The organism is Pseudomonas paracarnis (assembly GCF_904063055.1).
Classification (GTDB): domain Bacteria; phylum Pseudomonadota; class Gammaproteobacteria; order Pseudomonadales; family Pseudomonadaceae; genus Aquipseudomonas; species Aquipseudomonas paracarnis.
The window spans coordinates 1-57,671 of record NZ_CAJFCN010000016.1 but is presented as its reverse complement, the minus strand read 5'-3'; the positions used below and the strand labels follow the sequence as shown (position 1 = coordinate 57,671).

50 protein-coding genes and 2 pseudogenes (1 of these 52 running past the window's edge) are annotated in these 57,671 nt (G+C 60.5%); 34 read left to right on the top strand and 18 right to left on the bottom strand.

The window, feature by feature from the left end:
• Positions 1–115, bottom strand: the beginning of a protein-coding gene (locus tag JMV15_RS24765) for a sugar ABC transporter ATP-binding protein (RefSeq protein WP_014718194.1). It extends 1,373 nt beyond the left edge of the window; 115 of the gene's 1,488 nt are visible here — the first part of the coding sequence; its start codon is at positions 113–115; its stop codon lies off the left edge, out of view.
• 262 nt (positions 116–377) lie between these two features.
• Between JMV15_RS24765 and rpiB the strand changes: the two genes are divergently transcribed.
• From rpiB to JMV15_RS24750, 3 genes are all read left to right on the top strand, one after another.
• Complete coding sequence (gene rpiB, locus JMV15_RS24760; protein ID WP_019817614.1) at positions 378–839, top strand: ribose 5-phosphate isomerase B; 462 nt, start codon at positions 378–380, stop codon at positions 837–839.
• A 63-nt stretch (positions 840–902) separates the two neighbouring features.
• Positions 903–1,883 carry a sugar-binding transcriptional regulator gene (locus tag JMV15_RS24755; protein WP_003191835.1) on the top strand — a complete coding sequence of 327 codons (981 nt, stop codon included), beginning with the start codon at positions 903–905 and terminating at the stop codon, positions 1,881–1,883.
• Between the two features lie 434 nt (positions 1,884–2,317).
• On the top strand, positions 2,318–3,886 hold the full coding sequence (locus JMV15_RS24750; protein WP_032903872.1) for a TerC family protein: 1,569 nt from the start codon (positions 2,318–2,320) through the stop codon (positions 3,884–3,886).
• A 37-nt stretch (positions 3,887–3,923) separates the two neighbouring features.
• On the opposite strand, the pseudogene JMV15_RS24745 reads toward JMV15_RS24750, so the two are convergent.
• Positions 3,924–4,196, bottom strand: a pseudogene (locus JMV15_RS24745) (thioredoxin family protein); the annotation flags it as partial.
• A 326-nt stretch (positions 4,197–4,522) separates the two neighbouring features.
• Here JMV15_RS24745 and JMV15_RS24740 point away from each other — a divergent pair.
• The 8 genes from JMV15_RS24740 to JMV15_RS24705 all read left to right on the top strand — a co-directional run bounded on the left by JMV15_RS24740 (position 4,523) and on the right by JMV15_RS24705 (position 11,094).
• A complete protein-coding gene (locus tag JMV15_RS24740; protein WP_019817613.1) occupies positions 4,523–5,371 on the top strand; it encodes a transporter substrate-binding domain-containing protein in 849 nt (282 codons plus the stop codon).
• 52 nt (positions 5,372–5,423) lie between these two features.
• On the top strand, positions 5,424–6,086 hold the full coding sequence (locus JMV15_RS24735) for an amino acid ABC transporter permease (RefSeq protein WP_019817612.1): 663 nt from the start codon (positions 5,424–5,426) through the stop codon (positions 6,084–6,086).
• 11 nt (positions 6,087–6,097) lie between these two features.
• Complete coding sequence (locus tag JMV15_RS24730) at positions 6,098–6,760, top strand: amino acid ABC transporter permease (protein WP_014718199.1); 663 nt, start codon at positions 6,098–6,100, stop codon at positions 6,758–6,760.
• Positions 6,757–7,539 carry an amino acid ABC transporter ATP-binding protein gene (locus tag JMV15_RS24725; RefSeq protein ID WP_102666898.1) on the top strand — a complete coding sequence of 261 codons (783 nt, stop codon included), beginning with the start codon at positions 6,757–6,759 and terminating at the stop codon, positions 7,537–7,539. The genes JMV15_RS24730 and JMV15_RS24725 overlap by 4 nt, the downstream gene beginning before the upstream one ends.
• Before the next feature lie 14 nt (positions 7,540–7,553).
• Positions 7,554–7,943, top strand: coding sequence for a RidA family protein (locus JMV15_RS24720; protein ID WP_003191822.1), 390 nt, complete (start codon positions 7,554–7,556; stop codon positions 7,941–7,943).
• A gap of 134 nt (positions 7,944–8,077) precedes the next feature.
• Positions 8,078–8,842 (top strand): IclR family transcriptional regulator, encoded by a 765-nt coding sequence (locus JMV15_RS24715; RefSeq protein ID WP_014718201.1) that lies wholly within the window; start codon positions 8,078–8,080, stop codon positions 8,840–8,842.
• A 9-nt stretch (positions 8,843–8,851) separates the two neighbouring features.
• Positions 8,852–10,060, top strand: coding sequence for an amino acid deaminase (locus JMV15_RS24710; RefSeq protein WP_069868383.1), 1,209 nt, complete (start codon positions 8,852–8,854; stop codon positions 10,058–10,060).
• Positions 10,061–10,188: 128 nt separating this feature from the next.
• Entirely contained in the window at positions 10,189–11,094 is a 906-nt protein-coding gene (locus JMV15_RS24705; RefSeq protein WP_014718203.1) for a sugar kinase, read from the top strand.
• A gap of 159 nt (positions 11,095–11,253) precedes the next feature.
• Here JMV15_RS24705 and JMV15_RS24700 read toward each other — a convergent pair whose 3' ends face one another.
• The 13 genes from JMV15_RS24700 to JMV15_RS24640 all read right to left on the bottom strand — a co-directional run bounded on the left by JMV15_RS24700 (position 11,254) and on the right by JMV15_RS24640 (position 28,089).
• On the bottom strand, positions 11,254–11,529 hold the full coding sequence (locus tag JMV15_RS24700; protein WP_003174397.1) for a peptidylprolyl isomerase: 276 nt from the start codon (positions 11,527–11,529) through the stop codon (positions 11,254–11,256).
• Between the two features lie 43 nt (positions 11,530–11,572).
• On the bottom strand, positions 11,573–14,110 hold the full coding sequence (locus JMV15_RS24695) for a PAS domain-containing hybrid sensor histidine kinase/response regulator (protein ID WP_201491947.1): 2,538 nt from the start codon (positions 14,108–14,110) through the stop codon (positions 11,573–11,575).
• A gap of 138 nt (positions 14,111–14,248) precedes the next feature.
• Entirely contained in the window at positions 14,249–16,204 is a 1,956-nt protein-coding gene (locus JMV15_RS24690; protein ID WP_069868387.1) for an acetoacetate--CoA ligase, read from the bottom strand.
• Between the two features lie 127 nt (positions 16,205–16,331).
• Positions 16,332–17,105, bottom strand: a complete 774-nt coding sequence (locus tag JMV15_RS24685; protein ID WP_032903869.1) for a 3-hydroxybutyrate dehydrogenase — start codon at positions 17,103–17,105, stop codon at positions 16,332–16,334.
• Between the two features lie 7 nt (positions 17,106–17,112).
• Positions 17,113–18,504 carry a GntP family permease gene (locus JMV15_RS24680; protein WP_201491946.1) on the bottom strand — a complete coding sequence of 464 codons (1,392 nt, stop codon included), beginning with the start codon at positions 18,502–18,504 and terminating at the stop codon, positions 17,113–17,115.
• A gap of 293 nt (positions 18,505–18,797) precedes the next feature.
• The gene (locus JMV15_RS24675) at positions 18,798–20,189 is read right to left on the bottom strand and encodes a sigma-54 interaction domain-containing protein (protein WP_069868392.1); all 1,392 of its coding nucleotides are present in this window, start codon (positions 20,187–20,189) and stop codon (positions 18,798–18,800) included.
• 145 nt (positions 20,190–20,334) lie between these two features.
• On the bottom strand, positions 20,335–21,906 hold the full coding sequence (locus tag JMV15_RS24670; protein ID WP_069868394.1) for an ABC transporter ATP-binding protein: 1,572 nt from the start codon (positions 21,904–21,906) through the stop codon (positions 20,335–20,337).
• A 10-nt stretch (positions 21,907–21,916) separates the two neighbouring features.
• Positions 21,917–22,939, bottom strand: coding sequence for an ABC transporter permease (locus JMV15_RS24665; protein WP_014718210.1), 1,023 nt, complete (start codon positions 22,937–22,939; stop codon positions 21,917–21,919).
• Complete coding sequence (locus tag JMV15_RS24660) at positions 22,939–23,997, bottom strand: microcin C ABC transporter permease YejB (RefSeq protein WP_069868396.1); 1,059 nt, start codon at positions 23,995–23,997, stop codon at positions 22,939–22,941. The genes JMV15_RS24665 and JMV15_RS24660 overlap by 1 nt, the downstream gene beginning before the upstream one ends.
• A complete protein-coding gene (locus tag JMV15_RS24655; RefSeq protein ID WP_032872826.1) occupies positions 23,997–25,856 on the bottom strand; it encodes an extracellular solute-binding protein in 1,860 nt (619 codons plus the stop codon). The genes JMV15_RS24660 and JMV15_RS24655 overlap by 1 nt, the downstream gene beginning before the upstream one ends.
• Positions 25,857–25,986: 130 nt before the next feature.
• Positions 25,987–26,268, bottom strand: coding sequence for a peptidylprolyl isomerase (locus JMV15_RS24650; RefSeq protein ID WP_014718212.1), 282 nt, complete (start codon positions 26,266–26,268; stop codon positions 25,987–25,989).
• Between the two features lie 108 nt (positions 26,269–26,376).
• On the bottom strand, positions 26,377–26,871 hold the full coding sequence (locus JMV15_RS24645; protein ID WP_069868398.1) for a DUF1543 domain-containing protein: 495 nt from the start codon (positions 26,869–26,871) through the stop codon (positions 26,377–26,379).
• Between the two features lie 702 nt (positions 26,872–27,573).
• Positions 27,574–28,089: an Hcp family type VI secretion system effector gene (locus JMV15_RS24640; RefSeq protein WP_014718214.1), complete on the bottom strand. Its 516-nt coding sequence runs from the start codon at positions 28,087–28,089 to the stop codon at positions 27,574–27,576.
• A gap of 469 nt (positions 28,090–28,558) precedes the next feature.
• Here JMV15_RS24640 and tssA point away from each other — a divergent pair, with 469 nt between their 5' ends.
• From tssA to JMV15_RS24565, 15 genes are all read left to right on the top strand, one after another.
• Positions 28,559–30,103 carry a type VI secretion system protein TssA gene (gene tssA, locus JMV15_RS24635; RefSeq protein ID WP_196770413.1) on the top strand — a complete coding sequence of 515 codons (1,545 nt, stop codon included), beginning with the start codon at positions 28,559–28,561 and terminating at the stop codon, positions 30,101–30,103.
• A gap of 24 nt (positions 30,104–30,127) precedes the next feature.
• Complete coding sequence (gene tssB / locus JMV15_RS24630) at positions 30,128–30,625, top strand: type VI secretion system contractile sheath small subunit (protein ID WP_014718216.1); 498 nt, start codon at positions 30,128–30,130, stop codon at positions 30,623–30,625.
• A 27-nt stretch (positions 30,626–30,652) separates the two neighbouring features.
• On the top strand, positions 30,653–32,131 hold the full coding sequence (gene tssC / locus JMV15_RS24625; RefSeq protein ID WP_014718217.1) for a type VI secretion system contractile sheath large subunit: 1,479 nt from the start codon (positions 30,653–30,655) through the stop codon (positions 32,129–32,131).
• A 14-nt stretch (positions 32,132–32,145) separates the two neighbouring features.
• Positions 32,146–32,547: a type VI secretion system baseplate subunit TssE gene (tssE, locus tag JMV15_RS24620; protein WP_014718218.1), complete on the top strand. Its 402-nt coding sequence runs from the start codon at positions 32,146–32,148 to the stop codon at positions 32,545–32,547.
• The gene (tssF, locus tag JMV15_RS24615; RefSeq protein WP_069868402.1) at positions 32,537–34,324 is read left to right on the top strand and encodes a type VI secretion system baseplate subunit TssF; all 1,788 of its coding nucleotides are present in this window, start codon (positions 32,537–32,539) and stop codon (positions 34,322–34,324) included. Before tssE ends, tssF begins: the two co-directional genes overlap by 11 nt.
• Positions 34,288–35,295 (top strand): type VI secretion system baseplate subunit TssG, encoded by a 1,008-nt coding sequence (gene tssG / locus JMV15_RS24610; RefSeq protein WP_014718220.1) that lies wholly within the window; start codon positions 34,288–34,290, stop codon positions 35,293–35,295. Before tssF ends, tssG begins: the two co-directional genes overlap by 37 nt.
• Before the next feature lie 104 nt (positions 35,296–35,399).
• A complete protein-coding gene (locus JMV15_RS24605) occupies positions 35,400–36,929 on the top strand; it encodes a sigma-54 interaction domain-containing protein (RefSeq protein ID WP_038449941.1) in 1,530 nt (509 codons plus the stop codon).
• Positions 36,930–36,964: 35 nt separating this feature from the next.
• Entirely contained in the window at positions 36,965–37,096 is a 132-nt protein-coding gene (locus tag JMV15_RS24600) for a hypothetical protein (protein WP_014718222.1), read from the top strand.
• 11 nt (positions 37,097–37,107) lie between these two features.
• On the top strand, positions 37,108–38,304 hold the full coding sequence (gene tagH / locus JMV15_RS24595) for a type VI secretion system-associated FHA domain protein TagH (protein WP_014718223.1): 1,197 nt from the start codon (positions 37,108–37,110) through the stop codon (positions 38,302–38,304).
• A gap of 5 nt (positions 38,305–38,309) precedes the next feature.
• Positions 38,310–38,795 carry a type VI secretion system lipoprotein TssJ gene (gene tssJ / locus JMV15_RS24590; RefSeq protein ID WP_014718224.1) on the top strand — a complete coding sequence of 162 codons (486 nt, stop codon included), beginning with the start codon at positions 38,310–38,312 and terminating at the stop codon, positions 38,793–38,795.
• Position 38,796: 1 nt separating this feature from the next.
• Complete coding sequence (gene tssK / locus JMV15_RS24585; RefSeq protein WP_020301576.1) at positions 38,797–40,125, top strand: type VI secretion system baseplate subunit TssK; 1,329 nt, start codon at positions 38,797–38,799, stop codon at positions 40,123–40,125.
• Positions 40,126–40,130: 5 nt separating this feature from the next.
• The gene (gene icmH, locus JMV15_RS24580; protein ID WP_014718226.1) at positions 40,131–40,991 is read left to right on the top strand and encodes a type IVB secretion system protein IcmH/DotU; all 861 of its coding nucleotides are present in this window, start codon (positions 40,131–40,133) and stop codon (positions 40,989–40,991) included.
• Between the two features lie 16 nt (positions 40,992–41,007).
• A complete protein-coding gene (gene tssM / locus JMV15_RS24575; protein ID WP_069868404.1) occupies positions 41,008–44,373 on the top strand; it encodes a type VI secretion system membrane subunit TssM in 3,366 nt (1,121 codons plus the stop codon).
• Positions 44,374–44,378: 5 nt separating this feature from the next.
• A complete protein-coding gene (locus tag JMV15_RS24570; RefSeq protein WP_069868951.1) occupies positions 44,379–45,101 on the top strand; it encodes a PP2C family protein-serine/threonine phosphatase in 723 nt (240 codons plus the stop codon).
• Entirely contained in the window at positions 45,098–45,940 is an 843-nt protein-coding gene (locus JMV15_RS24565; protein ID WP_081339065.1) for a serine/threonine-protein kinase, read from the top strand. The genes JMV15_RS24570 and JMV15_RS24565 overlap by 4 nt, the downstream gene beginning before the upstream one ends.
• An 8-nt stretch (positions 45,941–45,948) precedes the next feature.
• Here the strand turns inward: JMV15_RS24565 and JMV15_RS24560 are convergent, their stop codons facing one another.
• Together JMV15_RS24560 and JMV15_RS24555 are read right to left on the bottom strand one after the other, a co-directional pair.
• The gene (locus JMV15_RS24560) at positions 45,949–46,278 is read right to left on the bottom strand and encodes a DUF6388 family protein (protein WP_014718230.1); all 330 of its coding nucleotides are present in this window, start codon (positions 46,276–46,278) and stop codon (positions 45,949–45,951) included.
• 11 nt (positions 46,279–46,289) lie between these two features.
• Positions 46,290–46,544, bottom strand: coding sequence for a hypothetical protein (locus JMV15_RS24555; RefSeq protein WP_224797013.1), 255 nt, complete (start codon positions 46,542–46,544; stop codon positions 46,290–46,292).
• Positions 46,545–46,889: 345 nt separating this feature from the next.
• Here JMV15_RS24555 and JMV15_RS24550 point away from each other — a divergent pair, with 345 nt between their 5' ends.
• The 8 genes from JMV15_RS24550 (at position 46,890) to JMV15_RS28805 (ending at position 56,436) form a co-directional block, all read left to right on the top strand.
• Positions 46,890–48,959: an EAL domain-containing protein gene (locus tag JMV15_RS24550; RefSeq protein WP_201491945.1), complete on the top strand. Its 2,070-nt coding sequence runs from the start codon at positions 46,890–46,892 to the stop codon at positions 48,957–48,959.
• Positions 48,960–49,519: 560 nt separating this feature from the next.
• Positions 49,520–50,515, top strand: a complete 996-nt coding sequence (locus JMV15_RS24545; protein ID WP_014718233.1) for an HOASN domain-containing protein — start codon at positions 49,520–49,522, stop codon at positions 50,513–50,515.
• 39 nt (positions 50,516–50,554) lie between these two features.
• Positions 50,555–51,541, top strand: coding sequence for an HOASN domain-containing protein (locus tag JMV15_RS24540; protein ID WP_032903843.1), 987 nt, complete (start codon positions 50,555–50,557; stop codon positions 51,539–51,541).
• A gap of 29 nt (positions 51,542–51,570) precedes the next feature.
• Positions 51,571–53,004, top strand: coding sequence for a class-II fumarase/aspartase family protein (locus tag JMV15_RS24535; protein ID WP_069868408.1), 1,434 nt, complete (start codon positions 51,571–51,573; stop codon positions 53,002–53,004).
• Positions 53,004–54,452, top strand: a complete 1,449-nt coding sequence (locus tag JMV15_RS24530) for a class-II fumarase/aspartase family protein (RefSeq protein ID WP_014718236.1) — start codon at positions 53,004–53,006, stop codon at positions 54,450–54,452. The genes JMV15_RS24535 and JMV15_RS24530 overlap by 1 nt, the downstream gene beginning before the upstream one ends.
• Positions 54,453–54,490: 38 nt before the next feature.
• The gene (locus JMV15_RS24525; protein WP_014718237.1) at positions 54,491–55,564 is read left to right on the top strand and encodes a class I SAM-dependent methyltransferase; all 1,074 of its coding nucleotides are present in this window, start codon (positions 54,491–54,493) and stop codon (positions 55,562–55,564) included.
• A gap of 110 nt (positions 55,565–55,674) precedes the next feature.
• Complete coding sequence (locus tag JMV15_RS24520; RefSeq protein WP_003191756.1) at positions 55,675–56,004, top strand: hypothetical protein; 330 nt, start codon at positions 55,675–55,677, stop codon at positions 56,002–56,004.
• Between the two features lie 84 nt (positions 56,005–56,088).
• Positions 56,089–56,436 carry a chitin binding peritrophin-A domain-containing protein gene (locus JMV15_RS28805; protein WP_353956204.1) on the top strand — a complete coding sequence of 116 codons (348 nt, stop codon included), beginning with the start codon at positions 56,089–56,091 and terminating at the stop codon, positions 56,434–56,436.
• A gap of 171 nt (positions 56,437–56,607) precedes the next feature.
• Here the strand turns inward: JMV15_RS28805 and JMV15_RS24510 are convergent.
• Positions 56,608–57,671 (bottom strand): annotated as a pseudogene (locus JMV15_RS24510) (hypothetical protein); the annotation flags it as partial.

Genomic DNA, 57,671 nt, shown 5'->3' with positions numbered 1-57,671 from the left:
CGCACAGGGCGTGGACGCTGCCGGCGCGCAGAGAAAGGCGCCCGTCGCGCAGGGCTGGCACCCCGGCGTAAGCCTTGGCGACATGTTCAGCCTGGAGCAGTAATGGCGTGGCCATCGGCGTGTCCTCGTGCTGTGAATTCTTATTAGGTCGCACAGTCATGTTTCGCTGTGATCATATGTGTATCAAATGAAATTCTGATCAGTCAATCTCTTTCAATTAAAAGGTGTGATTCTCATCTTTGACGCGGTTATTGCCTTGGTATAGGGCTTTGACTGGCAGGTCAGTTAAATCTCGCTTGACAGTAAGGGGTGAATGCTTGCGAAATGAGTGAGAGATATTTCACTAAGTGATCATTTGATCAGTGGAGTTTGGCGCCATGAACACACCTTTCCCGGTGGCTATCGGATGCGATGAAGCAGGTTTTGAGCTCAAAGAGTTGTTGAAGCGCCATATCGAGGCGTTGGGGTACCCGGTCACCGACTTCGGTACGCATTCAACGGCGCCGGTGCTGTACCCGGACATCGCTCTGGCCGTGGCCACCGCCATCAATGCCGGGCAACAGCGCCTCGGCGTGCTGGTATGCGGCACCGGCATAGGCATGGCCATCTCGGCCAACAAAGTTCTGGGCATCCGTGCGGCCCAGGCCCATGACACCTACTCTGCGGAGCGGGCGCGCAAGAGCAACGATGCGCAAATCCTCTCCATCGGTGCGCGGGTCATCGGTGCGGAGTTGGCCAAAAGCATCGTCAGTGCGTTTTTGGCCTCGGAGTTCGAAGCGGCGCGGTCCGGGGCCAAGGTCGAGCGCATCAATGCGATCGAGCGCGATGGGCATCAGTAGTGGACGGCGCAGGGCAAGAGTCGGGAGAATGCGCCTTTGACGCCGAAACGGAAGCCCGTCCCCATGAGTGACAGTACCCAGCGCATGGCCAGTGATATCGATCAGATGACCGAAGTGGCGATGCTCTATTACCTTGAGAACGTCACTCAGGAGGCCATTGCCAAGCGTTTTGACCTGTCGCGGGCAAAAGTCAGCCGCCTGCTCAAGCGCGCGCGCGATGAAGGGATTGTCGAGGTGCGCGTGCTGCAGCACCCGGCAATGAACAACGAGCTGGAACGGGCACTGGTGGAGCGCTTCAAGCTCGACCGCGCCTTGATTGCGGTCGACCACAGCGACCCCGACACCCAGCGCTCGGCGGTCGCCAGCCTGGTGGCCAACTACCTCAACAAGACCCTGGGCGACGGCATGATCGTTGCGGTGGGCATGGGGCGTAACGTCGGCGCGGTGGCCGATAACGTGTTTCTGCCGGTGACCCGCAACTGCACCTTCGTGTGTGCCATCGGCGGTTCGCTCAAGGCCGGTGAATACATGAACCCTGACCACATCTGCCGGCGCCTGGCCCTGCGCTTTGGGGGCGAAAGTGAAAGCCTCTACGCCCCAGCGCTGGTGGCCAACCCCGAGCTGCGCGGGGTGCTGATCAACAACGACACGGTGCGCTCCACCCTTGACCGCGCACGCCGCGCTGACATTGCCTTGATCGGCATCGGCGACATGAGCGAGAACAGCAACATGGTGCGCATGGGCTGGTTTTCGCCCCAGGAAATCGCCCAGGCGCGCCTGTCTGGCACTGTGGGCGACATGATGGGCTATGACTTTATCGACATTCACGGCCAGCCGGCGGTCAACGCCATCCAGGGGCGCGTGATCGGGTTGACGGTGCAGGAGCTGTTTCGCATCCCGGATGTGGTGGCGATTGCCAGTGAGAACACCAAGGCGGCGGCGACCTTGGGGGCGTTGCGCTCGGGAGTGATCAATACGCTGGCGACCACCGTCACCAACGCCCACACTATCCTGGCGCTGGACGATGCCACTCGTAAAACCTGATACAGATCGTTCCCACGCTCCAGCGTGGGAACGCATCCTGTGACGCTCCGCGTCACCCTTGCGCGGGTGGGACGCGGAGCGTCAAAGGCGGCATTCCCACGCGGAGCGTGGGAACGATCAACACCGAGGTGCCTGCATCGCAGGCAAGCCAGCTCCCACAAGTATTGGTGTGCTTCTGATAGGGGCTACAGGTTTTGTAATAGTTTTGCGCTGTAGGAAATTTGTATTTCAAATGTAGGATTCAAGTCCTTTTGTCATTTCAGGACTTGCATGAACACCCTCTCGGAGCCTCCCAGTCGTCTTTCCCCAAGACAACCGCTGTCGCTGTTCCCGCTGAAGCACCCCGTATTCCGTCAACTAACCTTGTCTCGGTCGTATGACCGCACTTTGCCGTGCCCGGCGTTCTGAACACTTTAAAGACAGAGAATTTATAAATGGAATGGTTAGCGGATCCTACGGCCTGGCTCGGCCTTGCGACCTTGATTGTGCTGGAACTGGTGCTGGGTATCGACAACCTGGTGTTTATCGCGATCCTGGCGGACAAGCTGCCACCGGAGCAGCGTGACCGTGCACGTTTGATCGGTTTATCCCTGGCGCTGCTGATGCGCCTGGGCCTGTTGGCGAGTATTTCCTGGTTGGTGACCCTGACCCAGCCGCTGTTCGAGGTGTTCGACAAGAGCTTCTCGGGCCGTGACCTGATCATGCTGTTCGGCGGTATATTCCTGCTGTTCAAGGCCACCATGGAATTGCATGAGCGCCTTGAAGGCCATGTGGCGCAGCACAAGGGCAATGTGGCTTACGCGATGTTCTGGCCGATCGTCGCGCAAATCGTGGTGCTGGATGCGGTGTTCTCCCTCGATGCGGTGATTACCGCCGTGGGCATGGTCGACGAGCTGGCGGTGATGATGATCGCCGTGATCGTGTCCATCGGCCTGATGATCGTGGCGAGCAAGCCGCTGACCCGTTTCGTCAATGCGCACCCCACCGTGATCATGCTGTGCCTGGGCTTCCTGATGATGATCGGTTTCGCCCTGACCGCCGAAGGCCTGGGTTTCCATATTCCCAAGGGCTACCTGTACGCGGCCATTGGCTTCTCGATTCTGATCGAGGTGTTCAACCAGATCGCCCGAGCCCGTCGCAAGAAATCGGCGCAGGGCGTGTTGCCGGTGCGTGAGCGTACCGCCCATGCGGTGATGCGCTTGTTGGGCGGCCGCAGCCTGGCGGTGGAAGAAGTGGGTGAAGACGTGGCTGACCTGCTGGGCGAGCCGGATGCTGCGCAGGGGCCGCTGTTTGATCGACGCGAACGGGTGATGATCAGCGGTGTGCTGCAACTGGCCGAGCGGCCGATTCGCACCCTGATGACCCCAAGGGCCAAGGTTGACTGTATCGACCTGGCGGACGACCCCGAGACGACGCGTCTGAAACTGATGCACTCGTCCTACTCGCGTCTGCCGTTGATCCGTAACGGTGCAGTGGATGAGCCTTTGGGCTTTGTACACAAGAAAGAACTGCTCAAGGAATACCTGGCTGGCAACGAGCCGAACCTTGCGCACTTGGCGCGTCGGGCGATCAACCTGCTGGAAAGCTTTTCGATCCTCAACGCCTTGGAGCAGATGCGCCAGGAGTCCACCCACATTGCTTTCGTGATCAACGAATTCGGCGACTTCATGGGTGTATTGAGCATGACGGATATTCTGGAATCCATCGCCGGTGAATTGCCCGATGCCAGCGAAATCGAAGGGCCGGACATAGTCGAGGACGGCGATGGTTTCCGTGCCAATGGTGCCTTGAACCTCAACCTGCTGCGTCAGCGTACGGGCTTCAAGGCTGCGGCTACCGAGGACTATCAAACCTTGGCGGGGTTGGTGATGAGCCTGCTCGACCGCCTGCCGGCGGTGGGCGATAGCCTGGAGCATGAAGGCTGGCGTTTGACCGTGGCTGAAGTGGAAGAGCGCCGGGTGACGCAAGTGCACTTGCGCCCTTGCTCAGGTCATAACGGCTGAAGATGTCTTTTACGCACTGTTCTTGTTCTTCAACGGGGCCGAAGCCTTTGAGCCGTTCTACCACGGCCCCCTTCAGGTAGATCAGCAGCGTCGGGGTGCCCGTCACGTCAGGGTGCCTCGGCGTATGGGCGCAGTCGAGTAACAGGTTGACTATCCAGGGATGCTTCCACGCGGTCTGTTCGAATAAGTGGCATGCCTGCGCGCAAGCGGGGCAGTGCTCTGAAAAAAAAAGAATAAACACCGGGCGCGGTGTGTTCAGTACCCGATTGAACCCTTGGGCGCTGGAAATTCTGCGCGTGGCGACTCCCATGTTGATCCTCCTGCCTGCCGTGTTGGTTTTTGCTCACGCTAAGCCGGAGGGTCGTCACCGTCTACTGTCAACCTTCACAGGTGCGCGTCACTTGCACTCGACCCGTCTAGGTGCGCTGTAACACCGTTGTGGGGCGTTGCGTAGCACTGCCATGCGACGACGGCGCAACGCTGTTTATCTCTGCAATCGCTATCACGCTGATCCCTAACGCATTTATTACCCCCATAGGTTTCCTCCAGCGTCTGTGGCACACTTTCTGCTGTCTATTCCGTTGTTACATACCAAGTTCCGGTATAGCGGAATACACAATCCCTGGAGTGCTTGTCATGCATCACCGACCTTCCGTATTCAAAGCGTGTGTTTTTCTCGTCGCTGCATCGGCTTCCTTCGCCAGCCTGGTGCAGGCGGCGGACAGCAAGCTCGATGATGTGCTCAAGCGTGGGCACTTGATCGTAGGTACAGGCAGTACCAATGCGCCGTGGCACTTCCAGGGAGCGGATGGCAAGTTGCAGGGATTTGATATCGACATCGGCCGCATCGTGGCCAAAGGCTTGTTCAATGACCCGAGCAAGGTGGAGTTTGTGGTGCAGTCGTCCGATGCACGTATTCCCAACCTGCTCACCGACAAGGTCGACATGAGCTGCCAGTTCATCACCGTCACCGCCAGCCGTGCGCAGCAGGTGGCCTTCACCCTGCCGTACTACCGGGAAGGCGTCGGCCTGCTGCTGCCCAACAACAGCAAGTACAAGGAAATCGAAGATCTCCAAGCCGCAGGTGATGACGTTACCGTGGCAGTGCTGCAAAACGTATACGCCGAAGAGTTGGTGCACCAGGCGCTGCCCAAGGCCAAGGTCGACCAGTACGACAGTGTCGACTTGATGTACCAGGCCGTGAACTCAGGTCGCGCCGATGCCGCCGCCACCGATCAGTCCTCGGTCAAATACCTGATGGTGCAGAACCCTGGCCGCTACCGCAGCCCCACCTACGCCTGGAGCCCGCAAACCTACGCCTGCGCGGTCAAGCGCGGCGACCAGGACTGGTTGAACTTCGTCAATACCGCGCTGCACGAAGCCATGACCGGTGTGGAGTTCCCCACCTATAAAGCCTCGTTCAAGCAGTGGTTTGGCGTGGATCTGCCAGAACCGGCGATTGGTTTTCCCGTGGAATTCAAGTGACCCGCAACAATAGGGGCGTGCCTGAACACGCCCCCTTCAGGTGCTGCTGACCATGAACTATCAGTTGAACTTTGCCGCCGTCTGGCGTGATTTCGACACCTTGCTGGCGGGGCTCGGCCTGGGGTTGCAGTTGGCGTTGCTGTCGATCGCCATCGGCTGCGTGATCGGCCTGTTGATGGCGTTTGCCATGCTCTCCAGGCACCGTGCGTTGCGTATTCTTGCCTCGGTGTATGTGACGGTGGTGCGCAACACCCCCATCCTGGTGTTGATCCTGTTGATCTACTTCGCCTTGCCCTCCCTGGGTATTCGCCTGGATAAGATTCCCTCGTTCATCATCACCCTGTCGTTGTATGCCGGTGCCTATCTCACCGAAGTGTTCCGCGCAGGCCTAGTGAATATTCCCAAGGGCTTGCGGGAAGCCGGCCTGGCCATCGGCCTGGGGGAGTGGCGGATTCGCGCTTACATCACCGTGCCGGTGATGCTGCGCAACGTGCTGCCGGCGCTGTCGAACAACTTTATCTCGCTGTTCAAGGACACCTCCCTGGCCGCTGCGATCGCGGTGCCGGAGCTGACCTATTACGCCCGCAAGATCAACGTCGAAAGCTATCGGGTGATTGAAACCTGGCTGGTCACGACCGCGCTCTACGTGGCTGCCTGTTACCTGATTGCCATGCTGCTCCGTTACCTGGAACAGCGTTTGGCTATCCGTCGTTAAGGAAGGGTCCCATGTACGAATCCCCCAGTTGGCTGCATGAATTGTGGATCGCCCGCGAGACCCTTTGGGCTGGCTTCCAGGCCAGCGTGGCGGTCTCGGCGCTGGCGATTGTCTTTGGCACCCTGATCGGCATCGTCGCCGGGTTGATCCTCACCTACGGCAAATTCTGGATGCGCGCGCCGTTCCGTCTGTATGTCGATTTGATCCGTGGCACGCCGGTGTTTGTACTGGTGTTGGCGTGTTTCTACATGCTGCCGGCCCTTGGCTGGCAAATCAGTGCGTTCCAGGCCGGTGCGGTCGGGCTCACCTTGTTCTGTGGCTCCCATGTATCGGAAATCGTGCGCGGCGCGCTGCAAGCCATTCCCCGTGGGCAAATGGAAGCGGGTAAGGCGATTGGCCTGACGTTTTATCAGTCCCTGGGCTACGTGCTGTTGCCCCAGGCGCTGCGGCAGATTTTGCCGACCTGGGTCAATTCCTCCACGGAAATTGTCAAGGCTTCCACCTTGCTGTCGGTGATCGGCGTGGCCGAATTGCTGCTCAGTACTCAGCAGGTGATCGCGCGCACCTTCATGACCCTGGAGTTCTACCTGTTCGCCGGTTTTCTGTTCTTTGTCATCAACTACGCCATCGAATTATTCGGGCGCTACATTGAAAAACGGGTGGCCTTGCCATGAACCAAGCTCAAACCAACCCAGCGCTGCTGGACATTCGTGGCCTGCGTAAACAATACGGCCAGGTGGAAGTGCTCAAGGGCGTCGACCTGTCCATGCAGCGCGGCAATGTGGTGACGTTGATCGGCTCCAGCGGCTCGGGCAAGACCACCTTGCTGCGCTGCGTGAACCTGCTGGAGGAGTTCCAGGGCGGGCAGATCACCCTGGATGGCGAGTCCATTGGTTACAGCGATGTTGGCGGCAAGCGCGTACGCCACCCGGAGCGGGTGATCGCCCAGCACCGCGAAATGACCGGCATGGCGTTCCAGCAATTCAACCTGTTCCCGCACCTGACTGCGCTGCAGAACGTTACCCTCGGCTTGCTCAAGGTCAAGAAGATGGGCAAGGATGAAGCGGTAGCCCTGGCCGAAAAATGGTTGGACCGCGTCGGCCTGCTGGAACGCCGCAATCACTTTCCCGGCCAATTGTCCGGCGGCCAGCAACAACGTGTGGCCATTGCCCGGGCCATTGCCATGAACCCCAGCCTGATGCTGTTCGATGAAGTCACCTCGGCCCTCGACCCGGAGTTGGTGGGCGAAGTGCTCAGCGTGATCAAGGGGCTGGCGGAGGAGGGCATGACCATGTTGTTGGTCACCCACGAGATGCGCTTTGCCTATGAAGTTTCGGACCAGATCGTGTTCATGAACCAGGGCCGCATTGAAGAGCAGGGCAGCGCGAAAGATATATTCGAGCGGCCGCAGTCGCCGCGCCTGGCGGAATTTCTCAAGAACATTCGTTTTTAACAAGGAGCAACTATATGAGCATTACTCGTTACGGCACCGGCAGCACCGCAGGTGGCGGCCAGCCACGCCCGTTCGCCCGCGCTGTGGAAGCCGATGGCTGGCTGTACGTGTCGGGCCAGGTACCTGCGGTGGACGGTGAAATCATCAACGGCGGCATCATCGAGCAAACCCGCCAGACGATGCGCAACGTGGTGGCGATCCTCGAAGAGGCCGGCTACGAGCTCAAGGATGTGGTTCGGGTGGGCGTATGGTTGGAAGACCCACGGGACTTCTGGAGCTTCAACAAGGTGTTCGGCGAATACTTCACCCCGGAACACGCCCCGGCGCGTGCCTGTGTGCAGGCCAATATGATGGTCGATTGCAAGGTCGAGATTGATTGCGTGGCCTACAAGAAAAAGGCCTAACTGATCATTCCCACGCTCTGCGTGGGAATACCGCCTTGGACGCTCTGCGTCCGCGCTTGTGACGCAGAGCGTCACCGCATGCATGCCCACGCAGAGCGTGGGAACGATCATCTGGAACGGGACCGAGTACTGCCATGACCGAAGACACCATCAAACGCCGCGCCAAAGGCCTGGACCGTGCGTTCGATATCCTCGATTTTCTCAAGGAAATCGGCCAGCCCCTGCGCCCGAATGATATTGCCAGCGGCATCGGCAGCCCCAAATCCACGGTCTACGAACTGGTGGCGTCGTTGCTGGAGCGGCGCATCCTGGAGACCGTGGGCAAGGAAGGCCACGTGTACCTGGGGCGTCAGCTGTATTTCCTTGGCCAGGCACACTTGCGTCACTTTGACCTGACCCGCGAGGCCGACCACGCCTTGCAGGAGATCGTCAGCCAGACCCACGAAACCGCACAGATGTGCCTGCTCAACGGGCGCAAATACACGGTAGCGCTGATGCGCGAGGGCCAGCGGCATTTCCGTATTTCTTCGGATATCGGTGAAAACGCCCCCATTCCCTGGACCGCCTCGGGGCGCTTGTTGCTGGGGCATTTGAGCGATCAGCAGATCGTCGACCTGATCGATCCCGACGACTTCATCCTGCCGGACGGCCTGCGCCTGCCGCTGGACACTTTCCTGGCGCAGATCCGCCAGGCCAGCCTGGATGGGTTCTTCTCCTTCGACAGTGTGGCCGACACCTTCACCCATTGTTTCGCCGCCCCGGTGCGCGATGCCCAGGGCATCAGCATCGCAACCCTGTGCATCGTCGCCCCCCGGGCTGATGCGAGTAAAAACTACCACGACTATCGCCGGGTACTGATCGACAGTGCCAACAGCCTGGCCCGGCGCATCAACGAATAGGAGTTTTCCATGTCTGCCCTCAACGCCGTTGAAAAAGGTGCCGCTGCCGTCGGTGCCCATTTGGTTCGCGATGTCAGCCTGCCGGCCCTGGTGCTGCACCGTGACGCCCTGGAACATAACATCCGCTGGATGCAGGACTTTGTCCGCAGCAGCGGCGCCGAGCTGGCGCCCCACGGCAAGACCAGCATGATGCCCGCGCTGTTCCAGCGCCAGATCACCGCCGGTGCCTGGGGCATCACCCTGGCTACCGCCGTGCAGACCCGCGCCGCCTACGCCAGCGGCGTGCGTCGCGTGCTGATGGCCAACCAACTGGTGGGCGCAGCGAACATGGCCTTGATCGCGGACCTGCTGGCCGACAAGGATTTTGACTTTCATTGCATGGTCGATCACCCGGACAACGTTGCCGACCTGGGCCTGTTCTTCGCCGCCCGTGGTCAGCGCCTCAATGTGATGATCGAGTATGGCGTGGTCGGTGGCCGGTGCGGCTGTCGCAGCGAGCAGCAAGTGCGCGACCTGGCCAAGGCGGTCCAGGCCCAGCCGGCCTTGGCCCTCACCGGTATCGAGGGTTACGAAGGCGTGATCCACGGCGAGCACGCCATCAGTGGTATCCGCGCCTTCGCCGCCAGCCTGGTGAGCCTGGCGGTCGAGCTGCAAGACAGCGGCCTGTTCGACCTGCCCACGCCGATCATCACCGCATCGGGCTCGGCCTGGTACGACCTGATCGCCGAGTCGTTCGAAACGCAGAACGCCGCCGGTCGTTTCCTCAGCGTGTTGCGCCCAGGCAGTTACGTGGCCCACGACCATGGCATCTACAAAGAGGCGCAGTGCTGTGTACTCGAACGCCGCAGCGACCTCAACGAGGGCCTGCGCCCGGCAATGGAAGTCTGGGCGTATGTGCAGTCGTTGCCGGAGCCTGGTTTTGCGGTGGTTGCCCTGGGCAAGCGCGACGTGGCCTACGACGCCGGTTTGCCGGTGCCACTCAAGCGCTACAAGGCCGGGATCGTGCCGGCGCAAGGTGATGATGTGAGCGGGTGCAAGGTCACGGCGGTAATGGACCAGCATGCGTTCATGACCGTGGCGCCCGGGGTTGAATTGCGTATTGGCGACATCATTTCCTTTGGTACGTCCCACCCTTGCCTGACCTTTGATAAATGGCAGGTGGGGTGCCTGGTGGATGAGCAGTTGCAGGTGGTCGAGTCTCTGCGTACCTGCTTCTAGACCGAGTCGCGGCTATTGCAGGCAAGCCAGCTCCCACAGTGACCGCGTTTTAACTGAAGGAATGCAGTCGAATGTGGGAGTCGGGCTTGCCCGCGATGGGGCCCTCCAGCACACCTGAGAACTTTGCCATGAACACCCACCCCCGCATCGCCCTCATCGGCGAATGCATGATCGAACTGCAACACCGCGCCGATGGCAGCCTGCACCAGAGCTTCGGCGGCGACACCCTGAACACTGCGGTGTACCTGCGTCGCGAGCTGGGCGATGCCGGCAGCGTTGACTACGTCACCGCCCTGGGCGATGACAGCTTCAGCGATGCCATGTGCGAGCATTGGCACGCCGAAGGCCTTGGCCTGGGCAGGGTCCAGCGTCTGCCTGGGCGCCTGCCGGGCTTGTATTGCATCCAGACTGATGCCCAGGGCGAACGTAAATTCCTCTACTGGCGCAACGAAGCGGCCGTGCGCGACTGCTTCACCACGCCTGCCGCCGAGCCGGTCCTGGCGGCATTGCCGGGCTATGACGTGGTGTATTTCAGTGGCATTACCCTGGCGGTGCTGGGAGACATCGGGCGTGAGCGCTTACTGCAGGCGCTGATCGAAGCCCGCCAGCGTGGCGCCAAGGTGGTGTTCGATAACAACTACCGGCCCAGGCTGTGGGCCGATGTGCAAACGGCCCGTGAGGCGTATCGCAGGGTGTTGGCCGCAGTGGACATTGCCTTGCTCACCGAGGATGACGAACGCGCGTTGTTCGGCTATGAGGATAGCGAGCAGGTGTTTGCGGCGTATCCCTCGATTGCAGAAGTGGTGCTCAAGCGGGGAGCGGATGCGTGCTTGATTCGTTGCGCGGGCGAGCGCTTTGCGGTGCCGGCGTTGAAAGTGGAGAAGGTGGTGGACACCACGGCGGCGGGGGATTCGTTCAGTGCGGCGTATCTGGCCAGTCGGCTCAACGGTGGTTCGCCCCAAGACGCCGCACTGGCGGGGCATCGGTTGGCGAGCCGGGTGATTCAGGTGCCGGGGGCGCTGATACCGAGATGATCACTGATCGTTCCCACGCTCTGCGTGGGAGCGCAGCCCGGGACGCTCCGCGTCCCAGAAACGGACGCAGAGCGTCCAGTGAGGCATTCCCACGCAGAGCGTGGGAACGATCGGATGTGGGAGCTGGCTTGCCTGCGATAGCGGACTGAAGCCATCCACTCAATCGCGGTAAAACACCTGCACCAGGTGATAGCCAAACTTGCTCTTGATCGGCCCGTGCACCACTTTCACCGGTTTCTTGAAGATCACCGCATCAATCGCCCCCACCATCTGCCCGGGCCGCACTTCGCCCAGGTCACCACCGCGTTTGCCCGACGGGCAGGTGGAGTACTTCTTGGCCAGCACATCAAAGGCTTCGCCTTTGGCAATACGCTGCTTGAGTTGTTCGGCTTCTTCGCTGGTTTTCACCAGGATATGACGGGCTTGGGCTTTCATGGGGCTCTACCAGCTGTGCGACGGCGCGCGATTATGCCTGAACTCAGGCCTCGACGCCGATCATGCTACGGATTTTGTTGGCCAACAGGTCAACGGAAAAAGGCTTGGCGACCATGTCCATGCCGTCCTCCAGGAACCCCTGGCGTTCGGCGGCTTTCTCGGCATAACCGGTCATGAACAGCACGCGCAGGCCGGGGCGATGCTGGCGGGCGATTTCCGCCAGTTGCCGGCCGTTCATGCCGGGCAAGCCAACGTCGGTCACCAGCAAGTCCACGCGCAAATCCGATTCCAGCAACGGCAGCGCCGCACGCGCATCCGCCGCCTGGTGAGCGGTATAGCCCAGTTCGTCGAGTACATTGACCACCAGCATACGCACCGCCGGGTCGTCCTCGACCACCACCACCGCTTCACCGGCCAGGGCCACGGGGGCTTCGGTCAGGCTGGTAGGCAGGCTGCTTTCCAGTGCGGTGCCATACAAACGCGGCAGGTACAGGCGCACGCAGGTGCCCTGGCCCGGTTCGCTCTGGATGGTCACGTGGCCGCCGGATTGCTGGGCAAAACCGTAGATCATCGACAACCCAAGGCCAGTGCCTTGGCCGATGGGTTTGGTGGTGAAGAACGGGTCGAACGCCTTGGCGAGGATTTTCGGCGCCATGCCGCTGCCGTTGTCGCTCACGCCAAGCATCACATAGTCGCCAGCCTTGACCGGTTCCAGGGTGGTGATGTCGGTGCCGTCCAGGTAACTGTTGGCGGTTTCGATCAGCAGCTCGCCGCCGTCGGGCATGGCGTCGCGGGCGTTGATCACCAGGTTGAGCAGGGCGTTTTCCAATTGGCTGGCATCGGTGTTCACCGGCCAGGTGTCCTTGCCCAGTTTTACCTTGAGTTCGATATGCGCGCCCTTGGTGCGCCGGAACAGGTCTTCCAGGGACGCCACCAGTTGGTTGGGGTCGGTGGGGCGACGGTCCAGCGACTGGCGTCGCGAGAACGCCAGCAGCCGGTGGGTGAGGGCGGCGGCGCGGTGGGCGGAGGACACGGCGGCATCGGCAAAACGGCCGATATCGTCGCTGCGTCCGGCTGCAATGTAACGCTGCATCAGGTCGAGGCTGCCGATGATGCCGGTGAGCATGTTGTTGAAGTCATGGGCGATACCGCCGGTGAGCTGGCCGACCGCTTCCATCTTCTGCGCATGGCGCAGGGCATCTTCGGCACGCTCGCGCTCGAACATCTCGTTTTGCAGGCGCTGGTTGGCTTCGGCCAGCGCCTGGGTGCGCTGGGCCACGCGTTCTTCAAGGTTCTCGTTGAGGTGGCGCAGGGCTTCTTCGGTGAGCTTGCGTTCGGTCTCGTCGATCACAAAGATGTAGAAACCATTCACCGAACCGTCACTGCTAAAGCGCGGCAGGTACTTCATCAGTGCATGGCGCGGGCGGCCATCGCGATGAGGCGTCACCGTCATGAAGCTGCACGCCTTGCCCTTGAGCGCGGCGGCAATCTTGTCTGCGCGCCCGGCATACACCTCGTCGCCAAGTACTTCGCGGATGGTTTTGCCGTACAGCTCCTGGGGCGTCTTGCCGTACCAGTCCAGGTAAGCGCTGTTGTTGAGGCGAAAGCGCTGGTCGTGGTCAACGTAGCCGATCAACACCGGCATGGCGTTGATGATCAGTTGCAGCTCAGTCTGGCTCTGGCGCAGGGCTTGCTCGGTGTTTTTACGCTCGGTGAGGTCCAGCGCGGCGCCGAGGAAACGCGCAGGCCGGCCCTGTTGATCCTTGTAGCAGCGGCCACGGGCGAACACCCAGCGCACCTGGCCGTCGGCTTGCAGCAAGCGATACTCCTCGGCGTATTCGGTGCCATGGGTAATGCAATGCTTGATGCTGCGCGTCACCGTTCCCCGGTCCTCAGGGTGCACACCATGCAGGTAGGCGCTGATGGGCAGCAGGCTCGAATCGTTGGGGTCGACGCCATGCAGGTAGGCGAAATGGGCGTCGGCGATGAAACGGTCTTCGCCGATATCCCAGTCCCAGGTGCCTACCGCGTCGGTGGCCGCCAGTGCCAGTTGCAGGCGCTGCTCGGTGTTGTGCTGTGCCTTGAGGCTGGCTTCGGAGCGCTGTTGCAGTTCGAGGGTTTTGCTGCGCCGCTCATTGGTTTCAATGGCCGTGACCAGGATGCCGGCCACCCGGCAGCTTTCATCGCGCACCGGGCTGTAGGTCAGGTCGAGCCATATCTCGGTGTCGCGGCCCTCGCGTTGCAGCACAAAGCGTTGCTCGCTGAAGGTGCGCACCTGGCCGCCGAGCACGGCGTCGTAGACCGGCGCGGCGAAGCTTTCCAGTTCGGGCCAAGTGTGGTGCGCCGGCTGGCCCAGAGCGCCGGGGTGCTTGCCGCCTATCAGGTGGGCAAAGCCATCGTTATAGAGTTGTATGAGGTGTGGGCCCCACAGCAGCACCATTGGCATGGGTGAATGCACGACGATATCGACAGCAGTGCGCAGGCTTTGCGGCCACTCACTGGCCTCACCGAGGGGGCTTTGCGCCCAGTCCAGCCGCCTGATCAATGCAGCGGCTTCGCTACCGGTGGATGTTCCATTCATAAAAAGCCCTGAGCCTGACGCTTTGAAAAATGACAACACCCATTGTCCCAAGGAACGACAACGGGTGGCTACCCCGGAAAAATAGCATGCCTTGAGGGTTTTTCTTCAAAACGCCGTGTCAGCGCTGAAACCTTTCATCTAATCGGCCAGCTCAGCTCTGTGGCGAAATTGCTCCAGTGCCTGGGGGTTGGCCAGGGCATCGGTGTTTTTCACCGGCTCGCCATGCACCACATTGCGCACCGCCAATTCGACGATTTTGCCGCTGATGGTGCGGGGGATATCCGTGACAGCGAGGATCTTCGCCGGCACGTGCCGCGGTGTGGTGTTGGCGCGAATCACCTGGCGGATCTGCTGTTGCAGCGCCTCGTCCAGTTCAATTCCATCATCCAGGCGCACAAACAGCACCACGCGCACGTCGTCCTGCCAGCGTTGACCGATGGCGAGGCTTTCCAGCACCTGCGGGACCTTTTCCACCTGGCGATAAATCTCGGCGGTGCCAATGCGCACGCCGCCGGGGTTGAGCACCGCATCGGAACGCCCGTGGATCAACAGGCTGCCGTTGGCGCGTTGCTCGGCATAGTCACCCTGTGCCCACACGCCGGGGAACTGGCTGAAATACGAGGCGCGCAGTTTTTGCTGTTGCGGGTCATTCCACAGCCCGATGGGCATGGCAGGGAAGTGCCGGGTGCACACCAGTTCGCCTTTCTCCCCGATCAGGGGCCGGCCCTGGTCGTCCCACACTTCGATGGCCATGGCCAGGCTCTTGCACTGCATTTCACCGCGCCGTACCGGCAGCACCGGGTTGCCGATCACAAAGCAGGAGACAATGTCGGTGCCACCGGACATCGAGGACAGGCACAGCTCAGCCTTGATCTCGCGGTACACGTAGTCGTAACTCTGGGGCGACAACGGCGAGCCGGTCGAAATCAGACCCTTGAGGCTGCCCAGGTCGTGGCTCAGGCGCGGCTGCAACCCGGATTTTTCCAGGGTGGCGAGGAATTTGGGGCTGGTGCCGAACACGCTGATTTTTTCCGCATCGATCAGGTCGATCAAGCGTTCGGGGCCGGGATGGAACGGCGAGCCGTCGTACAGCACCGCGGTGGCGCCGATCGCCAGCACCGACACCAGCCAGTTCCACATCATCCAGCCGCAGGTGGTGTAGTAGAACAGGCAGTCCTCGCGGTTCAGGTCGGCATGCAGGCCGTGTTCCTTGAGGTGCGTCAGCAATACGCCGCCCGTGCCGTGGATGATGCACTTGGGGATGCCGGTGGTGCCGCTGGAATAGAGGATATAAAGCGGGTGATCGAACGGCACCGCGACAAATTCCGGTTCGCCGCCGGCTTGATAGAAGTCGTCCCACAGCGCGACGTGGGCGTGGGTGGCGTAGTCCCCAGCCTGCGCCTCGGGCTTGGTGTAAGGCACGATGATCAGCTGTTGCAGGGAGGGCAGGCGTTCAAGGATTTCATTGAGCTTGGCGCTCTGGTCGATGCGCTTGCCGGCATAGCGGTAGCCTGCGCAGGTGATCAGCACCTTGGGCTCGATCTGGCCGAAGCGGTCGATGACGCCCTGGGTGCCGAAATCTGGCGAGGAGCACGACCAGATCGCACCGAGGCTGGTGGTGGCGAGCATGCCGACCAGGGTTTGCCAGGTGTTGGGCATGCACGCGGCCACTCGGTCACCTATGCCGACCCCGGCCGCCCGCAGGCTTTTTTGCAGGCCGGCCACGTGTTCCGCCAGCTGCGCATAGCTCAATTGTTCACGTTGGCCGTCTTCGCTGACAGCCACCACAGCAGGATGATCGTCGCGGCGGCGCAACAGGTGTTCGGCAAAGTTCAGGGTGGCGCCGGGAAACCATTGGGCGCTGGGCATCTCGATGTCTTCGATCAGGGTCACCGTGGGCGGGCTGCGAAACTGCACGTCAAAGAACGCGACAATCGCCTGCCAGAAGTCCGGGCGTTGGTCGATGCTCCATTGGTGCAGGGCGGGGTAGTCGTGGAGCTGCACGCCGTGGCGTTGGTTGATGAAGCGGCGGAACTGATCCATGCGCGTGTTGGCGATGCGTTCCGGGGACGGTTGCCAGAGGATGTCGGACATAAGCTGCCTCTTCTCGTTCCCACGCTTCGCGTGGGAATGCCTGACTGGACGCTCTGCGTCCACTTTTGGGGCGCGGAGCGCCCCGGTCTGCGTGCCCACGCAGAGCGTGGGAACGATCATCACGGGTTTACTGGGCCAGCCAGCCACCATCGATGTTCCAGGCCGCGCCGCGCACCTGGGCACCGGCTTCACTGCACAAGAACAACACCAGCTCCCCGAGCTGCGACGGCGTCACAAACTCCAGCGACGGCTGTTTCTCCGCCAGGAGATCCTGCTGCGCTTGCTGTGGGTCGACCCCGGTAGCCACGCGATCATCAATCTGCTTCTGCACCAGCGGCGTCAGCACCCAGCCCGGGCAGATGGCGTTGCAGGTGACATTGCTGGTGGCGGTTTCCAGGCCCACCACCTTGGTGAGGCCGATCACCCCATGTTTGGCCGCCACATACGCCGCCTTGCCCACTGAGCCGACTCGCCCATGCACCGAGGCGATATTGACGATGCGCCCCCAGCCCTTGGCCTTCATGCCCGGCAAGCTCAGGCGTGTGCTGTGGAACACCGAGGACAGGTTGATGGCGATGATCGAATCCCAGCGCTCCACAGGGAAGTCTTCTACCGCTGCCACATGCTGGATACCGGCATTGTTGACCAGGATGTCCACGCCACCGAACTCGCGCTCGGCGTAGGCGAGCATGTCGGCGATTTGCGCGGGGTCGCTGACGTCTGCCGGGTGATGCCCGACCTTGCCGCCAAACGCCTGTACCTGGGCGATCACCGCGCTGGCGTCGCCGAAGCCGTTGAGAATCAGGTTGGCGCCGGCCTTGGCCAGGCTCAGGGCAATCCCTAAGCCGATGCCGCTGGTGGAGCCGGTGACCAGGGCGGTCTTGCCATTCAAAGTTGTCATGAAAACCTCACACAATGCCGGTGGCGTAGAAAGTGCCGATCACCACGAACACCGCAAGGGTCTTGATGATCGTGATGCCAAAAATGTCCTTGTAGGCTTCGCGGTGGGTCAGCCCGGTGACGGCCAGCAGGGTGATCACCGCGCCGTTGTGGGGCAGGGTATCCATGCCGCCGCTGGCCATGGCCGCGACCCGGTGCAGCACCTCAAGGGGGATATTGGCCGCGTGGGCGGCTGCAATAAAGCTCTCGGACATCGCGGCGAGGGCGATGCTCATGCCGCCGGAAGCGGAGCCGGTGATACCGGCCAGCAAGGTCACGGTGATCGCTTCGTTGAGCAGCGGGTTGGGGATGCCCTTGAGCCAGTCCGCCAGTACCAGAAAGCCTGGCAGCGAGGCGATTACTGCGCCAAAGCCGTATTCCGAGGCGGTGTTCATTGCCGCTAGCAGCGCACCGCTGACCGCACTTTTACTGCCTTCGGCCAGCTTGCTCCTGATCGCCGAGAAGCCGAACACCAGCACCACGATAATCCCCACCAGCAACGCCGCCTGCACCGCCCAGATCGCGGTGAGCTTGGCGATTTCCGTGGTCACCGGCGTGCTCATGCCCGGCAGGCTGAGGCTGTGGGTCTTGCCGTACCACTGCGGGATCCAGTGGGTGAACAACAGGTTCATCACCCCCACCAGGATCAGCGGCGACAACGCGAGCCATGGGTTGGGCAAGGCAAGGTTGTCGGCGGTTTCCGGCTCATTGCGCAACTCGGTGCCATAGCCTTCACCGGCACGCTGGGCCTTGTTACGCTGGCGTGCGAGGTAGAGCATACCGGCGCAAAACACGAAGATCGTGCCGATCAGCCCTAGCCACGGCGCCGCCCAGGCGGTGGTGTTGAAGAAGGTGCTGGGGATGATGTTCTGAATCTGCGGCGTACCGGGTAGGGCGTCCATGGTGAACGAGAAGGCGCCGAGGGCGATGGTCGCCGGGATCAGGCGCTTGGGGATATTGCTCTGGCGGAACATCTCGGCGGCGAACGGGTACACCGCAAACACCACCACGAACAGCGACACGCCACCGTAGGTGAGCAGGGCGCAGACCAGCACAATCACCAGCATCGCCTGGCGCGTGCCGAGCAAGCGGATCGCGGCGGCGACGATCGAGCGCGAAAACCCCGACAGCTCAATGAGCTTGCCGAACACCGCACCGAGCAGGAATACCGGGAAATACAGCTTGATAAAACCGACCATCTTTTCCATGAACACCCCGGTAAAGGCAGGGGCGACGGCGGACGGGTCAGTGAGCAGCACCGCGCCAAGGGCGGCGATGGGGGCGAACAGGATAACGCTATAGCCACGGTAGGCGGCCAGCATCAGCAGCGCGAGCGCGGCCAGGGCAATGATCACACTCATGGTGTGTCTCCATCGGATTGTTATTGTTGTGGATGAGGCTGTGGGAGGAAGCTATAGCGAGATGTGTGCCAGATTTATAACTTGTTGATATATATGGATTTACTGTGGATTCAGAGTGATTTTCGAGACGGCAGTCTCAATCTGGAGACGAGTGGAGATCCTTGTGGGAGCTGGCTTGCCTGCGATAGCGGTGGTTCAGCTGGCTTGTAGGGCGCTGTTAGACCGCTATCGCAGGCGAGCCAGCTCCCACATAAGAAAGTCTTGATATTGGGAATTGCGTCTCTTGTTTGAGACTAAGTTAGTCCAAGCGCCAGCATTTTTTTATACAACGTCGACCGCCCAAGCCCCAACCGCTTGGCCGCCTCTACAACATTTCCGTTACTGGCCTTGAGCGCCCCCGCAATCACCTGGCGATCAAACCGCTCCCGCGCCGCCGCAAAGGTTTCACCCTCGACCGCCGCCACCGCGCCTCGCTGTACCGGGCTGAACGTGCCAATCGCTGCGCGAAGGTCGCTGGCATTGAGCATCAGGTCATCACTCAACAGCGCCGCACGCTCCAGCACATTGCGCAGCTCGCGGATATTGCCCGGCCAGGCATGTTGGGCCAACAGCGCCAGGGCATCGCGGTCCAGTTCGTGCTGGCTGCGCAACTCCTCAAGGATCGCCTCGCTCAATGCTGGAATATCCTCCAGCCGCTCACGCAACGGCGGCACCTGGATCGGCAGCACATTGAGGCGGTAATACAGATCGGCACGAAACTCGCCACGCTTGATCGCTGCCTCCAGGTCCATGGACGTCGCGGCAATCACCCGCACATCGCTGTGCAGCATCTCGTTGGAGCCCACCGGTTCGAATTCCTTTTCCTGCAACACCCGCAGCAATTTGCTTTGCAGTGGCAGCGGCATGTCGCCGATTTCATCGAGAAACAACGTGCCGCCCTGGGCGATCTGGAATTTGCCGGGGCGACCCTTGCGGTCGGCACCGGTAAAGGCGCCGGGCGCAGTGCCGAAGAACTCGGCTTCAAGCAGGTCATGGGGAATCGCCGCGCTATTGATGCTCACAAAAGCTTTGTGCGCCCGGGGCGATGCGCCGTGGATGGCCTGGGCGAGCAACTCCTTGCCGGTGCCGGTTTCCCCGAGCAGCAATACCGGCGACTCGGCACTCGCACTGCGCCGCGCCCGGCGCTTGACCTCAAGGCTGGCGGCGCTGGTGCCGATAAAGTGCGCAAAGTTGTATTTGCTTTGCCGCGAACGCAGCAGCGAGCGCGTGGAGGCTAGCTCCTGCTGCATGCTCAGGTAGCGCTCGATCAGCGGCGACAGGTTGCGCAGTTCATCGAACAGCGCAAACCCGATCGCCCCGATCACCGCCCCGGCCTCGTCGTGGATCGGCAGGCGCATCACCACCAGCGGGCCCTTGGGGGTGTCCTGGATGTCCAGCAGGATCGGCCGGTCGTTGCGCACCACCTGGCGCAGCAGGCTGTTGGAAATCACCTGCTCGCAAGGCTGGCCGATGGCTTGGTCGGCGCTCTTGAGGCCAAAGCGCTTGGCGTAACGCTCGTTCATCCACACGATATTTGCATCGCGGTCGACGATGACCGTGCCCTCGCTGGACTGCTCGATGATCTCGAACAGCGACTGGATGGCCAGGCCGCGAACCTGTTGGTAGTCCTTGAGGCTAGTGCTCATGGGTACAGAATCCTGTTAATGATCGTTCCCACGCTCTGCGTGGGAATGCCTACCGTGACGCTCTGCGTCACTTGGCGTAGGGCCAGGGCACGACGCGGAGCGTCTCGGGTTGTGTTCCCACGCAGAGCGTGGGAACAATCTCACCTCACAAAGGGATGTGCGCTGCTGCCAGCAGTTCTTTGGTGTACGGGTGTTGGGGCGATTCGAACACCTCATGGCTCGCGCCACGCTCCACCACCTTGCCATCCTTGACCACGATCATGTCATGGGCCATGGCGCGCACCACCGCCAGGTCATGGCTGATAAACAGGTAGGTCAGGCCGTATTTGTCCTGCAGTTCGCGCAGCAGCGCCACCACTTGTTTCTGCACCGTACGGTCCAGGGCCGAGGTGGGTTCGTCGAGCAGCATCAGCGCTGGCTTGAGTACCAGGGCGCGGGCAATGGCGATGCGTTGGCGCTGGCCACCGGAAAACTCATGGGGGTAGCGATGTCGGCTGGCAGGGTCGAGGCCCACGTCCTTGAGCACCTGGACCACTTGCGCATCGCGGTCGGCCAGGCTGCACGGGGCATGCACTTCCAGGCCCTCGCTGATGATCTGCTGCACCGACATGCGCGGGCTGAGGCTGCCATAGGGGTCCTGGAACACCACCTGCATCTGCTTGCGCCATGGGCGCATCTGCTGATGGTTGAGCGGGTCCAGAGCTTCACCCTGAAAGCGGATGCTGCCGCTGGAGTCGAGCAAGCGCAGGATCGCCTGGCCCAAGGTGGACTTGCCGGAGCCGGACTCGCCGACAATCCCCAGGGTCTTGCCGCGCTGCACGCTGAGGCTGATGCCGTCCACTGCGCGCAGGTAGGTCTTGGCCCGGAACAGTCCGCCACCGAGAGGGAATTGCACGCTCAGGTCATCCACTTCCAGTACCGTCTCACGCGGCTCGCTGCACAGCACGTCGCCCGAGGGCTCGGCATCCAGCAGCAGGCGGCTGTAGGGATGCTGGGGGGCGGTGAACAAGGCCTGGCAGTCGGCCTGCTCGACGATTTCGCCGGCACGCATCACGCAGACCCGCTGGGCGATACTGCGTACCAGGTTGAGGTCATGGCTGATCAGCAGCAGCGACATGCCCAGGCGTTGTTGCAAGGACTTGAGCAGCAACAGGATCTTGCGCTGCACCGTCACGTCCAGCGCTGTGGTGGGCTCGTCGGCAATCAGCAGCTCGGGCTCGCAGGCCAGGGCCATGGCGATCATCACCCGCTGGCGCTGGCCGCCGGACAATTGATGGGGGTAGGCCTTGAGCCGTTCCTGGGGTTTCTGGATGCCCACCAGTTCCAGCAGTTCGAGGATGCGCGCCTGCGCCGCCTTGCCGCCCAGGCCCTTGTGCAGCAGCAGGGTTTCGCCGATCTGCTTTTCGATGCTGTGCAGGGGGTTCAGGGAGGTCATCGGCTCCTGGAAGATCATGGCAATGCGGTTGCCGCGCAATTTTTGCAAGGTACTCGGTGAGGCGCCGATCAGTTCCTGGCCGCGATACTTGATCGAACCCAGGGTTTCGGTGCCGGCTTGCGGCAGCAGTTGCAAGATAGAGTGGGCCGTCACCGACTTGCCCGAGCCCGACTCGCCCACCAGCGCCAGGCACTCGCCAGGGCGCACGTCCAGGCTCAGGTTGCGCACGACGGTCTGGCCGTTGAAGGCGACGCACAGGTCGCGGATTTCGATCAGGTTCATACGCGGTCACTCATGAGCGGGGGTCGAAGGCATCACGCAATGCCTCGCCGATAAACACCAGCAACGACAGAATCAGCGCCAGGGTGAAAAACGCCGTCAAGCCCAGCCACGGCGCTTGCAGGTTCTGCTTGCCCTGGCCGATCAGCTCGCCCAGGGACGCGCTGCCGGCGGGCATGCCGAAGCCAAGGAAATCCAGGGCGCTCAAGGTGGATATCGCCCCGGTCAAAATGAACGGCAAATAGCTGAGGGTCGCGGTCATGGCGTTGGGCAGGATGTGCCGACGAATGATCTTGCCGTCGCCCAGGCCCAGGGCGCGCGCGGCCTTGACGTATTCCAGGTTGCGCCCGCGCAGGAACTCGGCGCGCACCACGTCCACCAGGGCCAGCCAGGAAAACAGCGCCATGATCCCCAGCAACCACCAGAAATTCGGCTCCACAAACCCCGACAGGATAATCAGCAGGTACAGCACCGGCAGGCCAGACCACACCTCCAGGATGCGCTGGCCGAGCAAGTCTACCCAGCCACCGTAGTACCCCTGCAACGCCCCGGCGGCAATGCCAATGACGGCGCTAATGGCGGTCAGGGCCAGGGCAAACAGGATCGACACCCGTGCACCAAAGATCACCCGGGCCAACACATCGCGGGACTGGTCATCGGTGCCCAGCCAGTTCACCGCCGACGGCGGGCTCGGGGCAGGGCGGGTGAGTTCGTAGTTGGGCGTGTCATCGCTGAAAGGAATTGGCGGAAACAGCATCCAGCCGCCCTCCTGCTTGATCAGCTTTTGCACGTAGTCACTGCGGTAGTCCGCCTGGAACGGCAACTGCCCACCGAACTGCTGCTCGGTGTAGCGCTTGAACACCGGAAAATACAGCTCGTTCTTGAAACTGAGCACCAGCGGCTTGTCATTGGCGATCAACTCGCCGCCCAGGGTCAGGATAAACAGGCCGATAAACAGCCACAGCGACCACCAGCCACGGCGGTTTTTCTTGAAGCGCTCGAAGCGTCGGCGGGCCACGGGGGAGAGGTTGAGCATCAGGCGTTCCTCGCGGCGAAGTCGATACGCGGGTCCACCAGGGTGTAGCAGAGGTCACCGATGAGTTTTATCAAGAGGCCGAACAGGGTGAAGATAAACAGCGAGCCGAACACCACCGGGTAGTCGCGGGACACGGCCGCCTCGTAGCTCATGCGGCCCAGGCCATCGAGGGAGAAGATCACCTCGATCAGCAGCGAACCGGCAAAGAACACGCTGATAAACGCTTGGGGAATCCCCGAGATCACCAGCAACATCGCATTGCGGAACACGTGACCGTACAGCACCCGGCGTTCGCTCAAACCCTTGGCGCGGGCGGTGACCACGTACTGGCGGGTAATTTCATTGAGGAACGAGTTCTTGGTGAGGATGGTCAAGGTGGCGAACCCGCCGATCACCAACGCGGTTACCGGCAATACCAGGTGCCAGAAGTAGTCGGCGATTTTGCCCACGGCGCTCAGTTCGGCGAAATTTTCCGAGACCAGCCCGCGTACCGGGAACCAGTTCAGCGAGGTACCGCCAGCGAACACCACGATCAGGAACATCGCGAACAGGAATGCCGGCATCGCGTAACCGATGACGATGGCCGTGCTGCTCCACATATCAAAGCTGCTGCCATGGCGCACGGCCTTGCGTATGCCCAACGGGATCGACACCAGGTAGGTGATCAGCGTGGCCCACAGGCCGAGGGAAATGGTGACGGGCATCTTTTCCAGGATCAGGTCAGTTACCGTTGTGCCGCGAAAGAAGCTGTTGCCGAAGTCCAGTTGGGCGTAATTCTTGAGCATCAACCACAGGCGTTCCGGCGCAGATTTGTCGAAGCCGTATTGTTTCTCGATGTCCTTGATCAGCTTTGGGTCCAGACCGCGGCTGGCTCGCGAGCCGCTGATGCCTTCGCCGGATGCGCCGGCTACACCACCGCCGCCAATGCCTTGCAAGTGGGCGATAGCTTGCTCCACCGGCCCGCCGGGCGCGGCCTGCACGATCACGAAGTTCACCAACAGGATGATCACCAGCGTCGGGATGATCAGCAGCAGGCGCCGTACGATATAGGCAAACATCAGTGGGCCTCTCCGCGTTTTTTCAACTCAGCCTGCATTTGTTCGTTCGTCAGCGGGGTGGGGCTGACTTCCCACCAGGTTTCCAGGGCTTCGTCGTTCTTCGCCTCGATGGCCGGGCGCCCGAAACGGTTCCACCATGCGGCGGAGGTGCCCGGTGGGTAATAGTTGGGGATCCACAGGTAATTCCATTGCAGCACGCGGTCCAGGGCGTGGGCATAGGTGAGCATCTTCGCCTGGGTATCAGCCTTGACCAGGCCATGGATCAGGGTATCGACGGCCGGGTCCTTGAGCACGATGTAGTTGTTGGCGCCCGAATCGAACGCGGCGGCAGAGCCGAAATAGTTGTACAGCTCCATGCCGGGCGAGGTGGTGACCGGGAAACCCGTGACGATCATGTCGTAGTCGCGGGCCATCAGTCGGTTGACGTATTGCGAGGAGTCGATGCGGCGGATATTCAGGGTGATGCCGATCTGCGCCAGGTTACGTTTGTAGGGCAGCAACAGGCGCTCAAGGCCGTTCTGGACGTTGAGGAAGGTGAATTCCAGTGGCTCGCCCTGGGCATTGACGAGTTTGTCGCCCACAGGTTTCCAGCCGGCGTCTTCCAGCAGGGCCAAGGCTTGCAGCTGTTTGTCGCGGATCATGCCACTGCCATCGGTGACCGGGGCCTTGAACACCTGGGTAAACACCTCGTCGGGAACCTGACCGCGCAGGGGTTCGAGGATCGCCAGTTCTTCCGGGGTCGGTAACTGGCTGGCGGCCAGCGGGCTATTGGAGAAATAGCTCTGCTGGCGGATGTACAGGTTGCGCATCATCTGGCGGTTGGCCCATTCAAAGTCCCACAGCATCGCCAGGGCCTGGCGCACGCGGCGATCCTTGAACATCGGTTTTTGCACATTGAACACATAGCCCTGGGCCGGCTGCGGCATCTCCTTGGCCAGGTGCGCGCGCTGCAGACGGCCATCGTCCAGGGCCGGGCCGTTGTAGCCGATGGAGTAACCGGTGGCGGAGAATTCACGGTTGAAATCATAGGCGCCGCCGCGTAGCACTTGGCGCGCTACTTCGGTGTCGCCGAAGTACTCCAGGCTCAGGTGATCGAAGTTGTACAAGCCGCGGCTGACCGGCAAGTCCTTGCCCCACCAGTCGGGGTCGCGGGTGAAGGTGATGGTATTGCCGGAGTCGATCTTGCTGACCTTGTAAGGGCCGCTGCCCAGTGGCGCTTCGTAGCCGCCGCCGTTGGCAAAGTCGCGGGTCTTCCACCAGTGCTCGGGGAACACCGGCAAAGTGGCGAGATCCAGAGGGAGGGTGCGGTTTTCGTTGCTGGAAAAATCAAAGCGCACCTGTCGTTCGCCTTCGATTTCGACGTGTTTGACGTCTGCAAATAACGTGCGATAGCGCAGGCTGCCTTGGGTCATCAACACGTCAAAGCTGTAGCGCACGTCTTGCGCGGTAATGGGCGTGCCATCGGCAAAGCGCGCCTTGGGGTTCAGGTAGAAGCGCAGCGACAGGCCGTCGTCGGCCCGTTCCATCTTTTGCGCCACCAGGCCATAGACGGTGTAAGGCTCATCCAGCGAGCGCAACGCCAAGGGTGCATACACCCAGCCGTCGACCTGGGACACGCCGATGCCTTTGTCGATATAGGGCAGCACATGGTCAAACCGCCCCACCTCCAGCGCTGAGCGCCGCAGGCTGCCGCCCTTGGGGGCGTTGGGGTTGGCATAGTCGAAATGGCTGAAACCTTCGGCGTACTTGGCGGGCTCGCCGTACACCGTCAGGTAGGTTTGCGGGGCTGCGATCACCGCAGTGCTGGCCATTAGAAAGGCCAGGGTGGAGCAGAGCAGAGATGAAAAAGCCAATCGCATTATCAGCCTTGAGCGCCGGGTAAAGAATAATAAGGATTTGTACGCTAACGGCCTGGGCATCGCCAGTCATCAGATGCACAACGGCCCACCAAAGGGCGGGCCGTTGTTTATAGCATCAGCGCAGATTGAATCAATCCTGGCGGCTGGTGACTTCCAACAGGTGATAGCCGAACTGGGTCTTCACCGGGCCTTGCACGGTGTTGACCGGGGCACTGAAGACCACGGTGTCGAATTCCTTGACCATCTGGCCTGGGCCGAACGAACCGAGGTCACCGCCCTGACGGCTGGATGGGCAGCTGGAGTTGGCTTTAGCGACTTCTGCGAAATCAGCGCCGCCTTCGATTTGGGCCTTGAGTTCGTTGCACTTGTCTTCAGAGGCAACGAGGATGTGACGGGCGGTGGCTTTGGCCATGGTGAGTAACTCCTAGAGTAAAAAACGGTGAGCGTACCGGATTCAGGCGGTTATTTCTCGGCAAAGTTCCACTGGGTTTTCAGTCGCCGCTGTTTAGGTCATGCCGGTTCAAGGCAGTACGAGATAGTCGTTGCGCTGCACGATCGCTTGGTGCGCTGCTTGCACCAGGTGGATATAGCGGCCGTCCACCAGGTCGATGGGCAGGCAATCGTCGATATCCAGCACCGTGTCGGTGTGGGTCTGGGACCAGTGGCTGAGCATCTGCTGCTTACCTTTGCGCATGGCCTCCTGTTTGTTACGGGCGACCACCAGCAGGTAGTGGTGGGCTTCGCCAAAGCTATTGGCCTCGTAGCCGCCGAGGTTGATGAAGTACAGGCGCGGCGCATCGCCGTGGGGCGCCAGGTGGCTCAGTTCAACCTTCCAGCCGTCGACGCCATCGACGGCCATCCATGAATCGATGTGTACGCCTTTGGGGCTGCCAAACCAGGCGTCGCGTAATTGTGGGTAGGTGGCTTGCAGGGTATCGGCCACTGCGAATACCACATCGTGTACTTCGATCCTGGCTCGCGGGTGCTTTCCCCCGAGCATGACGACAAACAGCATTACCGGTGTTTCCTGGGGAGTGGTTAGAGGGCAACCATACTGCGATTGAGCTGGTTTGTCCGGTTGTGATGAGGCCTGTGTGTCGCGACGCTGAACCTGTGGGAGCTGGCTTGCCTGCGATAACGCCCTGACAAGCAATACCTATCTACCTGACACCCCAGGATCCAACTGTGGGAGCTGGCTTGCCTGCGATAACGCCCTGACAAGCAATACCTATCTACCTGACACCCCAGGATCCAACTGTGGGAGCTGGCTTGCCTGCGATAACGCCCTGACAAGCAATACCTATCTACCTGACACCCCACAATCCAACTGTGGGAGCTGGCTTGCTAGCGAAGGCGGCCTGGCAGTCAACACAGTTGGATTGTGTACATATCCATTTCTGCGGTAACGGCCACCTAGGGTTCCGCCCAACGGCGGCTCACTTTCGAAAAGCGCGAAAGTAAGCAAAGCGCTCTTGCCCCACCACTCGGCACCTCGCTTGGGCTCGGTGTGCCCGAACGCAGGCTTGAATCCGTGGGCCGCCGCCACGCGCCATCCATGGCGCGGGGCGGCTAACCCGGCGTCCTGCCGGGTTAGCCACGAATTCAAGCCTGCGTTCGGCCAGCGTGGTTTAACGGGGCGCCTGAGATCAAGATCAAAAGCAGATCAAGATCAACAGCGGCTCGCTTCGCATCGTGGTTACCGTCTTTACTGCTCGCGTTAACCCGTCACTGGGCTGCGCCAGTCATCCGAGCCGGACGTCCCGGCCACTTCGTGAGTCCAGATAATCTTGCGATAGGTGAAGTGCACATCCTCCAGGTGGGTAAAGTGGGCGTTGTCTGGGTCTTGGCAGTTGGGCATGCGAGATTGGATGTCAACGATGGTGGCGCCTTCCAGTTCAATCGTGAAGTAGTGCTCCTGGGTTCCGGCCGAGGAGGTGCGCAGCCACTCCAGGCGGCAGGACACTTCTTCGCCGGTGGTCAGGGCGCTGAACAGCAAGGGTGAGGATTTATCGAAAACCTTGCTGATCATCAGGGGTTTATGCACGCGCTGACCGGTCGGCTGGCCCGATTGCGGGTCGCGGGGAATGATCACCTGATGAGCAAACGCCTGCACCAGAATCTGGTCCTCATGGCCTTCCTGATAAATGTTGCCTACCGAGTCCTGGGTAAATGTGCCTGCCGTAATCAAACCTTGTTTGACACCAGTGATGGAGAGGTACGCGGGTGTGGGCATGACGGGTTTCCTTGCCTGATTGAGTAGGTATTGCCGGGCAGCGAGAGCGCTGAGCGGTCAAGTGCCTTTAACAAGAAGCGTGCCTGAAAGTGTGAGGCTCAATGAAATAAGGGCGAAGAAGACTCAGTGGCCGTTATTGAGAATTTGTTGTAGGGCTGTGGGTGAGTTTTTAGCGCTATTAGTTGCACGCCTATGCGCACTTAGTTGCTCATGTCATGTGTTTTTGTAAATGCAAGGCTGTGAGCGCTTGAGAGTGTTTTCTAGTTGGATAGACTGCGCAAATAACTGCGCATGTCTTTATTTTCAAGCTGCGTAGGATGTTTCTTAAGTTCCGTTCCGTTACTTGCTGATTGTTTTTTTCGTGGCTAAGGTTCGTTCACTTCGATGTGTTTTGAACGGAAGTTAAAAGGTTTTTAACAACGACGTTAATTTTGCCTATTTTGCCTTGGATGGTTGTGTGCAGCCCAAAATAGTTTATTCAGAACAGCTATATGCCTATTGCCAGGAACTTGCCCGGACAGCGTGTTCGCCAAGCAGTTTTGTTGGTAGCGACATGCGTTTTTCAAACGAGTTTGAGGTGCTGGAAACCGAGTTGGGCAAGGCTCACTCCATTCATGGTGCGGGGCTGCCGGATTGGCAGAAGATCAGCGAGATCAGCGAGTGCATTTTGCGTGAGCATTCCAAGGATCTGCGCGTCGCCGCCTGGTTGACCTGGGCCCTGTATCAGCGTGATTCATTCGCTGGGTTGCTGGCTGGTCTCGGTGTGCTGCGCGAACTCTGCGAGCACCATTGGACGCAGGTCTATCCAGTTAAGCTGCGTACCCGCGTTGCGGCGTTTGGCTGGTTGGTGTTGCGCCTTGAGCAAGCGTGCGCGCACAACCTGCCGCTCAGTGATCAACGGCCTTTATTCCAGGCGCTGTTGGAACACCTCGAATGTCTCGATCAGATATGGGGTGAACAGCTTGGCAGCGAGGCGCCGCTGCTGTTGCCGGTTCGCCGGCAGCTGTCGGCGCGCTTGGCCCAGGCTGCTGCCGAACCTGGCGACGTCGCGGGCGTCATTGCCCGGGTCAAACCTGCGCCAAGCCCGCTGCCGGCCCCCGAGCAACCGCTCAATAACGAAAAAGACGCGCACAAACGGCTGCGCGCATTGCAGGAGCAGGCTCGGCCTTTATGTACCTGGTGGTTGCGTCAGGATGCGGCCGACCCGCGCGCCTTGCGCCTGGGCCGAACCTTGGCCTGGCTGATGCTCGTCAATTATCCCGACGCCAATAATGAGCGCGTCACGGCGCTGCGCCCATTGGCTACCGACAAGCGCAAGCGCTATCAAGACCGCTTCAGCCAAGGCCATTACGCCGATCTGTTGCTTGAACTCGAGGTCAGCCTGGCCGGTGCAATGTTCTGGTTCGATGGTTTGCGCATGGTCTGGGAGTGCCTGGAGGCCTTGCACGCAGACCTCGCCATGACCGAACTGGAAATGCAATTTGCTCTGCTGCTGCATCGCCTGCCGAACCTGCCTGAGTATCGGTTCGAGGACGGCACGCCCTTTGCCGACTCCGCGACAGGTGAGTGGATCGCATTTCACGTCATGCGTCACCTGCACAAGCCTGAGCCCTCCAATGTCGTCGTCGACAGCGCTGCTCAGCCCTGGGAAGCCGCGTTGCAGGCGGTGATGCCCTGCCTGCGCAAAGACGGGCTCAAGGCCGCGGTGAGTGTGCTCAAGCAAGGGCTGCGGGCGGCGAGCGGTGATCGAGCGCGTTTTCACTGGCACCTGGCGCTGGCCAGGTTGTGTGTGGCGGCCGGCAAGCATGACCTGGCCAGGATCCAGCTGGAACAACTCGACCTGCAATTACAGCGCACGGGCCTGGAAAGTTGGGAGCCGGAGCTGGCCATGCAAGTGGGCCAACTGCTGTATCGCTGCTACGACCTGTTGCCACAAAACCAAGCCGTACAAGACGGAAAAGACACCCTGCATCGCCGGTTATGCCATTTCGACCTGGAAGCAGTACTTGAATAGCGCCTCATCAAAAGGAGAAGCACCATGGCCAAAGACGGTTCGGTAGCCCCCAAGGAACGTATCAATATTACCTTCAAACCCGCGGTCGGTAGCGCTCAGGAAGATGTCGAACTGCCGTTGAAGCTGCTGGTGCTGGGGGATTTTTCCCAGCGCGCGGACCCACGCAAACTCGAAGATCGCAAGCCCATCGGTATCGACAAGCACACCTTTGACGAGGTGTTGGCCAAGCAAGCATTGAGCCTGACGCTGAGCGTTCCCAACCGCCTCCAGGATGCAGCCGACGTGGAAGAACTGCCGGTTCAGGTGCGAATTAACACCATGAAGGACTTCAACCCCGCGAACCTGGTGGAGCAGATCCCGCAATTGCAAAAGTTGATGGCATTGCGTGAGGCATTAGTGGCGCTCAAGGGACCGCTGGGCAATACGCCCAGCTTTCGCAACGCTATCGAGCGGGCGTTGGCCAATGGTGACTCTCGCGCACGAGTGCTCGCCGAACTGGGCCTGGATAGGCCTCAAGCCTGACGTTTTCAGTAAAAGGACACTGACACCATGACCACCATTCAACACGGCACGCAACCCGTACAGGTTATCGAAAGCGGTAGCATCCTCGATAACATCATTTCCCAGACATTGCTCAGCGCCGACGACGAGGCTTATGGCATCGCCAAGCGCGGCGTGTCGGCGTTTATCGCAGAGCTGGTCAAGCCACATAATTGTGACGAACCCGTAAAGAAACGCCTGGTCGACCGGATGATCGCCGAGATCGACACCAAGCTCAGCGAACAAATGGATGAGATCCTTCACCATCCGGACTTCCAGGCGTTGGAGGCTTCGTGGCGAGGCTTGCAGTTGCTGGTCGATCGCACCAATTTTCGCGAGAACATCAAGATCGAACTGCTGAATGTTTCGCGCGAGGACCTGTTGGATGATTTCGAAGATTCATCGGAAATTACCCAGTCCGGGTTATACAAGCACGTCTATAGCGCCGAATACGGTCAGTTCGGCGGTCAGCCAGTGGGCGCGATCATTGCCAATTACTTTCTTTCGCCCAGTGCGCCCGATGTGAAACTGATGCAATACGCATCCAGCGTCGCCGGCATGGCCCACGCGCCCTTTATCGCTGCAGCGGGGCCAAGTTTCTTCGGCTTGGAAAGCTTCACCGGGTTGCCCGACCTGAAGGATCTGCGGGACCATTTCGAAGGCCCGCAGTTTGCCAAATGGCAAAGTTTCCGGCAGAGCGAAGACGCACGATATATTGGCCTCACCGTGCCGCGCTTTTTGCTGCGCACCCCGTATGACCCCCTTGAGTGCCCGGTCAAGACCTTCGCCTACCAGGAGAACGTGGTTAACAGCCACGAGCATTACTTGTGGGGCAATACCGCCTATGCCTTTGCCACTCGCCTGACCGACAGCTTCGCGCGCTTTCGCTGGTGCCCCAACATTATTGGCCCGCAAAGCGGCGGGGCGGTCGAAGACCTGCCGCTGCATCACTTCCAGAGCATGGGCGAGATTGAAACCAAGATTCCTACGGAGGTGCTGATTTCGGACCGACGTGAGTACGAGCTGGCACAAGAAGGTTTCATCGCCTTGACCATGCGCAAGGGCAGCGATAACGCAGCGTTTTTTTCCGCCAGCTCCGTGCAGAAGCCCAAATCGTTCGGCATCAGTGAGGAGGGCAAGGCGGCAGAGCTGAATTACCGCTTGGGCACCCAATTGCCCTACATGATGGTGGTCAACCGCCTGGCTCATTACCTCAAAGTGCTGCAACGGGAGCAGTTGGGCGCGTGGAAAGAGCGGACGGACCTGGAGTTGGAGCTCAATAAATGGGTTCGCCAATACGTGGCGGACCAGGAAAATCCCAGTGCCGAGGTGCGCGGGCGGCGCCCCTTGCGCGCTGCGCGCATTGTCGTCAGCGATGTCGAGGGCGAGCCTGGCTGGTACCGGGTCAACGTTACGGTACGCCCGCATTTCAAATACATGGGGGCAGACTTCACGTTGTCCCTGGTCGGGAAGCTCGATAAAGAATGAGCAGAAGCCAGGGCATGCTTGAGCACAACAGCCTTTTCGAACGCCTCGAGCAGGGGGCGTCTAACCCGGGTGCCACCGTGGCGTCCATCGCCGCACATTTGGGGAAAATGCTCAGCACTCGTGCGGGCAGTGTCCAGACGCTGCCTGATTATGGCTTGCCTGACCTCAATGACATGCGGCTCAGCTTGCATGAGTCCTTGAGCCAGTCGCGGCTGCATATCGAACGTTTTATCCAGGCCTATGAGCCGCGGCTGACGAACGTACGTGTCAGGCTGTTGCCGGTTGTGCGTGACTCCTTGTCCCTGGCATTCGCCATTGAGGCTGAGCGGATGATTGAGGGCGTACTGCATCCTGTAGTGTTCCACGCGCGCCTCACGGATACCGGGCGGGTTGAGGTCTGTGCCAATGACGCTTAACCGTTATTTTCAAAGCGAACTCAGTGCGTTGCGCCAACTGGGGCGACGTTTTTCCGAACGTAATCCCGCCCTGGCGCCGTTTCTCGGCGAAGCGGGCCAGGACCCGGATGTCGAGCGCTTGCTGGAGGGCTTTGCATTCCTGACCGGGCGCTTGCGTCAGAAGCTGGATGACGAACTGCCGGAGTTGACGCACTCGTTGATGCACTTGCTCTGGCCCCATTACATGCGCCCGATACCGGCCTTCAGCATCTTGCAATTCGACCCGTTGAAACGCGCCGGCCCAAGCGTTCGGGTGGCTCGGGATACCGCCGTGCAAAGCGCTCCCATCCACGGTGAGCGTTGCCAGTTCCGTACATGCTATCCCACCGATGTCATGCCATTGCAACTCACTGACCTGGAATACAAATGCCAGGGCGAAGGGGCCTGGTTGGCTTTGCGCCTGTGCATGAGTGTCGACGGCAGCTTCAGTGAGTTGGAATTCGATTCGCTGCGACTGCACCTGGCCGGCGACCACTACATCAGTCAGGGCCTGTACTTGGGCCTATTGCGTCATCTGGCGGGAATCAGCCTGCAGCTCGTGGATCATGATGGCCTGCCGATCAGCGCCGGCGATGACCAACCCCTGACGCTGCGGCTCAATGCCAACCAGGTCCGGCCAGTGGGGTTTTCCCAGGAACAGGCGCTGATTCCTTATCCGCAGAACACGCTGGAGGGCTATCGGCACCTGCAGGAGTACTTCGCGTTTCCCGAGAAGTACCTGTTTGTCGATGTCGAAGGCTTGGAGGTGTTGCACACGTTGTCTCACGAGTTGCTCCGGCAGGCGCACGGCCTGGTGATGCGTTTCGAGTTCCGCAGTCAGGGCCGCGAGCCCCTGCGTCCTACCTTGGATAACGTAAAGCTGTATTGCACGCCCATCGTCAACCTGTTTACTCAGGATGCAATTCCCATTCGCCTGGACGGTAAACAGGACGAGTACCTTTTGGTACCTGGGGAATACACGCCGGGCAATGCCAGCGTGTATTCAGTGGACCGGGTCACCGGCTGGCGCCCCGGTGGCTTGGGCTATCAAACCTACGTGCGGTTCGAGTCGTTTGAACATGACTGCCACAGCGAGCCTGTGGCGGCACCGCCCAGCTACAGCATTCGCCAACGTTCGTCGGTTCAACATGGTGGACTCGACACCTGGATGGGGTTCGGCAATCGCCGCAAACAGGGCCAGGAAACCCTGTCGGTCGAACTGACCTGTACCAATTGCAACCTGCCACGGCAATTACGTGCAGGCGATATCAACCAGCCCGGCGAACACACACCGGAGTCGTTGACGTTTCGCAATATCACCGCGCCAACGGCGAGCTACGCACCGCCCCTGGACCAGGATTTCCTGTGGAATCTCATCAGCAATATGTCGCTCAACTACTTGTCGTTGATCGACATCAACGCCTTGAAGGCGATTCTCGCAACCTACGACCTGCCGCGTTATTACGACCGCCAGGCGCTGAAGGTCAGCCAGAAAAGACTGGCGGCTTTGCGCGCCATCCATCATGAGGCAACGGATCGCCTGCATCGTGGGTTGCCCGTGCGAGGGGTGCGGGTCGATCTGACGGTCGATTCCCAAGGCTTTGTCGGCCAGGGCGACTTATTTGTATTCGCTTCGGTCCTCAATCAGTTCTTTGCGCTTTATGCCAGCCTCAATTCCCATCACGAGTTGCGTGTCATCAGCACACAAGGAGACGTGTATTTATGGCCATCCCTGACGGGACAACAGCCCCTGCTCTGAATCAACTTTGCCGTGGTATCCGTGAATACACGTTGTTCCAGGCGGTTTTGCAGGTGATCGAGCGATTGCGTGAGGCTCATCCGCTGCTGGATGAGGACGCGTTGTACGACCAGTTGGAGTTCCAGGCCAACCCTGGCTTGGGCTTTGCCGCGCACGATATCGACCGAGTGGAGTTCTTTATGGAGCATGGACATTTGCGCGCACGCCTGCGCCTCAATGTACTGGGGTTATTTGGCGCCGGGTCCCCACTGCCTGCGTTTTATGGTGAGCAGGCATTTGCCGAGCAGCCAGGCGGCAACCCGACTCGAGATTTCCTGGATATGTTCCATCATCGCTTGCACCGGCTGATGCTCCCGATCTGGCGCAAGTACCGCTATCGGGCGTGTTTCCGGGCAGGCGCCAGTGATGGTTTTTCCGAGCAGATGTTTGCCTTGACGGGTCTGGGCGGCACCGCAATCCGTGGCGCTTCCCAGCTCGATTGCAAACGCCTGCTGCCCTACCTGGGCCTGCTGAGTGTGCGTGTGCACTCGGCGGCGTTGATCGAGTCGGTCCTGCGCTACTACTTCAAGCACGACGCGTTGTTTATCGAGCAGTGGGTTGAACGCCAGGTCGAGATCAGCCCGGTCCAGCGCAATGACCTGGGGCGGGCCAACAGTGTGCTTGGCGAGGACCTGGTGCTGGGGCGCCGCGTCGCTGACCGCAGTGGCAAGTTCAGGGTGCATGTCCGCGCGTTGGGGTGGCAGCGTTTTCACGACTTCCTGCCCACGGGAAAGGCCTATCAGCCGCTGCGTTCGCTGGTGCGCCTGACCCTGCGCGACCCATTGGAATACGACCTGCGTCTGGTACTGGCGCAGGGTCAGATCAGGGCTCTGCACATTGGCGAAAACACGGTTTGCCGCCTGGGTTGGACCACCTGGCTGGGGCACGAGCGGGCCGATGGCGTAGTCACGCTAACCCGTAATTTTCATTAGGGATGAATGGACATGATGAACAGGGATTTGCAACGCATGATCGGCGCACTGTCAGCACGGCTGGAAATAGCATCGGCCCTGGTGGATTTCTGCGGGTGCAACCAATGACCGATAACCTGCCCGGTGGCGGGGCCGACGCGCTGAGGTATGCCGACGCGTTGTCTGCCTGTTTCGCACGCTTGGGGTTCGAGCGTGATGAACACGCGTTACCTGACGGATGTGTCAGCACGGCGGCCCGGCTGAGCCAATCTGACGTCAGCCAATTGTATCTGCTCGATGAAGTGACCGGCCGGCTTGAACTGATCGCCCAACATCTAGCCCAAGTGTCGTCGCTCACCGTCATGCCTCCACGGCCTGGTCAGCATTCCCAACAGTTGCTGCACGACGCCTTGACCCAAGGCACTGGGTTGAGCCTGGAGGATGTGCAAGGCAGCGGCCATGACACAGGTTTTCTGCCCGCATTGGCGACACCATGGCGTGCGCTATTAATCGTGCCGCTGTTCAATCAATGTGAGCGGATAACTGGGGTGCTGGTGTGCGCCCGCCAACAGCCGGCCCAGCTGCAAGGCTACGCCCCCTCGTTGGGGCATTTGGGCAGCTACGCCGTGAACCGGTTACGCGTACTGCGCGGTAGGCAGCCCAACGTCGGCCCAAAGCCCGCAGGCCACAAACCCTTGGCTGGCGCATACGGCCTGATTGGCACCAGCGCGGCAATGGAGCAGGCCTGTCGTTTGATCAGTAAAGTCCTGCACACCCCTTACACCGTGCTGTTGCAGGGTGAGACCGGCACAGGCAAGGAAGTGGTGGCCCGGGCCATACACACGGCCGGGCCGCGCAAGGCCAAGGCCTTTGTCGTGCAGAACTGCGCGGCGTTCCCGGAAGGATTGCTTGAAAGTGAGCTGTTCGGCTACCGCAAAGGTGCGTTCACTGGTGCCGATCGCAATCACGGGGGGCTGTTCGACGCCGCACATGGCGGTACGTTGCTGTTGGATGAGATCGGCGATATGCCGCTGCCCTTGCAAGCCAAGTTGCTGCGGGTATTACAGGAGGGTGAGGTTCGCCCGCTGGGTGCCAGTGCGGCACATAAGGTCGACGTACGCATCATTGCCGCGACCCACCGCGACCTCGCGGCGATGGTCGCCGAAGGGCGCTTTCGCGAAGACCTCTATTACCGACTGGCTCAGTTCCCCATCACCTTACCGGCCCTGCGCGAGCGGGACGGCGATGTGCTGCAACTGGCGCGCCATTTCACAGGCAAGGTGTGCGCGGCGCTGGGGAGGCCACCTGTCGAATGGGCGAATACCGCCCTCGATCAACTGTCCAGCCATGGTTTTCCCGGCAACGTACGCGAGCTCAAATGCCTGGTGGAACGCGCCGTGTTGTTGTGTGACGACAGCGTGATTCGGCCCGAGCACCTGGCACTGCCGCTGGCACCAGAGCCGGCCACTCCCGATGACGTGACGCTGCGCCAGCGGATGGAGCGAGTGGAGCGTACGTTCCTGCTCGACTGCCTGCACAAGAACCATGGCAATCGCACCCGCACCGCGCGGGAGCTGGGGGTCGCCCGGCGCACCCTGCTTTACCGTCTTGCCCGTTTGAACATTCCCTTTGGCGATGCCCGGGAGGAACGGTGAATGGTGCACTTGATTTTTACTGTGGGAGAAACCTGATGCCTGATCGTCCATGGCACGTCGTCGTGCTGGTGATGTGTTTGCTGGGAGGCTGTAACGCTAACTATGTGTTCGATGATGCCGAGTACCACCCCATGGGTGACCCGCAGGCGATCATTCGTGGCCGCTGAAAGGAGGGGGCATGAAGCTGCAGCTTGTGTTTGAGGTCTGCGCGTGCGAAAGCGACCAGAGCCTACTTTTGGCCCGCAAAGTATTTGACGGTACAGGCGGCGTGATCGGGCGTGGTCCTGGATGTGACTGGGTGATCCCTGACGCCAGCCGCGTACTCTCCAGCCATCATGGATTGATCGGTTACCGTGAAGGACGTTATTTCCTCACGGATATCAGCCGCAACGGTATCGGGATGGCCAAGAGTCCTGAGCGCCTGCGCAAGGGGCAGGCACGATTGATCAGTGACGGCGACGTATTCGAGCTGGGGGTGTTGACGATACGTGCGCGATTGCTGGAATCGCCGCGACCTTCCGACGAGCTGCTGGCGCCAGCGGCGGTGCCGATCCCCGATGACGCTTTCCTGTCGCTGGACCCGTTGCATGGCTTGGATCTTGATCGGCAGATGCGGGCCACGTCGGATGATCTGGAGGCCTTGAACAAGAGCGCCGATGAGCAAGCGGTATGGGCAGATCACTATGGGGCCGATTGCGAGCACGTGGTATTGCCGCGGCGGCAAGACCCTTCGATGGAGGTTACCGCGGTACCCGCTGTCGCGTCGACGCTGTCGACCGACGAGGTGTTCTGGTCGCAATTTGCAGCGGTCCTGGGTATGGACCTGACGGCCCTCGACACACCGGCCCGGGAGGCATTGGCGATCAAGGTGGCACGCTTGTTTCGGGTGACGATCGAAGGGCTGCAACAAGGTTTGCGCACCCGTGAAGAACTGAATAACGAACTGGGTATGGCGCCGTTCGCCAGTCAGGGCTCCGGCCAGAATCCCTTGAAAGTGTATAGCGACACCGATGCTGCTTTATCCGCGATGCTCGATACCCGGGAGTTGGGTCAACTGCCCGCGGTGCGCGCCATTGCCCAGGTGCACCTGGAACTGCAGGTGCATCAGGTTGCGTTGCTGGCCGCTTGTCGAAGCGCCATGCGTAATGCCCGCGCTGTCTTTGAACCCAGCCATCTGTTGGGGTGTTTTGCGTCCCAGGGCAAGCCTGCCGGGTTTTTCTCCGATGGCGGGCGGTGGCGTGCCTACCAGCGTTACTACCAGCGTGTGGTGGCGCAAGAACAGTTGAATGATCGCCCGTTGGCCGGCGACTTCGCCAAGGCTTATGAGGAGCAGGTGCGCCTGATCTCCAGCCTGCACATTGATTTTCCAGGATGATAATCATGTATCGAGCCACCTTTGTTTCGTTGTTGCTCTTGTGCGGGCTGTTGGCGGGTTGCAGCGCCGTCTCGCCATTTTCCACGCTGACCAAGCTGGACGTGGTGCTGACTGCCAGCGAGCACGTCAACCCGGACTTGCACGGTCGTCCTTCTCCCGTGGTGGTGCAGTTGATCGAACTGCGCCATGGCGTTGCCTTTGAACATGCCGACTTCTTCAGCCTGTATGGCAATGCGCAGCACACGCTGCCAAAGGACTGGGTCGGCAGCGAGGAGGTTGAGCTGCGCCCGGGTGACCGGCTGGCGCTCAAACTGCGCATCGCTCCCGATAGTCGTTTTGTGGGAGTACTGGCCGCTTTTCGAGACTTGCCCCATGTCCAGTGGCGGCTGCTGGTGCCCTTGACGGTACAGCAACGCAACCGTGTCGAGCTGGTGCTGGACCAGGGCGGTATACGTGTTGCTGACCCGCTCGCCGGTGTGGAGGCGCAATAACATGCAGGTTCATAAAGTTATCTGGCAGGAAGGCATGCTGTTGCGGCCACAGCACTTGCAACACAACGACCGTTATTACCACCAGCAGCTCAATCAGACCCGCCTGCTGGGCAGTGACACCTGGGGTTTGCTCACGTTCGAACTCAATACGCAGTACCTCAAGTTGGGCAAGCTGGTGGTCAACCAGGCCAGCGGCGTGTTGCCGGACGGCAGCCTGTTTGACTTGAATGCTGCCATGGAGCCGCTGGTGGTGCAGGTGCCAGAGGGTTCGGGCGCGCAAGGGGTTTACCTGGCGCTGCCGCTGGTCAGCGGCAGTCACCTTGAAGCCCGCCGGCCTGAGCAAAGTGACGTGTTGGCGCGCTACCTCAGCTGTGAAGTGGAAGTGGGGGATTCCAACGTGGGGGCGGATACGCGTTGCCGAATCCACTGCGCGCGCCCGGACTTACGTCTTCTGTTGGGTGAACAGCCGGGTGACCAGCACTTCATCAAGCTCAAGGTGGCCCAGGTACTCGACGCCAGCGGTGAAGGCGGTGTGAACCTGGATACGGCGTTCATCCCGACGTTTATCTTCGTGCAGGAGCATGGGTACGTGGCGTCGTGTCTCAAGGAGGTGATTGGCCTGCTTGCCAGTCGGGGCGATGCCATCGCGGCGCGCATTCGTGGCGAGAGCACGACCCAAGGCACACAAATCGCCGATTTCCTGATGCTGCAAGTGATCAATCGTAGTGAGCTGGAGCTGCGCCACTGCCTGAGCCAGACGCGGGTGCGGCCTGAAGCGGTGTTCCGTGCGCTGGTGTCGCTGCTCGGGGAGCTATCAACCTTCACCACTGAAAGTAAGCGCGCGCAGTTGGATGTTCACTATCAACACGGCGATCAGGGCGCCAGTTTTCGCGGGCTGATGGCGCAGGTGCGTACGGCACTGTCGGTGGTGCTGGAGCAACAGGCGATCAAGTTGGCATTGCAGCCTCGCCAGTACGGGGTGCTGGTATGCCCGGTCAGCGAGTTGAAACTGCTTGGCACAGCCACCTTCATCCTGGCGGCCACCGCGCAGTGTGAGGCGCAGGAATTGCGCCAGCGCCTGCCAGCCCACCTGAAAGTCGCGCCGGTTGAGCGCATACGCGAGTTGGTCAACCTGCACTTGGCCGGTATCAAGGTCAAGCCTTTGCCAGTGGCGCCGCGACAGATTCCTTTCCATGCCGGCAAGACCTATTTCGTGCTCGATATGAGCCCCCGTGATATCGCACAGCTGGAACAGTCGGGTGGTTTCGCTTTCCACGTAGGCGGTGAATTCACCGGGCTTGAACTCGACTTCTGGGCCATCAGGAACTGAATGCCATGGACAGTGAATACACCCAGGATGAAAAAACCGTCCTGCTCGACCGGGAGACTCATGAGCCTGCCCAGGGGCCGTTGACGGATTTCCCATCGCCGCCGCGCTACGAACAGTTGGAAGACCGCATGATCTACGCCGGCCACAGGCTCGATACGCATAGCTTTCAGACAGGGCTCAACCCGCTGGTAGCCGCAGCCTTGGCGGTATTGTTCGAGGTTATTGGGATCAGGGTCTGCTCCGGCCGTGAAAACCTGGGCACGCTCAACGACCGATTAGTGTTGGCGGTGACTCAGTTCGAAACCCGCGCCTTGCAGGGCGGCGTGGAGAACAGCCAGGTCATGTCGGCGCGCTATGTGTTGTGCAGCGTGATCGATGAGGCGGTGGTGACGACACCGTGGGGGGCGCAAAGCGAATGGTCGAAGATGAGCCTGTTGAGCCGCTTCCATAACGAAACCTTTGGCGGCGAAAAAGTATTCCAGTTGCTGGAGCGTCTCACGCGCGACCCGGTGAAGCACCTGGCGATGCTGGAGTTGCTGTATCTGTGCCTGTCCCTGGGGTTCGAAGGCAAATACCGGGTGATGGAGCGGGGCGTGACGCAACTTGAGGCTGTCCGCGATGCCTTGTATCGCCAGATCAGGCACGTACGTGGGGAGCCGGCGGCGCAAGCGCTACTGCCTGCCCAGCAGCGGACCGACCGGCGCAAGCAGGTGCGGGTCATCCCTGCCACTTGGTGGGTCGGCCTCACCTTGGTGTGTGTGTTGGCGATGTACACAGGGTTTGCCTGGGTGCTGAGCAACGAGCGTACAAACGCGCTGCACCCCCTTCAACTTTCGGCGTCGGATCTGGTCCGCACGCCCTTGTAAACGCTGGGAGCAATGAATGATCGCATTCTTCAAGGGGGTGGGCACCGTGCTGGGCAGGATTTGGGTGTGGAGCCTGTTGCTGGTGCTTTCCTGCGCGGCAATGGTGTGGTTCTTGGGGCCGCTGCTGGCAGTGGATGATCACCGTATCTGGGCCGGGGCGACTGCTCGGTTGGTCACCATCAGCGGTGTGTTCTTGCTATGGGGACTGGCGATGGCGTTTGTGGGCCCAGGTTTTGCCGCCTGGCGCCAAAGACCAGAACGCGAGGTGCGCCGACAGCCGATGACGCGGGTGGAGGACGAACGCCGGCACCTGCGCAGTCGGTTCAAGAAAGCCGTGCACCTGCTCAAGATATCCCGCCATTATGGAGAGCGTAACGCGCGTTGGCGTCATGAGTTGCCCTGGTACCTGTTGATCGGTGAGCCGGGCAGTGGCAAGACACAGCTGCTGGCGGCAGCGGGCTTGCCGCTGGCGCTGGACCACGCGCAAACGCGGCCGATCGGTAGCAGTGCCCATTGTGACTGGTATTTCGGCGACGAAGGCGTGCTGATCGACACCCCGGGACGCTACCTTACCCAGCCCGACTCTTCAGTGGACGCCGCAGGCTGGATCACCTTGCTGCATCTGCTCCGGTGGCGCCGTCGAGTGCGGCCGCTCAGCGGTGTGGTGGTGACGCTATCGGTCGACATGCTGTCGAGCACCAACGAATACGACCTGGATCATCACGCACGCCATGTACACTCGCGCCTGCAAGAGATCCAACAGACGTTGCATGTGGATGTGCCGATTTACCTGGTGTTGACCCACGCCGACCGATTGCCGGGATTCGCTGAATTCTTTGACTCACCCCTTGGAGAAAGTGCCGACAGCGTGTTGGGTCAGCACCTGCAAGGTTGCGCCGACGGTACTGACACAACACAGGTTCGTCAGGCGGTCGAGCAATTATTGCAGCGCTTGAACAGTGAGCTGATTGGGCGACTGCATCAGGAGCGCAATGTCGAGCGACGTGGGCAGATGCTGGAGTTTCCCCAGCAGGCAGCACGAATGGGGGAGCGCGTCAGCCTGTTCGTTGACATGGCGTTTTGCGCACATCGCTACCAACCCATCAACGGTTTGCGAGGGTTCTTCTTGACCTGCGCCGATGGCAGGCACCCGCGCTTTGTGCAGGGTCTGTTCAGCCAGGTGATCTTCGCCGAGGCCGACCTTGCGGGTTTGCAGGCTCAGGAACAACAACGTCTGCGTTGGCGCCAGGGCGCGCAGGCGGTGGCTGCAGCGCTGGTTATTGGCGGTGTCGGCGGGCTATGGGGGCACAGTTACTCAGTCAACCACCAACGCTTGGCGCAATTGTCGGCGCTGACCTCACACCCGCCGCTCGCCCTTGCGGCCGACGATGAAAGCACGGCGCTGTTGGCGCTGTTGGACGCGCGACTGGCGGCGACCCAGGTTTTTCCTGGGCCGGCAGATGTACGCCTGGTGGAGCGCACCGGGCTGTATCAGGGCGAACTGAGCCGTCCCAGCGTCGATCAAGCCTATGATCACGCGCTGCAAAAGCCATTTCTGGCCTGGACAGCCGCCCAGTTGGAAGAACAGGTAATTGCCAGCCTCGGGGACCGGGAGCGGCTGCTCGACGACCTGCGTGCCTACCTGATGCTCAATCTGCGCGAACGCCGTGACACGACCTGGCTGGCAGAACATATTGCAAGCCTTTGGTCGGTGCGGTTTGCCGGGGATATGCCAACACAGAAGCGCCTCAATGTGCACCTTGCGCGGCTGCTGGAGCAACCTTTTGTGGTGTCACTCAACGCGGAGCGGGTGGCCCAGGCCCGTGAAGCGCTGAGGGGCGAATCGTTGGCCGATGGGGTCTATCGGGTATTGCGCGAACAAGCGCGCAGCCTGGAGCCGTTGCGGCTGGCCGAGGGTAAGGTGTTCGCCGCTATCGATCCGCCTGTGCCGGGGTTCTATACCAAACGCTATGTGCAGTACTTTGAGGCGCAGGGCCCGCGGTTGGTAAACGCCATCACCCAGGACAACTGGGTGCTCGGCGAGGGTACCGACCTGGGGACCGAGGACTTGCGGCGCCTGATGGCTGAACTGCAGCAACGTTATTTCAGCGAGTATGCCGATGCCTGGAGCGATGCGCTTGGCCGAGTCAGGCTGCAAGAGACTGACAACCTGCGCCAGGATGCCGAGCAACTGATGAACCTGACGTCGGCGCAATCGCCTTTGATTCGTCTCTTGCAACAGGTGCGTGAAAATACGCGTTTGTTGCCAAGCCATGGACTGCTGGACAAAGTGGCCCAGCAGTCGGCAGACCTGGGCGAGATGGCCAAGTCGAGGTTGACGGCGGGGCAGGCGGCTATTGTCGAGGCTCCGCGGCGCGCCTTGCAGCGCCGCTTTGAGCCTTTGCATCAATTGCTGGATGAGCAGCAGAACCCCGGCGTAGAGCTGACTCAGGCCTTGCGTCTGCTGGATGAAGTGCACCTGCATTTGACGGCCTTGAACCGGGACAGCGCACCCGAGCAGGCCGCCTTCCTGCGTGCCAGGCAGCGCATGGAGGGCCAGCAGGATGCATTGGGCCATCTGCGAGACGCCGCCGCTCGCCTGCCGCTGCCCGTTGCCGGCTGGCTCGAAAGTATGGCGGATGACAGTTGGCGGCATTTGCTGGAACAGGCCTATGTGCACGTCAACCAACGTTATCAGAGCGAGGTGCATAGCCTTTATGCCAAGGCCATTGGCCGACGTTACCCATTCAATGCGCACGCCAGCAGTGAGGTCGCCCTTCACGATTTTCAGGAGTTCTTCAAGCCACGCGGGGTGATGGCGCGCTTTTATGAGGGCTACCTGCGGCCTTTTATCAGTGCCGACGGCAGCCGCTACCGATTGCGTGGGCTGGATGGCCAGAGTTTGCCGGTTTCCCGTGCGCTGCTGGAGCAATTGATGAAGACCCAGGTCATCCGCCGCGGCTTTTTTACCGAAGACGCGGGGGAGTTGTCCGTGCGATTCACCTTGGCACCCTACAGCCTGGACCCATCGGTCAGCCGAGCGATCCTGCGGTTTGGCGACCAGCAATTGGAGTATCGCCACGGTCCGATCGTACCCATGACGTTCCATTGGCCCACCGACGCAGACAATGGGCGCAGCAGCCTCGTCTTGGAGAGAGGCGCGGAGCAGCGCCCCTTGGGCATCGAAAAAGACACTGGAGCGTGGTCGTTGTTCCGGTTTCTGGACCTGCTGCAGAAAGAGCCCGCCAGCGGCCGTAATATACAGATCCTCAAGGCAGACCTCGCCGGCCTGCGCGCCAATTACCGGCTCACCAGCCAGCGTACGCCCGGTCCGTTTGACATGGACACATGGCGCACCTTTCGCCTGCCGGAGCAGCTGTGACCCCGATGGAAGCCCCGTGGCGCAGCGCCGGGCGCACGCAGCGAGGCCTGGCGCGGTTGCGCAATGAGGATGCATTCCTGGACAACCCGAGCACGGGTTGCTGGGCGGTGGCGGACGGCATGGGCGGGTATCGGCACGGGGATGTCGCCAGCCAGTGGATAGTCAGCCACTTGGCTTCAGTGTCGGCTGACGGCAACCTTGACCAGCGTATTCAGGCGGTTCGCAACAAATTGCAGGACGTCAACCAAGGAGTACGACGCGCATGGACAGAACCTGGCGCAACCAGTGAAGTGACGATGGGCAGTACCGTGGTCGCCCTGTTGTTGGAGAAGGGCCGGGCGGCCTGCCTATGGGCGGGAGACAGTCGCTGCTATTTATGGCGCGACCAGAGCCTCTACCAATTGTCGAAGGACCACTCGCTGCTGCAGCGCCTCATGGACGAGCGTCAGTTGAGTGTGGCGCAAGCCCAGGCTTACCCGGGTGCCAGGGCCTTGACCCGGGCCGTTGGCGCGCGTTCGCGGTTGCATCTGGAGGTACTGGAACTGCGTACCCGCCCTGGGGATGTATTTTTGTTGTGCAGTGATGGCTTGTATCAGGCCCTCAGCCACGTTGACCTGGGGCGGGCGTTGAGCATGGGCACGCCTCAACGGGCAGTGGAACGGCTATTTGCAGCGGCGTTGCGCCGGCCGATACGCGATGACCTGACTGCGGTTGTGGTGCAGCCATGAACTCGGCAGCTCAAGCCTGCCGTTTACTGTCTGGGCGCTATCACCTTGAACGTGTCTTGGGCAGAGGTGGCATGGGCAGGGTGTACCGCGCGCGCGACCTGTTGCACGAGCAATTGGGCGAACCCTGTTCCAAGGTCGCGATCAAGCTACTCGACGAACCCATTTCCCAGTGCCCCGACGCGCATGTGTTGTTGTACAGCGAGTTTGCGTTGACCCGCAGCCTGAGGCACGCGCATGTGGTACGGGCGTTTTCGTTTGAGGTCGATACACACAGTCAAGTCGCGTTTTTCACCATGGAGTTGCTGCAAGGAGTGACGCTGGACCGCCTGCTGCTGGAGTGCCCCTATGGCTTGCCCTGGCGGGAGTTGCGACCCATCGCCGTGCAGTTGCTGGATGCGCTGGTCTACACCCACCAGCAAGACGTTCTGCACGGTGATATCAAACCAGCCAATGTCATGGTGGGCGAGGAGGGCGTGCGCTTGTTCGATTTCGGCCTGGGCCAGGCTCAAGCAGGCGCCGCAATGGGTTTGCCGAGTGTCAGCCGCAGTCGTTTCAATGCCTGGACACCTGCCTACGCCGCCCCGGAACTGTTGGCCGGCGGTGCGCTGACCGCCGCTGCCGACCTGTACGGCGTGGCCTGCGTCCTGTACGAACTGGCCCACGGCAAGCGCGTTGGGGAGCGCGCCTCCACGGTCTGTCTGCCCCGGCCCGCGCAGTTGCCCAGGCATTGCTGGGTGGCGTTACAGGCAGCGTTGGCGATAGACCCGCAGCACCGAAGCATAACGGTCGCCGAGTTGCGTCACGTCATGGGGCGCAACCGAGCACGCTGGTGCTTGTAGGGCAAAGGTCAAACGGCCAAGCCGTGCAACTGGCAGTACTGCGCCCAGTCCATACCTGCCATCTGTGCGACTTCTTTATGCACTTCGCGCCGCTGGGCCTCGAAGGCTTCGGTCGAATCGGCCGTCAGCTTGAGGGTCAATTCCCAGGCGAATAATTTTTGCTGTTCAGCGTGTGCTTCGAAAGCCTCATGCAGGCGTTCGGCGCGATACTGCGCCAGGGTTTCGCCCCTGGCCTGGGCTACCAGCGGGTTGAGGCTGTCCAGCTCGGCAGCGACCTGCGGTTGTTCGCGCAGGAATCTGTCCAGCGCAAGTTGGTGCGTATCGTTGGGTGCCGACACAGGTAGACACCTTAATGAGAAGGGTGAGAGTTGCTATCGGACGCGCGTGCGTTGAGGTGATGGCGGGCACGCTTGCGCGACCTGCGCTGCATCCAGTTTTGCAACGGCGCCAGCAAGAAAAACATCAGGTAAGCGACCAGCACCAGGGTCAGGTCTACCCAGGTTTCAGCCACAGGCCCGGTAAACAACTCAATGAGGTTCTTGATTACAAACAGCAACACCACGCTGCACAACCACAGCAGGATGGTGACAAACAGAGGACGCATGTGACTTGAGCGTTTGTCTTGCATAGTGAGGTTCTCTCCTTTGGCCTGTTGTCGTTCCAGGCAAGATTCCCTGAGTGCGTACCCATTATCAGACAGGTTGTAACATCCTTTAACACGCACAAACCGTGCGGATGATACCGACTCAGACAGCCTTAGGGGATGATTCAAGTCAGAAAGTTCGATAAATCTGTAGGGATTTAGTCTAGCAACCCGGCATTCACTGGTAAAAAAGCCGGGCAGGGACGGGGATAAAGGCTTTCGCTTCGGCTATCAGGCCGTGTAGCGTTAGCGGGTGTTTCCGGCCCTGATCTTCAGCGGCAGTCGGTGACAGGCAGAGGACGGCCCATGGCGCACACCCTGTTCAAACTTTTCCTGACACAGCGCCTGGCGGTCCTGGCCAGCACGGAGTCGCTGCGTGCGATTCGGGAGGGGCTGCTGTGGATACTGCCGTGCCTGTTGGTGTCCGCTGGTTTCCTTATCCTGTCCGAATGCGCCCTGGCGCTGGGGTTCGATGCGCAGGTGGTGAGTTTCCTGGCCGGGCTGCATAAACAGATCAGCTCGGTGATCCCGTTGCTGGTGGCGGCCTCCATCGGTTACATGTTGGCGATTCAACACCGTCTGCCACAACTGCCGGTCGCCTTCCTGTGCCTGGCCCATGTAGTGGTCGCAACCTTCGTGCTGCGTGAGTACCCGCGTGCTTCGGCCACGTTCCTGTTGTTTATTGCCATTGCTTCGCCCTTGATCAATGTGCCGGCCATCGCCTGGCTGCACCGCTTTCGCTGGACGCGCCTGGTCAACCAGGACCTGGTCGGCCATAACCTCAAGGGCACCATCAACATGGTGATACCCGGCGCACTCACGGCCTTGTCGTTGGTGGCGGTGTTGTCGTTGCTGCTGTTGATCCCCCATGTGGCGCAAATCCAGGGGCCGCAGGTGCTTGATGCGTTGCAGACGCCTTACGGCAGCGGGTTGTTTGTCACCCTGATGAATTCGCTGCTGTGGTTCTTCGGGATTCACGGCGTGTATGCCATGCAGCCGTTATTCGATGCATTGGACCAGGCGGTGGCGCTCAATGGCGCAGCGTTGGCGGCGGGGGAGCCGGTGCTGTACCTGCTCAACAACGGCTTGCTGGGCAGTTTTGCGTTTATCGGTGGCTCGGGCGCAACCTTATGCCTGTTATTGGCGATCCTGCTATTTTCCAAGAGCCAGTCCATGCGCTTGCTGGCGGTGGCCAGTTTGCCGCTGTCATTATTCAATGTCAGCGAAGTGCTGTTGTTCGGTTTGCCGATCATCCTCAACCCGCGCCTGTTCATACCATTTCTATTGGTGCCGGCGTTCAACGCGATGGTGGCGTTGATGGTGGTGCAACTGGGCTGGGTCTCACCGGCGGTGGCCAGCGTGCCCTTTACCGCCCCGGTGCTGCTCAACGCGTACCTCAGCACCCATGGCGATGTGGCGGCGGTGGTGTTGCAGATCGTTCTGTTGGGCGCCGGTACCCTGGTGTATGCGCCCTACGTCAGGGCGATTCATCGCCAGTCCAGCGATGGCGGCACGGTGTACCTCAAATCCCTTGACATGACCTTTCGCGGTCTCGAGGAGAAAGGCCGTCTGCTGGAGTTCGATCCGGTGCTGGCCACTCACCAGACATTGGCCCGTCAGGCCGCTGAGTTGAACCGTATTCAACAGATCAGCGATTACGAGTTCTACCTTGAGTTTCAACCCCAAATCTCCACCCGCACCGGTTTGTGCACCGGGTGCGAGGCGCTGATGCGCGCCCTGGACAGCCAGGGCACGGTGCATTCGCCCTGGGAGTTCCTGCAATGGCTGGCGCACGCCAGGCTGATGCCGGACGTAGACGTGTGGGTGGCATCCCAGGCTGTGCGCCAGTATCAGAAATGGCAGAAGGTGGGTTTTGAACTGCCGATGACCATCAATATTTCCAGCACCACGCTCAAGGACGCCGCCTATGGCGACCGCCTGGTGGAAATTCTTCGCCAGGCCCGTGGGCAAGTTTCAGTGGAAATTACCGAAGACGCGCTGGTCAGCGACATCCCGGCCACCCGCCAGACCATCCAGAAGTTGCAGGCCATGGGCGCCAAGGTCTATCTGGATGATTTTGGCACTGGGTTTTCTGCGTTGAGCTATCTGCACCAGTTTCCTGTGGATTTCATCAAGATCGACCGCAGTTTTGTGGTTGCCCAGCATGACCCTAAAGGCGCCCAGGTGCTCACAGGTATGTTGCGGTTCTGCGAGGCCTTGGACCTGGGCGTGGTAGTGGAAGGGGTTGAGACGGCTGAGCAATTGGCCTTTTTGAGTAACGGGCCTGAGTTGTTTATCCAGGGCTGGTATTTCAGCAAGGCACTGCCTGGGGATCAGTTGCCGCGCTTTGTGCGTGAGCGCAGGGCGTTGGTCTGATGGCCGACGCTTATCTAACTGACACCCTGCGGTCCAACTGTGGGAGCTGGCTTGCCTGCGATGACGGCCTGCCAGTCGACGCCTATCTACCTGACACCCCGCAGTCCAACTGTGGGAGCTGGCTTGCCTGCGATGACGCCCTGACAGCCGACGCTGTTATACCGTGTACATATCCATTCCTGCGGTCACGACCACTTAGGGTTCCGCTCTGACAGCGGGGCACTTTGGAAAAGAGCCGGAATGCCGGCCCAGCCCAAAGTAACCAAAGGGCTCTTGCCCCACCACTCGGCACCTCGCTTGGGCTCGGTGTGCCCGTAATCCGCCAGTGATTTGGGGGGGGGCGCTTCAGATCAAGAGCAAGATCAAGAGCGACTCGCTTCGCATCGTGGTTACCGCTGGCTGCTACGGAGTTGTGTAATACCTATTGTTTGGTGGCGCCAACCCCCCATCTCCAAGCCTTTGAAAGAATTTTCCTACAGGTGTTGACCTTGCCACTACGGGAACCTTTAGGCTTTTTTCCGAGTACGCCCAACCACAAAAACAAGATTCAGGGGTTATCAATGGATACTGCTGCCCTGCAACAACGCTCGGATTCCGATCTCTTCACCAACGCCTCGCGGCTGATGGTGAATGCCTTGGAACCCAGCGCCAACTACGCCCAAGTCACCCGCGCGCTGGAAGCGCTGCTCGCACTGACCCGGCAAGGCCTGGCGGGAGACGCCCAAGCTTATGCGCACTATCAGTCAGCCCTGCTGCAACTGCACCTCCCCGGTGACCCGCGCACCGAGCCGACCCGGCGCTGGATGGCCAGCGAGGTCTACCGCGTCGAAGATGAGTTCGCCGCCGACGTGCCGGGCTTTAAAGCGTTGCCGGCGGACGAGTTCCGTCAACAGGTCGACGCTGAAATCGCCGCACGCAGCCGGGTCAACCACCCGATGTCGGTGCACCTGTTCCAAGGTACGCCGCCGGTGCAGGATGTGCGCTTTTTCCTGGAGCATCACTGGACCCGTTCCTACAACTTCTACAGCCTGCTGGCCGAGTTGGCCTTTCGTTTCGAAGCCATCGAAGACGCCTCGGTGTTTTACCGCAACTTGTACGGCGAAGCAGGCGCTGAGACACCGGAGCGTTCGCACCCTGCGATGCTCGCCCATCTGATGGAGTATTTCGATATTCCGCTGGCCATCGATTTCCCCGCGCTGCATCCGCTGGAAAAGGCCTACCTGAATAATCGCATTCGCTGTGTGCGCCACACCGATGTCGCCTGGGGCCTTGCGCTGCTCTATGCGGTGGAGTCTGTCAGCTGCGTCAACCATCGGCGCATCTACGAGTTGTTGCAGCGCCTGGATGTACCGGCGCAGCCCAGCGAATTCCACCGCTTGCATGGCACCCAGGATGAGATCGACACCGAAGAAATGTGGGCACTGATTGCCAAGTTCGCCAGCGAGGAAGGCTTTCAACGCACGTTCATGCGCGCACTCAAGCGCCACTTCGAGATCAACAAGGCCTACTTCGACAGCCTGTGGCAGCAGATGCAGGCCCAACGCCTGTCTGCCTGAACGACCTGCGATCCAAAAACAAAAATAATGGAGCACATGATGAGCCCACGTAATTTTTCCCTGGCGCAATTGCAGAATATTCACACGGCCGAAGCCCGTCTGCTGGCGGAAGCCTTGAAACCGGACGCGACGTTCAATCGCATCGAAATTGCCGCCAATATGCTGCGCGCCCTGTGCGAGACCGGCCAACGTGGCGACGCCGCGAATGCAGCGCAGTGCCAGCAATTGCTGTACATCCTCTCGTTGAGCGACGACGTGGCCACCGCCTCGACCCGGCGCTGGCTGGCCAATGCCGTCTATAGCGTGCAAGAGCGTTTCATGCCGTCAGCCGACTTGGCATCGCCCTTGTCCGAGGCCGGTTTCCAGCAACGCCTGGAAGAGCAGATTGCCGCGCAGTCGCGGGAAAACCATCCGATGTCGCAGTATGTGTTTGAAGGCAAAGCCTCTCACGAGCAACTGCAGGTGTTTTTGCGCCACCAATGGTTCCGTACTTATCGCCTTTACCGGGACGCCGCCGACCTGCTGGTCAACCTGACTGACGTGGACGAGGCGGCTGCCCTGGCGCGTTATCTCTACGGCGAGTTGGGCGAAGAGGATGAGCAGCGTTCCCACCCGAAGCTGTTGGCCAAGCTGCTCGCCGCCGTGGGCCTGAATGCCGATTTCGAGGCCCTCTCGACGATGCCCGAGGAAATCGCCTACCTCAACAACCGCGCACGCTGTTTCCGCAACCCCGATGTCGGCTGGGGCCTGGCGGTGTTCTACATCACCGAACTGGTGGTGCCCGGTAACCACGGCAAGCTGTACAACGCCCTGCGCAACGCGGGCTTGAGCCAGGATGACGCGGAGTACTACGAAGTGCACATCAGCCTGGTGCCGCCGCGGGCCAAGCGTGAATGGGCACTGATCTCACGGCGTATTCCGGACCTGGGGTTCCAGAATGCGTTCCTGACGTCTCTGGCCGAGCACTTCCGGCTGGAGCGGGCTTATTACGATGCAGTCTGGGAAGAAGTACAACGCGTGAAGTAGCCCTCCCTGGACAACCCGAGTAACCCGACATGCCAAGTCATATCACTGAATCCCGTATCCACGGGGGCGCTTACTCGTCCCCGGAATTTGCTGCAATCTTCTCTGATGCCAATCAGGTGCAGAAGTGGCTCGATGTTGAAACAGCGCTGGCGGCGACCCAGGCGCAGATGGGCCTCATCCCCCACGAGGCCGCCCGGGAGATTGCCCGGGTAGCCAGCGTGGAACTGCTGGACCTCGATGCGTTGGGGCGCGAGGGCCTGGAAACCGGGCACATCCTGGTGCCGACCCTGCGCGCCTTGCAGGGGTTATGCGCCGATGGGCTGGGCGAATACGTGCATTACGGCGTGACCACCCAGGACATCCTCGACACCGGCCTCATCCTGCAAATCCGCGATGCCTGGGGCCTGGCAGTGCAGCGTTTGCGCGGGATCCGCGGGCATCTGCTCACGCTCGCCCTGCGCCATAAGCACACGGCGATGGTCGCCAGAACCCATGGCCAACACGCATTGCCCACCACGTTCGGCTACAAGGTGGCGGTGTGGGTCGATGAGATTGATCGACACCTTGAACGCTTTGACGAAGCCTACGCCCGGGTGATGGTCGGCAACCTGACCGGCGCCGTGGGCACCCTGGCCGGGCTTGGCCCGCAGGGTTTGGACGTGCAGCGCCGCACCCTGGAAAGCCTCGGCCTGGCGGCGCCGTTGACCAGTTGGCACAGCGCCCGCGACCGCATCCTGGAAGCGGCGTGGCTGCTGGTGCAGGCGTCGGCGACGTTGGGGCGTGTCGCCAATGAGATCTACCACCTGCAGCGCACCGAGATCGACGAAGTGCGCGAGGGGCGGCGAGCCGGGCAAGTGGGGAGTAGCACCATGCCCCACAAGCAAAACCCGTCGACGGTGGACTTGATCAGCGCGCTGTCACGGCTGGTACGTGCGCAGATGGTTGCGCTGACCGATGCGGCTTTCCAGATGCACGAGCGTGACGGCACCACCTGGCGCATCGAATGGGCGGCCTTACCCGAGCTGTTCATTTACGCCGGTGCGTTGCTCGCTCGTATGGAAGGCTTGCTGCTGGCGGGGTTGGAGGTGCGTGAAGCGCGCATGCGCAGCAACCTGGACTTGTTGGGCGGGCTGATCCTGTCGGAGCGCGTGATGCTTGCGCTGGCGCCTCGGTGTGGCAAGCAGACGGCCCATCACCTGGTGCACGACATCGCCCTGCAGGCCCAAGACGCGGGCGTTTGCTTTCGCGACGCGCTGCTTGGCGACCCTCGGCTGCGCGGTTGTTTCAGCCCACAAATGCTCGATGACTTGCTTGACCCGACGGCCTACACAGGGCTGGCGGCCGAAATGGTCGATCTGGTGGCAACTAAAGCACGACCTCGCGCTTCAGGCGATGGCGCTGAAGCACTGATGGCAACCCAAGGCAATACCAATCAGTCCCTGTACGCTACGGAGGGTATGTGATGGATGCGCAAACTTTGGAAACGACAGCTCGTGCGTCTTGCACCGCACGTTCGGACCACCCAGGTTTTGATCATGACGGCGAGCAATGCCGCCACGAACACAGCCACATCCTCGATTCGAAAACCCACGGTTCGGGTTATGCCGGCCCGCAGAGCCGCAAGATTTTTTGCAGTCATTGTCGCCTGCAACGCTGGCTGGACGTGGAAGCCGCGCTGGCCATGGCGCAGGCCGATGTCAACATCATCCCGCGCGAGGCGGCCCTGGAGATCGAAAAGGCCGCGTTGCTATCGGGCATCAATGTGCGCCAACTGGCCGAGGGTGTGGTTGCCACTGGGCATTCGCTGATGCCATTGCTGAGCGCCCTGCAAAAAAATTGCAGCCCCAGTGCCCGTGAATACGTGCATTACGGCGCTACCACCCAAGACATACAGGACACCGCCCAGTCCCTGGAGATGCGCGATGTGCTTGATGCGATGGACCAGGCCCTGGAGACTTTGCTGGGTAAGTTGTCGACCCTGGCCGATGCGCACCGTGACTCGCTGATGGTCGCCAGGACCCACTCGATTCCCGCCTTGCCGACCACCTTCGGGCTGAAGGTCGCTGGCTGGATCGATGAGCTGTTGCGCCACCAGCAGCGCTTGGCCGAAGCCCGCCAGCGTGTACTGGTGGTGCAACTGTTCGGCGGGGTCGGCACCATGGCGGCGTTCGGCCCGGACGCCATGCCGATGCTGGAGCGTTTTGCCCAGCGCTTGTCGCTGCAAGTGCCCCTGACGGGCTGGCATGTGTCCCGTGACCGCGTTGCGGAGTTCGTCAGCACCCTGGCCATGGTTACCGCCTCGTTGGCCCGCGTAGCCGATGAAATCCGTACGCTCAATCGCTGGGAAATCGCTGAAGTGGAAGTGGGCTGGAGCGACCAGCAGATCGGCAGCAGCACCATGCCGCACAAACGCAACCCCGAAGGCTGCGAGCAGGTGGTGGTGTTGGCGCGGCTGGCCAAGGCCCAGGTCATGCTCGCGCTGGACGCGATGATTCTTGAGCATGAGCGCGATTACCGCGGTACGCGGCTGGAGTGGTGCGCGGTCGCGGACGTTTCCCACTACGCATTGATGGCGCTCTCGATTCTGACCGAGACCATCGACGGGCTCACCGTGAATGTGCAGAAGATGGAAGGCACCGCCCAGGCGTATGGCGATGCCATCTGCACCGAAGCGGTGGTGTTCGAAATGGCGCGCAAGCTGGGCAAGAGCAGCGCCTACCAGATCATCTTCGAAGTATCCCAGGCCAGCCAGCGCAATCACGTGTCGATCCGCGAGGCAATCGAGGCCGATGCGCGGGTGCTTGCTGTCATGAGTGACGGCGCCCTGGCACGGTTGTTCGAGCCCAGGACCCACCTGGGCATGTCCGAGCGCATCGTTGACAACGTGCTGGCCAAACTCGCCGGCCACTGATCCCTTAACAGACTTGCAAATTCATCAAGGAGCGACAGATGTCCAACGTTATGGAAGTTGATAAAGCCAAGGTCCAACAGTTCTCGGCGCGGATCATGGAGGATTACGGCAACACGCTGCGCGGTGCCATGCTCTACATCGGCGACCAACTCGGCTTGTTCAAGGCATTGGCCGACGGCCAGGCGGTGACCCTGGAAGAGTTGGCGCACAAGACTGGCTACAACGCGCGTTACTTGCGCGAATGGCTGGGCAGCATGGCCACCGGCAATTATGTGACCTACGACGCGCAAACCCGCCGCTACCAGATGCCGGCTGAATTTGTGCCCGTGCTGGCCGATGAAGACTCGCCGTATTTCGCCGGCGGCATCATTCAGCTGAGCGTGCCGTTCGTGAGCATGGCACCCAAGGTCATCGAAGCCTTCCGCCATGGTGGTGGCTGCGCTGAAGAGGCGTTCCCGCTGGAAACCTGGAAAGGCATGGAGCGCATGACCATGCCCTGGTACAAGCATTACCTGGTCCAGCACTGGATTCCATCCCTGGATGGCGTCGAAGAGAAGCTCAAGACCGGCGGCAGTGTCCTGGATTTTGGCTGCGGTGCGGGCCTGGCGGCGATCACCATGGCCAAGGCCTATCCTGAGGCGCGCATTGTCGGCTGCGATTTCCACCTGCCTTCCATCGAGTTGGCGCGGGCCAACGCCGAGGCGGCCGGCGTGGGTGACCGGGTGCAATTCGAGGTGAACGACTCCGATGCCTTGCGCGGCCAGCAATTCGACTTCGTGACCACCTTTGTGGTGATCCACGATGCCACCGACCCTCAGCAGATGCTCAAGGATTTGCGCGCCGCCACGGCCGAAGACGGTACCTACCTGATGGTGGAGCTCAACCTGTCCGAGGAACTGCACGAGAACATGAACCTGTTCGGGCGCGTCATGTACCCGCAGAGCACCCTCTATTGCATGACCTGTTCGCTGTCCCACGGTGGGGCAGGGCTGGGGGCGTTCATGGGCGAGAAGCGTGCCCGCCAGATGGCTGAGGCAGCCGGGTTCAGCCGCTTTCGTAAAGTGCCTTCGCAGTGGCCACCGATGCCGGCGCTGTTCGAACTCAAGCCTTGATAGAAAGCATCCGCGAGTCGCTTTGCGCAGTAAGGCAATTTAATGGCCCCTTTGTAACAAAATCCTCGCCAAAATCACTTTTATTTTCAGGTGGTTAGGTGAGGATGCAAATGCGCTCTGTGGGAATGATGCTGATTGCCTGCTCCCTGGCCGGCGGCGCGACTGTCGCGCAGGCCAGGGAATTGCGCGAGGGTGACAAGTACATGTGCAGTTGGGGCGCAGGCACGGCCGCCAGGGCCCAGGAACTCAAGTTATCCGGCGTTTCGCTGTACGCGGCCCGGCAGAAGATCCAGACCCTCAAGTTCAGCAAATCGTGGATGCGCATGATGGCCATGGGGATCACCGAGCAGACCTATGACAGCCGCTCAAGGCTCAAGCCCGAGGCGATTCGTCAGAGCTTTTATCAGGATTGCCTGCGCTACAAGGTGGCGCGCAAGTAATTTGTAGCCGACTCACAGGGAGTGAGCGTGGATCACCCTTTGTCTGAAAAACCCTTCTACCTAGTAGTTTTGACAGTAGACGGCATGAAATCTGGGGGAGCTCAATACGGGAGCACATCAACACAGGAGCACCTCATGAGCATACTTAAGATCAAAGCCACAAGTCGGCGCATCACCCATACCTCGGGGTTACTGTTACTGGCGTTGCTGGTGAGCGCGTGCAGTACCGAAATAAATCCCGAGCAACGTGGCGTAAGTTCCGCAAAGAACGTGCCTGACCCTCCCTGTACGGTCGCAGGATATTTCAAGAGTAATGAACCTGGAAAATACTACCAGTGCATATACAGCTCAGCGCAGGGAAGATGGCTTAAAAAGCTTTTTTCATGTCCTTCAGGGCAAAACTTTGATGAAGTCGCGCAAAAGTGCAAATAGCACTTCGCACTCGGTTATCCCACCGCTAAACCTTCACCCGCATCGTTGGTGCTGTGGTGATGGTCGGTTTGTTTCCCGCGCCGTACTCACGCAAACACGTTAACGTCCAAAGACCACAAAAAGCAGATCCGCTTAATACGGATCTGCTTTGTCGACCAGCGCCTCTTCTGGCTATACACTTATTTTTTGGACACGAATAGAGTCAAGCTGGGTATTGCCACCATCAAACCTTATATCCAGCTGTATGTTTTCCCCAGCATAAACCGGCCCTATCACTTGCGTCACCCAACTACTCGACGCAGAGGTGGTGAAATATTGAGAGGTGCCGCCAGGGCCACGTAACCATACATAGTTGGTAGTTGCCGCAGTCGCATGACGATACCTAACCGTTATCTGGTATCCCCCCGCACCTGCGCCAGGAAACGCTTTTGTGCAACCCAAATAATATCGAGTCGGCGCGACCAGATAAAACTCCGTACCCGATACCTGCACCTGAATAGGCACACCGCTATTCAATGGCTCCCAACCATTGCGATTAAAATTATCGAAGTCAGTCATATCGTCCAATATAGGGGGGGCGTTCTCAACAATGTAGTTGGTTGAACGCAGGGGTATGCTTTTAGAACGATCAATGTCGCCGCTATACGCCACATCGCACGATATTGTTATGTTATGACCACGAGGCACAGCCTGTAGCCAGCTGCGCACTACCGATTTGTTCCTCAACCCATTGGCAGCTTCCTGCTGGGTGATGACTTCTCCGCTCGCGGTGAGAACATCGAGCGGCGCCATCTGTGCACTGCGACAAGTGATCCATACACGTTGCCTGGCAGCGCTTAACGCCCATTTAATAATTGAGGCCAGCCCATCGCCGACAAAAGTTCTCAAGTCTAGGACATCACCGGGCGCAATATTATTGATCAATGGCTGTGGTAAATCGGCGGGCTGTATCGTATCGACCCTCACCGTCTGCACCTGTGACGGAATCGGGACCGTCACACCCGGCCGTTCTACCGAATACTTCAAGCACACGGTACTGTTCACACTGCGGTGCAAGACCTTGACCGAGGTCAGGTTGAACACCACCGTGCCCCCATCCAACCCATTTTCGACCGCCGTATGGTGGGTACCATCGGCAAAAATCCATTCAAACGTTATGCGATCCCGATTGCTCATACCGGTGTAGCGAACAGTGACCGTCGTATTGTGCTCAATCGGCAGCGGGTCCACCGTCA

Coding starts and splice junctions, on each gene's coding strand:
- JMV15_RS24535 (WP_069868408.1), top strand. CDS start 51,571: ATGCCAAGTCATATCACTGAATCCCGTATCCACGGGGGCGCTTACTCG.
- JMV15_RS24705 (WP_014718203.1), top strand. CDS start 10,189: ATGAACACCCACCCCCGCATCGCCCTCATCGGCGAATGCATGATCGAA.
- JMV15_RS24735 (WP_019817612.1), top strand. CDS start 5,424: ATGAACTATCAGTTGAACTTTGCCGCCGTCTGGCGTGATTTCGACACC.
- JMV15_RS28805 (WP_353956204.1), top strand. CDS start 56,089: ATGAAATCTGGGGGAGCTCAATACGGGAGCACATCAACACAGGAGCAC.
- tagH (WP_014718223.1), top strand. CDS start 37,108: ATGAAGCTGCAGCTTGTGTTTGAGGTCTGCGCGTGCGAAAGCGACCAG.
- JMV15_RS24725 (WP_102666898.1), top strand. CDS start 6,757: ATGAACCAAGCTCAAACCAACCCAGCGCTGCTGGACATTCGTGGCCTG.
- JMV15_RS24605 (WP_038449941.1), top strand. CDS start 35,400: ATGACCGATAACCTGCCCGGTGGCGGGGCCGACGCGCTGAGGTATGCC.
- tssK (WP_020301576.1), top strand. CDS start 38,797: ATGCAGGTTCATAAAGTTATCTGGCAGGAAGGCATGCTGTTGCGGCCA.
- JMV15_RS24570 (WP_069868951.1), top strand. CDS start 44,379: ATGGAAGCCCCGTGGCGCAGCGCCGGGCGCACGCAGCGAGGCCTGGCG.
- JMV15_RS24555 (WP_224797013.1), bottom strand. CDS start 46,544: ATGCGTCCTCTGTTTGTCACCATCCTGCTGTGGTTGTGCAGCGTGGTG.
- tssM (WP_069868404.1), top strand. CDS start 41,008: ATGATCGCATTCTTCAAGGGGGTGGGCACCGTGCTGGGCAGGATTTGG.
- JMV15_RS24600 (WP_014718222.1), top strand. CDS start 36,965: ATGCCTGATCGTCCATGGCACGTCGTCGTGCTGGTGATGTGTTTGCTG.
- JMV15_RS24740 (WP_019817613.1), top strand. CDS start 4,523: ATGCATCACCGACCTTCCGTATTCAAAGCGTGTGTTTTTCTCGTCGCT.
- JMV15_RS24645 (WP_069868398.1), bottom strand. CDS start 26,871: ATGCTGTTTGTCGTCATGCTCGGGGGAAAGCACCCGCGAGCCAGGATC.
- JMV15_RS24675 (WP_069868392.1), bottom strand. CDS start 20,189: ATGAGCACTAGCCTCAAGGACTACCAACAGGTTCGCGGCCTGGCCATC.
- JMV15_RS24530 (WP_014718236.1), top strand. CDS start 53,004: ATGGATGCGCAAACTTTGGAAACGACAGCTCGTGCGTCTTGCACCGCA.
- JMV15_RS24550 (WP_201491945.1), top strand. CDS start 46,890: ATGGCGCACACCCTGTTCAAACTTTTCCTGACACAGCGCCTGGCGGTC.
- tssE (WP_014718218.1), top strand. CDS start 32,146: ATGCTTGAGCACAACAGCCTTTTCGAACGCCTCGAGCAGGGGGCGTCT.
- JMV15_RS24670 (WP_069868394.1), bottom strand. CDS start 21,906: ATGAACCTGATCGAAATCCGCGACCTGTGCGTCGCCTTCAACGGCCAG.
- JMV15_RS24715 (WP_014718201.1), top strand. CDS start 8,078: ATGACCGAAGACACCATCAAACGCCGCGCCAAAGGCCTGGACCGTGCG.
- tssG (WP_014718220.1), top strand. CDS start 34,288: ATGGCCATCCCTGACGGGACAACAGCCCCTGCTCTGAATCAACTTTGC.
- JMV15_RS24640 (WP_014718214.1), bottom strand. CDS start 28,089: ATGCCCACACCCGCGTACCTCTCCATCACTGGTGTCAAACAAGGTTTG.
- JMV15_RS24690 (WP_069868387.1), bottom strand. CDS start 16,204: ATGTCCGACATCCTCTGGCAACCGTCCCCGGAACGCATCGCCAACACG.
- icmH (WP_014718226.1), top strand. CDS start 40,131: ATGGACAGTGAATACACCCAGGATGAAAAAACCGTCCTGCTCGACCGG.
- JMV15_RS24680 (WP_201491946.1), bottom strand. CDS start 18,504: ATGAGTGTGATCATTGCCCTGGCCGCGCTCGCGCTGCTGATGCTGGCC.
- JMV15_RS24660 (WP_069868396.1), bottom strand. CDS start 23,997: ATGTTTGCCTATATCGTACGGCGCCTGCTGCTGATCATCCCGACGCTG.
- JMV15_RS24695 (WP_201491947.1), bottom strand. CDS start 14,110: ATGAATGGAACATCCACCGGTAGCGAAGCCGCTGCATTGATCAGGCGG.
- JMV15_RS24525 (WP_014718237.1), top strand. CDS start 54,491: ATGTCCAACGTTATGGAAGTTGATAAAGCCAAGGTCCAACAGTTCTCG.
- JMV15_RS24710 (WP_069868383.1), top strand. CDS start 8,852: ATGTCTGCCCTCAACGCCGTTGAAAAAGGTGCCGCTGCCGTCGGTGCC.
- JMV15_RS24665 (WP_014718210.1), bottom strand. CDS start 22,939: ATGCTCAACCTCTCCCCCGTGGCCCGCCGACGCTTCGAGCGCTTCAAG.
- JMV15_RS24750 (WP_032903872.1), top strand. CDS start 2,318: ATGGAATGGTTAGCGGATCCTACGGCCTGGCTCGGCCTTGCGACCTTG.
- JMV15_RS24565 (WP_081339065.1), top strand. CDS start 45,098: ATGAACTCGGCAGCTCAAGCCTGCCGTTTACTGTCTGGGCGCTATCAC.
- tssC (WP_014718217.1), top strand. CDS start 30,653: ATGACCACCATTCAACACGGCACGCAACCCGTACAGGTTATCGAAAGC.
- JMV15_RS24650 (WP_014718212.1), bottom strand. CDS start 26,268: ATGGCCAAAGCCACCGCCCGTCACATCCTCGTTGCCTCTGAAGACAAG.
- tssF (WP_069868402.1), top strand. CDS start 32,537: ATGACGCTTAACCGTTATTTTCAAAGCGAACTCAGTGCGTTGCGCCAA.
- JMV15_RS24545 (WP_014718233.1), top strand. CDS start 49,520: ATGGATACTGCTGCCCTGCAACAACGCTCGGATTCCGATCTCTTCACC.
- JMV15_RS24685 (WP_032903869.1), bottom strand. CDS start 17,105: ATGACAACTTTGAATGGCAAGACCGCCCTGGTCACCGGCTCCACCAGC.
- tssB (WP_014718216.1), top strand. CDS start 30,128: ATGGCCAAAGACGGTTCGGTAGCCCCCAAGGAACGTATCAATATTACC.
- tssJ (WP_014718224.1), top strand. CDS start 38,310: ATGTATCGAGCCACCTTTGTTTCGTTGTTGCTCTTGTGCGGGCTGTTG.
- JMV15_RS24730 (WP_014718199.1), top strand. CDS start 6,098: ATGTACGAATCCCCCAGTTGGCTGCATGAATTGTGGATCGCCCGCGAG.
- JMV15_RS24700 (WP_003174397.1), bottom strand. CDS start 11,529: ATGAAAGCCCAAGCCCGTCATATCCTGGTGAAAACCAGCGAAGAAGCC.
- JMV15_RS24540 (WP_032903843.1), top strand. CDS start 50,555: ATGAGCCCACGTAATTTTTCCCTGGCGCAATTGCAGAATATTCACACG.
- JMV15_RS24520 (WP_003191756.1), top strand. CDS start 55,675: ATGCGCTCTGTGGGAATGATGCTGATTGCCTGCTCCCTGGCCGGCGGC.
- JMV15_RS24720 (WP_003191822.1), top strand. CDS start 7,554: ATGAGCATTACTCGTTACGGCACCGGCAGCACCGCAGGTGGCGGCCAG.
- JMV15_RS24655 (WP_032872826.1), bottom strand. CDS start 25,856: ATGCGATTGGCTTTTTCATCTCTGCTCTGCTCCACCCTGGCCTTTCTA.
- rpiB (WP_019817614.1), top strand. CDS start 378: ATGAACACACCTTTCCCGGTGGCTATCGGATGCGATGAAGCAGGTTTT.
- JMV15_RS24755 (WP_003191835.1), top strand. CDS start 903: ATGAGTGACAGTACCCAGCGCATGGCCAGTGATATCGATCAGATGACC.